Raw genomic sequence first — 57,671 nt, forward strand, 5'->3', positions numbered from 1 at the left:
GGAACATTACTAGTTGCAGGTACTTATTATGGAGCTCTGAAAGATGCGACTACAGGTTGTGAAAGTAGTTTGAGATTAAGTGTACAGGTCAACTTTACAGGTAATGATCCGGTTACAATAACTCCAAGCAAAGCAGCTCCTTGCGTTTTTGATGACATAACGTATACAACTGCAAGCGGAATGTCAAATTATAATTGGACAATTACTGGAGGTGGTACTATTACAGCTGGAGGTCTAGCTACCGATAATTTTGTAACAGTTTCATGGCCAGCAATAGGACCAGCAAGTGTAAGTGTTTCTTATTCTAATCAATGTAATGAGACAAATAGTAAATTACTAACCCTTGCAGTTGCAACTTGTTCAGATATAACAATGAGCAAAACGGTAGATAATCCAACTCCTAACATTAATGATAAAGTTACTTTTACTGTAACAGTAAATAATGTAGGATCAGGAGACTTTATAGATACAATAGTTAGTGAAATTTTGCCAACAGGATATGATTTTATAAGCGCACAAACTACTACTGGAACATATAGTAATATAACTGGAGCATGGAATATTCCAGTATTAAATGCTAATGAAAGCGCAGTACTTACTGTAGTGGTTCAAGTATTACCAACAGGAAATTACCTAAATGTAGCCACGGTTGTTATTTCAAATCCAATAGATTCTGATACAACAAATAATCACGGTGAAGCTTCTGTAACTCCTGTATGTTTAGTGGTTTATAATGAATTTACTCCTAATAATGATGGTGCAAATGATGTTTTCAAAATAGATTGTATTGAAAATTATCCAAACAATAGTTTAAATGTTTATAACAGATACGGATCATTAGTTTATAAACAAGACCATTATAATAACGATTGGGACGGAATAGCAAATGTTTCGGGAGCAATTAACAAAGGAGATAAATTACCAGCGGGAACATATTATTATGTTCTGGATATTGGTGCAGATGGAGTAGTTAAAACAGGTTGGTTATCTATTATTAGATAACCCCCTGTTAACATAAATCATCAAATTAAATTAACTGACTAAATAGTTATAGTATGAAACTAAGTGTAAAATTTATAGAGTCCTATTTTTTAATATTTTGCGGGTTTGTATCGTTCTTTGCTAATGCGCAACAAGATCCTGAATATACACAGTATATGTACAACACAATGGTTATTAATCCAGCTTATGCGGGTTCTACAGGATACTTGGAGGCAGTATTATTACATCGATCACAATGGGTTGGTATAGATGGTGCGCCACAAACACAATCGCTTTCTGTACAAGCACCATTAAGAAATGAAAAAATAGGTTTGGGACTAAGTGTTGTCAATGATAAACTAGGACCATCAAATGAGCTGTATCTAGATGGTAATTTTTCATATTCCATACCATTAGGGTATGAAAAAAGATTAGCATTTGGGTTAAAAGCAGGAATGCGAATGATGAACATAGACTGGTCAAAAGGCCGATACTATGATGGTAATGATGCATTGTTAAATACTAATATAAATAATGTTATTAAACCTTCAATAGGAGCAGGGGTATATTACTACACCGACAGGTGGTATGCAGGAGCATCCGTACCTAGCTTTATAAGAAGTGATTATTATAATGATGTACAAGAATCGATAGATTATGATAGATTGCATTATTATTTTATGGGAGGATATGTATTTGATTTGAGTCCAAGTTTAAAATTTAAACCTGCGTTTTTAGCCAAACTGGTAAGTGGAGCACCAATGTCTGTAGATGTTTCTGCCAATTTTATGCTTCAGGAAAAAGTAGTGCTAGGAGTATCCTACCGCTTTGATGATTCGGTTAGTGCATTGGCAGGATTTCAAATTTCGCCAAGTTTTTACATCGGATACTCATATGATTATACCGTAACCAATTTGAATAAATACAACGATGGTTCCCATGAATTCATATTGCGTTATCAATTTCATAAAGATCCAAGTAAAATTAAATCTCCAAGATTCTTTTAAAAACCTGACCTATGAAAAAATTCTATATACTTAGTTTGCTATTTAGTTTTGTATCAATTTTGGCGCAAACAAACTTAAAAAAAGCCGACGCTTTATTTAAAAATTACTCCTATACAGATGCTGCAAAAGCATACGAAGAGTGTTTGCAAAAAATAGATAAACCATCGGTTCAAACTTTAAAGAATGCAGCCGACTCGTATTATTTTATTTCCGATAATCGAAATGCTTTAAAATGGTATCAAAAACTATATGAAGTTCAAGGAGATAACCTATCCGATATTTATTATCTAAGATACATTCAATCCATGAAAGGAGTTATGGATTATGATAATGCGGATAAAGTAACCAAAGAATACTTAAATAAAAAAGGAGATCAAAAAGAGATAGACAGATATATCTATCAAAAGAAATTATTAGATAGTTTATCAAAAGCAAAATCACTTTATACTTTAAAAAATATTGCTATTAATACAGATAAATCCGATTTTGGAGCAACCTTTTATGGAGATAAAGTAGTATTTACATCGGCAAGAGATACAGGTAATTTTGATAAAAAATTATACAATTGGAATAAACAGCCATTCTTAAATTTATATGTAGCCGAAAGAAGTGCGATTGATGGGAGTTTATTCAATGAAGTACTTTTTATACCCAATGTAATGTCTAAATATCATGAGGCAACAGTAACCTTTAGCCCAGATTGGAAAACCATGTATTACACAACCAATATTCTTAAAAAGAATAAATTGGTAATAGATGAATCCAGAACCAATAACTTCCAGATTATAAAAGGAACAATAGAAGATAACAAATTAGTTAAAACCGAAAAAGTATTTTTTGATAGTGATAAATACTCAGTAGGGCATCCATATTTAAGTGATGATGGCAAAATGTTATTCTTTGCTTCGGATATGCCAGGAGGTTATGGAGAAACCGATTTGTATGTTGTAAAGATAGCTGATGATGGTACAATGAGTTCACCACAAAATTTAGGACCAACAATTAATACACTTGGTAATGATGTTTTTCCTTCATATAGAAATGGAGTACTTTATTTTTCATCAGATGGACATTATGGTTTAGGCGATTTAGATGTATATGAAAGTAAACTATCGGGAGAATTAAATTTTTCTGCTCCTAGAAATTTAGGGGCACCAATAAATAGTAATAAGGATGATTTTTCATTTGTAATAGACCCCAAAGAAAATTACGGTTATGTATCATCAAATCGTGCACAAGGAAAAGGAGATGATGATATTTATTATTTTACCAAAGGAAAACCAATTTGTAATCAACTCGTTTCTGGTCAGGCTATAAATACTAAAACCAAGAAAGGTTTAAGCGATACATTTATTATAGCATATGATGTTTATGATGCCGTTATTACCGAAACCAAAACCGATGCAGATGGAAATTATAAATTAGAAGTTCCGTGTAATAAACGAATAAAAATGACGGCCAATAAGCCAAATTTTAGCGGAGACGAAAAATTTATAGAAACTACAAAAGATAACAATGCCGAGATAAAAGACGTTAATTTCTATCTTAGTAATTATGATGATTTAGTAGTTAAAAAGGATGGAGTAGAAAAAGTAGATATCAATCCTATTTTCTTCGATTATGATAAATCAAATATCAATCCTCAAGCCGCAGCCGAATTGGATAAAGTTGTATTTGTGATGCAAAAATTTCCTAAGATTAAAATTAAAATCGAGTCACATACAGATTCCAGAGGTAAAGATGCTTATAATATGAAGCTTTCGGATGCCAGAGCAAAATCTACTCAAACTTATATTCTTTCTAAAGGTATTGAAGCTTCAAGAATTGCAAGTGCAATAGGTTATGGAGAAAGCCGATTGGTGAATAAATGTAGTAATGGTGTAAAATGTACTGAACAAGAGCATCTTGCTAACAGACGTTCAGATTTTATTGTAATAGAAAAATAATGTTCAAAAAACTTTGTGAAAACCATTCTTAAAAGAGTGGTTTTTTTGTTTTTAATTATACTTTTGAATGTCTATTTTAGACAAACTTTTTTAGGATAATAAAAGACAATCGAATTATAATAAAATATGAATATTCAGGATTCCATACAAGCTTTAAGAGATGAACTAAACGTGCATAATTACAATTATTATGTACTTGATAATGCTACAATATCAGATTATGAATTTGATTTGAAATTAAAGCAACTTCAGGAATTAGAAGATCAGCATCCAGAATTTTTTGATGAAAATTCACCAACTCAACGAGTAGGAGGAACAGTAACCAAAAACTTCCAGACAGTAGCTCATGAATATCGTATGTATTCATTAGATAATTCATATTCAAAAGAAGATTTGGTCGATTGGGAAACCAGAGTTCAAAAAGTATTAGGAAACGTTGATTTACAATATACTTGCGAATTAAAATACGATGGAGCTTCGATAAGTATTACTTACGAAAACGGAAAATTAAAACGTGCAGTTACTCGAGGAGATGGATTTCAGGGAGATGATGTAACCAATAATATCAAAACCATAAAATCGATTCCGTTACAATTAAAAGGAAATTATCCACCAGTTTTTGCAATTCGTGGCGAAATAATTTTGCCATTTGCAGGATTCGAAAAAATGAATCAGGATTTAATCGAAATAGGAGAAACACCCTATTCAAACCCAAGAAACACAGCTTCAGGAAGTTTAAAATTACAAGATAGCGCTGAGGTTGCCAAAAGACCATTAGAGTGCTTACTTTATTTTGTAACGGGTAATAATTTACCTTTCTCCTCACAGTATGAAGGACTAGAACTAGCAAGAAAATGGGGATTTAAAGTACCTGTCGAAGCTAAACTGGCTAACAATTTACAAGAAGTATTTGACTTTATAGATTATTGGGATGTGCATCGTCATGAGTTACCTTATGAAACTGATGGAGTAGTAATAAAAGTAAATAGTATTCAGCACCAGGAAGAGTTAGGTTATACATCTAAATCACCTCGTTGGGCAATTGCATATAAATTTAAATCAGAGCAGGTTTCGACCAAATTAAACTCGATTTCGTACCAAGTAGGTAGAACAGGGGCAATTACGCCAGTAGCAAATCTAGAGCCAGTACAATTGGCAGGAACAATTGTAAAACGAGCTTCTTTGCATAATGCCGATCAAATAGAAAAATTAGACATTAGAATAAATGATACCGTTTTTGTAGAAAAAGGAGGGGAAATCATTCCGAAAATCATCGCAGTCGATTTAACACAACGTCCAGCAGATGCAGAATCTACAAAATACATTACACATTGTCCAGAATGTAATACAGAGTTAGTTAGGTCAGAAGGAGAAGCAAATCATTATTGCCCTAATTTTTACGGATGTCCACCACAGATTATAGGTAGAATCCAGCATTATATTTCAAGAAAAGCAATGGATATTGAAGGACTTGGAGGAGAAACCGTAGCGTTACTTTTTAATAATGGATTAGTTCATAATTACGCCGATTTATATGAGTTAACCGTAGAGCAGATTTTACCTTTAGATAGAATGGCTCAAAAATCGGCAGAAAACCTTGTAAAAGGAGTAGAGAATTCTAAAAAAATCCCATTCGAGAGTGTTTTGTTTGCACTCGGAATCCGATTTGTAGGAGAAACAGTAGCCAAAAAATTGGCTAAACATTACAAGAATATTGACGCATTGAGCCAAGCCACTTTAATGGATTTAGTTTTGGTAGATGAAATAGGAGAGCGTATTGCAAAAAGCGTGATAGAATTTTTTGAGAACGATGAAAATAAGAGCATCATTGAACGCTTAAAAAGTTACGGAGTGCAATTTGAGATTGTCGAAAAAATCAATCCAAATGCAACTACCAAATTTGAAGGAAAAACTTTTGTAGTTTCGGGTGTTTTCTCTAAATTTTCAAGAGATGATATCAAAAAAACTATCGAAGATAATGGAGGTAAAGTAGGAAGTTCAATTTCTGCCAAAACTGATTTTGTTGTTGCCGGTGAAAATATGGGGCCAGCTAAATTAGAAAAAGCTAATAAATTGAATATCCCTATAATTTCAGAAGATGATTTTATAACCAAATTAAATGAAAGCTAACACACCGTCATTAATTCTTTACTTCTTAGCATTAACATTAACAATTATCTTTGATTTCTTAGAGCAAGATTTTATTGGTATGTACGCAAAGGCAATAGTAGTGCCTTCAATATTTATATATTATCTTATTACAACCAATTATAAGATAAGTATAATTCAGGGATTTATTTTTGCACTTTGTTTTATTGGAGAAGTATTTAATTTAATGGAGGTAGAGGCTTCAGAGTTGGGTTCACTCTTCTCTTTTTTATTAGTCTATTTGTTATTGCTAAGATTAATAATAGAAGATTATCGAAAAATAAAATTAAGAAAAAACGACTATTTGCCAGTAGCAATAGTCGTTTTATTTATTATATACCTTTTAGTATCTGTTCTTGGGTTACAATACGAGAAAGTAGGTCAGAACCATTTTATTTATACCATATACGGTATCGTATTGAGTGTGTTGGGCTGTGTCTCATTTATTAGTTATATAACCAAAGGTACGTATCTCACCCTTTTAGTAACGTTGATGACAACTTGCTTTATCTTCTCAGACATCTTTTTTATTTTTAACCAATCCTTTGATCATTCAGTAGTATTGGCCTTAATAAGAGATACGACCCAAATGTTGTCCTATTATTTTATGGTAAAATATTTTATCCAAAAAAGAATCGAGAATATTCGGGTTAGACAATAATAGATTTTCCTTGAGCCGATTTTGTTTTATCATTATTAAGATAAAAGTCAATTCTTCCTAAATTAATCCCGTAACATCCTACCTGATTAACTAAGACATCTTCACCAGCTTTATTTTTTACAACAGTAGGCTTATCAAGAAAAGTATGCGTGTGTCCACCAATAATCAAATCGATATCCTGAGTTAGTTCAGCTAGTTTTAAATCACAGATTTTAGCTGCATCATCACGATATTTATAACCCAAATGTGATAAACAAATTACTAAATCACATTTTTGTTCTTTCTTAAGAATTCGAACCATATCGGTAGCTGTTTCTACAGGATCATTGTAAACAGTTTCCTTATACATTAATTTATCTACCAAGCCATCAAGCTGAATTCCTAAACCAAAAACACCTATTTTAATGCCATCTTTATTAAAAATCTTGTACGGTTTTACAAGACCATCCATTACAGTATTTTTAAAATCATAGTTAGAAGAGATAAACTCAAATTTAGCATGAGGCATTTGTGCATATAATCCATCTAAACCATTATCAAAATCATGATTACCAATTGTAGACGCATCATATTTCATCATGCTCATTAGTTTAAACTCCAGTTCACCACCATAATAATTAAAGTAAGGAGTTCCCTGAAAAATATCTCCGGCATCTAATAAAAGAACGTTTGGATTTTCTTTACGAATTACATCAATCAAAGCAGCACGTCTAGATACACCACCCATGTTTGCATTACGAGGATCATCAGCAGGAAAAGGGTCAATATGACTGTGAACATCATTGGTATGTAATATAGTTATGTGTTTTACATTTGATGATGTAAAACTGCTCATAGATAAACCCAAACTCAATAATGCTGTACTAGCAGCGGTTTTTTCAATAAAATCTCTTCTTTTCATTTTAATTTATTTTGCGGTAAAACGCTTGAACCCAAAGCTCTTAAATATTTTTTTAATTGTTTATCTTATTCTTGTGTTACTCGGACATCATTAGGAACCGGAATTGTATCAACAGATTTAAAATAATCAATAAGAATGTCTCGTAGTTTGTAATTTAAATCATATTTCTGAACACTCTTTTTAAAGAAGTTCATATTGTCACCACCATTTGCTAAGTAATCATTTGTAGCAACATAATAAATTTTGTCTTTTTCGACAGGTTTACCTTGAACTAAAACATTCGTAGCAGTATTGTTCTTAGTTATAGTAAAAGTCATCCCAGAAAGAGGATGAGGTTTCTTTTCACCAATAAAATAAGTAACCATTTCTAGCACCTGTTCTCCTTTTAGAGCCATAACAACTAGACTGTTTTCAAAAGGCATAATTTCAAATGCATTTCTGGCAGTAACATTCCCTTTAGGAAGAATTGCTCGAATCCCACCATGATTAAGAAAACAAATATCAAGATCTTTTTTCTCTCTGGCTTTAAAAACTAAATTCCCTCTTTGCAGGCATACATCAGCCATTAAGTTACCAATAGTTGTTTGCCATTTACCAGTACTTTTGTCCAGTGTTTGAGGACAATAAGCAAGCACACTATCTAAATCTTTATTAATGTGCTCTCTGTAAGGCTTAATAAAATTCTCAATCTCGGGAGTTTGATTTTGAGTACTTGTAATAGGAATTAGTTTACCCTCAATTTTTGAAACTTGATAAGTTTGTTTGCTACATGAAACTCCAAAAAAAAGTGTTAAGAATATAACAAAAAGTTTTAAAAATCCGTTATACTTTTTTAGTTTTACCATCTTAAATGCGACTTAAATAATTAATTTTGTAATCTAGTAAAAGTACTATGTTTTTAAATTATACAAAGGTTTTTTTTGTAAAAAAATCGTTAAAGAAAAATCTTAATAATGTAAAAAACGGTGCATTTACTAATGATATACAAAAGGTTGGTTTACTTATAGATGAAAGTCATTTTTCAGAAAAAGAAGCTTTACTAGCCGAATTGGTATCAAAAGGAATTGAGAAAAAGAACATCAAAATTATTGTTTATAAAGACAAATTCAATAAAAAAGAGACGTATTCTTGTCCAACTTTTGGGATTGATCATCTTAATTGGAATGGAAAGATTGCCGAAGGATTTTTAAAAGACTTTGTAAACGAAAAATTCGATTTATTAATAAGTTATTATGATATCGAAAAAGTAATGCTGATGCTTGTAACACAAAATTCGAATGCCAGGTTCAAAGTTGGTTTTGCATCAATTGATAAAAGATTAAATCGATTGATGATTGATACCAACGTTCGGGAATATAAAATTTTCGTGAATGAATTATTTAAATATTTAAAAAACATTAAACCAAATACAATCTAATATGCAATCATTAATAGGAACAGGCGTTGCACTAGTAACTCCTTTTAAAGAAGATTTTTCAATTGATACAGAAGCATTACAAAGAATAGTTAATTTTTCTGTAGATGGAGGAGTTGAATATCTTGTAGTTATGGGTACAACTGCAGAAAACGCAACATTAACTCAAGACGAAAAGGAACTTGTTATCACTACAGTTATTAATGCAAATAAAGGAAGATTACCTTTAGTATTAGGAGTAGGAGGAAATAATACAATGCAAATTGTTGAAGAATTAAAAACTAGAGATTTTTCAGCTTTTGAAGCTATATTGTCAGTGTCACCTTATTATAACAGACCTACCCAAGAAGGGATTTATCAGCATTTTAAGGCTATTGCCGAGGCATCACCAATACCAGTAATATTATATAATGTTCCAGGAAGAACATCTAGCAATATGTTGCCATCAACAGTTATACGTTTAGCAAATGATTTTGCAAATGTTGTTGCAATAAAAGAAGCTGCAGGAGATTTGGTACAAGCAATGCAATTGCTTAAAAATAAACCAAGTGATTTTCTCGTTATATCAGGAGATGATATGATTGCTTTGTCAATAATTTTGGCAGGAGGTTCAGGTGTTATATCAGTTATTGGGCAAGGTTTTCCAAAAGAATTTTCAGAAATGATTCGTTTAGGATTGAATAGAAAAGTAAATGAAGCATTTAAAACACAATACTTTTTATCAGATTGTATTGATATGATTTTTGAGCAAGGGAATCCAGCAGGAATAAAACAAGTGTTTAAATCACTTGGTATTGCTGAGAATGTTGTGAGATTACCGCTTGTTGCAGCCGATGAATCACTTGCAAATCGCATTGATGAATTTGTTAAAAAAAGCATTAAATAAAAATAAAAAACGAGGTATTTTATTATACCAAAAAATATTTTGTAGTAGCTAAATTAATAACTAAATTTGCCACCGAAACTTCGGTGTGGTTTTACTTGGATATAAACATCCTGGGAATCATAATAAAAGTAAAAAAATGAAAAAAATAATATCTGTATTGTTTGTAGTTGTTCTTTTTTGTTCTTGTAGTGATTATCAAAAAGCACTAAAAAATGATGATGTAGCAGCAAAATTTGAAATTGCAACAAAAATGTACGATGCCGGAAAGTATACTAAAGCAATTCGTTTGTTTGAGCAACTTGCAGCATCATATAGAGGAAAGCCTCAGGCAGAGAAATTATTTTATATGTTTTCTCAATCCTATTATAAAACAAAACAGTATTATTTAGCTGGATATCAATTCGAGAGTTTTGTTTCTGGATATCCAAGAAGTGAAAAAGTAGAAGAGGCAGCTTATTTAGGAGCAAAAAGTTATTCGATGTTGTCACCAGTATATAGTTTAGATCAAACAGATACTAATAAAGCTATCGATAAGTTACAGGCTTTTATAGATAATTATCCAAATTCACAATATATAGTAGAGGCAAATGCAAGTCTTAAAGCATTAACTACTAAATTGGAGAAAAAAGCATATGAAAATGCAAAAGGATATAATACTATCTCAGATTTTAAATCGGCGATAGTAGCATTTGATAATTTTGTTGGAGAGTATCCTGGAACAGAATTTAAAGAAGATGCATTGTATTATAAATTTGATTCAGCATATCAGTTAGCAATTAACAGTATTTCAGCTAAAATGGAAGACCGTTTAAAAGTAGCTAAAACTGCATATTCTAATTTAATGAAATATAAAAGTGATACTCATTACAAAGTGAAAGCTGATGAGATGAATGAGAGAGTTGAAAAAGAGTTACAAAATTTTACTAAATAAAATAAAGTCATGGATTTAAAAAAGACGAATGCTCCAGTAAATACAATTACCTACAATAAAACGGTTATTGAAGAGCCTACAGGTAATGTGTATGAGGCAATAACTATTATGGCTAAAAGAGCAAATCAAATTAATTCTGAAATTAAAAAGGAATTGACTGAAAAGTTAGAAGAATTTGCTACCTATAATGACAGTCTTGAAGAAGTTTTCGAAAACAAAGAACAAATCGAAGTTTCTAAATTTTACGAAAAATTGCCTAAACCACACGCTTTAGCAGTTCAAGAGTGGTTAGACGGTAAAACATACCACAGAAATTCAAATAAATAATACAGTACCATGTCAGTTTTAAACGGTAAGAAAATTTTACTAGGAGTTTCTGGTGGAATTGCAGCCTATAAAACAGCATCATTAGTACGACTTTTTATAAAAGCAGGTGCCGAGATTCAAGTAATCATGACACCTGCTTCTAAGGATTTTGTAACGCCACTTACGTTATCAACCTTATCTAAAAATCCTGTACATTCTTCTTTCTTTAATCAAGAAGATGAAAATGAAAAATGGAACAATCATGTCGAATTAGGACTTTGGGCCGATTTGATGATTATTGCTCCAGCTACCGCAAATACAATGTCAAAAATGGCAAACGGTACTTGCGATAATCTATTGATAGCAGCTTATTTATCGGCAAAATGTCCAATTTACTTTGCACCAGCAATGGATTTGGATATGTATAAACATCCCTCAACGTTAGCGAGTTTTTCGTTATTAAAACAGTTCGGAAATACTATTATTCCTGCTGAAAGTGGAGAGTTGGCTAGTGGTTTGTCTGGAGAAGGTCGTATGGCAGAACCAGAAAATATAATTGCATTTTTAGAAGCTGATTTAGAAAGTAAATTACCTCTTAAAGGGAAAAAGTTTTTAATCACAGCTGGTCCAACATACGAAGCAATAGATCCAGTACGTTTTATAGGAAACCATTCCTCAGGAAAAATGGGGTTTGATATTGCATCAGAAGCAGCAAACTTAGGAGCTTCGGTTATTCTTGTTGCAGGACCTACAAATTGTAAAGTTACAAACGCATCAGTAAAAGTAATTTCGGTAACATCAGCACAAGAAATGTATGATGCATGTCATGAATATTTCTCAGATGTAGATGTTGCAATTGCAGCAGCAGCAGTTGCGGATTATAGACCGAAAATAGTTGCATCGCAAAAAATAAAGAAAGCTTCAGAAGATTTTACAATTGAGCTGGAAAAAACAAAAGATATCTTATTGTCATTAGGGGAAATAAAGAAAAAACAATTTTTAATTGGATTTGCTTTAGAGACTGAAAATGAAATTGAGAATGCAAAGCTGAAAATTCAGAAAAAAAACTTAGATTTGATAGTTCTAAATTCTTTACAGGATAAAGGAGCAGGTTTTGGTGGGGGAACTAACAAAGTTACCTTTATTGATAGGGCTTTTGCCATCGAACCAATGGAATTAAAATCCAAAGAAGCAGTTGCAACTGATATTTTAAATAAGGTGATAAAGCATTTTCATGAATAAAATACTTACTTTTTTGTTGTTTTTAACTTTTGGCCTTACGCAGGCGCAACAGTTAAATTGTACGGTAACCGTAAACTCACAAATGCTTCCTAATGCCAATCAGCAAGTTTTTAAAACATTGCAGACAGCATTGAGCGAATTTGTAAACAATACAGATTGGACAGGGAGTTTGCTAAAGCAAAATGAAAAAATAAACTGTTCGATGTATATTACAATTACATCAAATAACTCAGATCAGTTTTCGGGTACAATACAAATACAATCCTCTCGATTAATTTATAATTCTACTTACTCATCTCCAGTATTCAATTTTAATGATAAGGATTTAAGTTTTAGATATACAGAATTTGAAAATTTATTATACAATCCAAATGTTTTCGAATCAAATCTTGTTTCTATAATGACTTTTTATAGCTACATGATTTTAGGAATGGATGCTGATACTTTTATGCCAGCATTAGGAAATCCTTTTTTCGAGACTGCTCAAAGTATTGCCAATGTAGCTCAACAAGGAGGATACAAAGGCTGGAGTCAGGCTGATGGAGTACAAAATCGTTATTTCTTAATTAACGATATGCTTTCGCCAACATATAATGACTTAAGACAATGTGTTTATGGGTATCATACTGGTTTAGACGTAATGAATCAGGATTTAAAGCTAGCCAAAGAAAAAATTAAAACTTCGTTATCGCTTATAGGAAAACTAAATGCAACGAAACCAAATGCTTTTTTAACGCGTGTCTTTTTTGATGCTAAATCAGATGAAATTGTATCTATATTTACAGGAGGGCCAAGTGTTCCTATAGCTGATTTAGTAGAGAATTTAAATAGAGTTTCGCCAATGAACTCTGCTAAATGGTCGCAGATTAAATTTTAAGCATTCTTATTAAGATTGCTTATTTCCAAAACTTATATTACAAAAAAGAGATATGATTACTTCATTGTCAATAAAAAATTATGCACTGATTGAAAAATTATCAATTGATTTTTCAAAAGGCTTTTCTATAATTACTGGTGAAACAGGAGCTGGAAAGTCGATAATATTGGGTGCATTAGGCTTAGTTTTAGGTAAAAGAGCCGATTTGACTTCATTGAAAAATAAAGAAGAAAAATGTGTAATCGAAGCACATTTTAAAATTTCTAAATACAATCTGGAAGCTTTTTTTGAAGCTAATGATTTAGATTATGAAGAAGATACTATAATAAGACGCGAAATCTTGCCTTCGGGAAAATCACGTGCTTTTATAAATGATAGTCCAGTAAATCTTCAGGAATTGCAAGAGTTGAGTTTGTATTTAATAGATATTCATTCACAACAACAAACCCAGGAACTTTCAGAAGAGAGTGTACAATTTCAGATTATTGATGCAATTGCTGATAATTTTGGTGTTATTACAGATTATCAAAATGTTTTAAAGAAATATAAGTCAGATAAAACAAAGCTGAATTCCCTTCTTAAAAAACAAAGCGAATCGGCTAAAGAGCAAGAATACAATACCTTTCTTTTAAATGAATTAGTTGCTGCGCAATTAAAATCGGGACAACAAGAAGAGCTGGAAGAAGAATTTGAAAAACTTAACAATGTTGAGATTATCAAAGAATCATTAGATAAATCTTTGGCTATAGCCAATGAAGAACAATTTGGAGTAATCCAGAATCTTAATGAAATAAAAGCTTCTTTACATAAAATTGCTACTTTCTCGACGGAATATGGAGCTTTATTTGAAAGAATAACGAGTCTGGCAATAGAGTTTGATGACGTTTCGGGTGAATTGCAAAAAGCATCAGAGAAATTGCTGAACGATCCGGCTCAGCTTGATTTTATCAGTCAGAAATTGCAGGTTATTTATAATTTACAAAAAAAGCATCAAGTTGCTTCGGTTGATGATTTAATCGAAATTCAAACTAAACTAGAAAATTCAGTTCTGGAATTAGGTAATATCGAAGAAGAAATAGCAAAATTAACCACTTCGATTGAGCGAAAAACAATTGAATTGGATGCTTTCGCAAATAAAATTCACGAAAACAGAATTGCTGCAATACCATTATTGTCAGATAAATTAATAACAATTTTAGAAACATTAGGAATGCCAAATGTTCGTTTTAAAATTGATATTAATTTTGGAGAAACATACTTCCCGAACGGAAAAGATGAACTTCAGTTTTTATTTTCCGCAAACAAAGGAACCGATTTTGGGTTACTTAAAAAAGTTGCTTCAGGAGGGGAAATGTCACGTATAATGCTTGCAGTAAAAGCAATTTTGGCACAATACTCTAAATTGCCAACATTAATTTTTGATGAAATCGATACAGGAGTTTCAGGAGAAATAGCAGTTAGGATGGGAGAGATAATGAAAGAGATGAGTCAGCAAATGCAAATCTTCGCAATAACTCATTTACCGCAGATAGCGGCAAAGGGAGAGTCTCATTTTAAGGTATTTAAGTCAACAGTAGATGATGATACACAATCAGAATTAAAGCTTCTGTCACAAGAAGAACGAGTAATGGAAATTGCTCAAATGTTGTCAGGTTCAGTCGTTTCAGATTCGGCTTTAAATCATGCTAAAGCCTTGCTTAACTAAAAAAATGGATTATATTTGTCAATCAAAATAAACGGTCTTGCCAAGTAAAAAACGGTAGTTAAATACCATCATTTTATAAAATAAAAATAAAAAACAGTTCCAAAATTATGATTATAGAACCAAGAATGAGAGGATTCATTTGTTTGACATCACACCCAAAAGGATGCGAGCAAAATGTAAAAAATCAAATAGAATATATAAAATCTAAAGGACCAATTGAAGGTGCTAAAAAAGTATTAGTAATTGGAGCATCAACAGGTTTTGGATTGGCTTCTAGAATTACAAGTGCATTTGGATCTAATGCCGCTACAATTGGAGTGTTTTTTGAAAAACCACCAGTTGAAGGAAAAACAGCTTCTCCAGGATGGTATAACTCAGCAGCTTTTGAAACAGAAGCTCACAAAGCAGGATTATATGCAAAAAGTATCAATGGTGATGCTTTTTCTAACGAAGTAAAACAACAAACATTAGACTTGATTAAAGCTGATTTAGGTCAGATTGATTTAGTTATTTATAGCTTAGCTTCTCCAGTTCGTTTGCACCCTGTTACAGGAGTGTTGCATCGTTCAGTTTTAAAACCAATCGGAAGTACGTTTACTAATAAAACTGTTGATTTTCATACAGGAAATGTAACAGAGGTTTCTATCGAACCATGTACAGAAGAAGAGATTGCTAACACTGTTGCAGTAATGGGCGGTGAAGATTGGTCAATGTGGATGGATGCATTGAAAAAAGAAAACCTATTAGCTCCAGGAGCTACAACAGTTGCTTATTCTTATATTGGGCCATCTTTAACAGAGGCAGTTTACCGTAAAGGAACTATCGGTCGTGCTAAAGATGATTTAGAAGCTACAGCATTTGCTATTACAGATAGTTTAAAAGATTTAGACGGAAAAGCATACGTTTCAGTAAATAAAGCATTAGTTACACAAGCAAGTTCTGCAATTCCAGTTATTCCATTATATATCTCATTATTGTACAAAATTATGAAAGCCGAAGGTCTTCATGAAGGATGTATCGAGCAAATTCAGCGTTTGTTCCAAGACAGATTATATACAGGAAAACCAATTCCTACAGACGAAAAAGGAAGAATCCGTATCGACGATTGGGAAATGCGTGAAGATGTTCAGGAAAAAGTAGCTAAGTTATGGTTGGAAGCAACTACAGAAACATTGCCGGCAATTGGTGATTTGGCTGGATACAGAAACGACTTCTTAAACTTATTCGGATTTGAATTTGAAGGAGTAGATTACAAAGCAGACACAAACGAAGTAGTTGGGATAGAAAGTATCAAATAATCCAACTGAATTTATATAATTATTTAAAACCATCAACCCAAAGTTGGTGGTTTTTTTATGGATATAACTTATCTTTGTTAAAATTTTACAGTTAAAACAAATACTACCTTAATACCGCATACCTAATTATGGTGTTTTCTTTAATTATACCAGTGTATAATCGTCCTGACGAAGTTGATGAGCTATTAGAAAGCTTATTATTATCTGAATATAAAGAGCCTTTTGAAATCGTACTTGTAGAAGATGGTTCAACATTGCCATGCGATGACATAGTTCAGAAATATCAAGGAAAATTAAATATTTCCTATTATTTTAAAGAAAATTCAGGACCTGGAGATTCCAGAAATTTTGGAATGCGTAAAGCATTAGGAGATTACTTTATCATTTTTGATTCAGATTGTATTATCCCACCCGATTATTTATCAGAAGTTGATAAAGCACTAAGAGAAGATTATGTAGATTGTTTTGGTGGTCCGGATAAAGCATTGGCTAGTTTTTCAAATATTCAGAAAGCAATTAATTTTGCCATGACATCTTTCCTTACAACAGGAGGGATAAGAGGAGGTTCAGAGAAAATAGGCAAGTTCCAGCCGCGTAGCTTTAATATGGGATTATCTAGAAAAGGATTTGAAGCATCAAAAGGATTTGGTAACATTCACCCTGGCGAAGACCCAGATCTATCAATACGTTTATGGAATTTAGGTTTCGAAACCAGACTTTTCTCTAAAGCTTACGTATATCATAAACGAAGAATCGATTGGGATAAATTTTCGATTCAGGTAAATAAATTTGGAAAAGCCAGACCAATACTTAATAGTTGGTATCCCCAATATAATAAACTTACTTTTTTCTTTCCAACTTGTTTTATTTTGGGACTTGTTTTGGCGGTTATTATATTGCTGTTTTTCAATATTGATATATTATTACAGTTGTATTTTGTTTATTTTGTCATGATTTTTATAGTATCGACAATTCAAAATAAGAGTTTAAAAATTGGATTTTTATCAGTTATTGCAGTTTGGAAGCAATTTTATGGTTACGGAATTGGGTTTTTAGAATCATTTATTAAGATAATAATCTTAAAGAAAAAACCACAAGAAGCATTTCCTGGATTATTTTTTAAGATTTAATATGACAAAAGTAATAGGCTTAACAGGAGGTATTGGTAGTGGTAAAACTACCATAGCAGGGTATTTTAATGAAATGGGAATTCCTGTTTATATTGCCGATGATGAGGCTAAAAAAGTCATGCAATCCGATGAAATAATTGCCGCTATTCGTGAAACTTTTGGTGCTGAAATTTTTGATAATAATACATTAAATAGAGCCAAATTGGCTGATATTGTTTTTAATAATGCAGATAAATTAGCATTACTCAATGCAATTGTACATCCTGCTGTAAAAACGGATTTTGAGAATTGGTTACTAAAGCATAAAAAAGAGCCCTATATAATTTACGAAGCAGCAATTTTGTTTGAAAGCGGACGTTATAAAGAATGTGACATTATAATTACGGTTACCGCACCCCAGGAAACCAGAATTGAGAGGGTAATGAATCGCGATAAAACTACTCGCGAACATGTTTTAAAAAGGATGAATATGCAATGGAACGATGAACAGCGTTTTGCTAATAGTAATTATATTATTCATAATTTGAATCTTAAAATTGCGAAGCAAGAAGTTGTTAAAATTCTTAAAATTTTAGATATTAAACAAAATCACTCTTAAATGTTAATATTTGGTTAATGTATTATTTAGTATATTGTTAAAATATTAATTTTGTTTCGATGAATAAATTGTTTTTTAGAATTCTTGTTTTATTGATGAGCTTATCCTTAATAGGGATAATTCTTGTTCAGGTATATTGGTTTACTTCTTCGTTTAAAAATAATGACGAACAGTTTAAGTTTCATGTTAAACAAGTTATTGGAAATGTAGCCGATAAGCTACAACAGCAAGAAGCTTATAGTTTTTATGATAAATACAATCATTATAAAGATAGTACAGGTAAAGTACCACAAAAAAATGATTTGTTAGAATTTTATTACGTTCAAAAAAATCCTAGAACAAATAAAACAATTGTATATTCAAATAGTATTATATCAGAAGATTATAATATAAATGGCTCGTTCTTTGATAAGAAATTTAGTAGCGAAAGGTTTAAGAATTTTAATTCTAAGCGTACAACCGAAGTTTATAATAATAACAGTATAGATAATTCGTTGCAACAAAGCATAATACCAGATGTAAAGATTGAGAAATCAGGAAATCTGGATGTTTTAGATAACGCGCAATTTGAGATATTCTTTAAAGACATTGCTTCGGCAATGCCAATTAACGAAAGGATCACCAAAGAGAAGCTGCAAAAGCTGCTGAAAAAAGAATTAGAAGAGTACGGTGTAAAAACAAAATTCGAGTTTGGAATTTATAGTAGCGGTATTGCTACCAAAATTAAATCGGATGGGTTTAAATATGATAAAGAATCAACCTACTCGATACCAATTTTTGCAGATAATGAAGGGAATAACAAATATGAGTTATCGGTAACATTTCCTCACAAGAAGAAATTTTTACTATCAGAGTTAGTAAGTATAACCATATTGTCAATCATATTTACACTTATTATTATAATTGCATATACAAGTGCATTGAATCAGTTAATACGTCAGAAACATATATCTGAAATTAAAACAGATTTTATAAACAATATGACGCATGAGTTTAAAACTCCAATTGCAACAATAAATCTGGCTTTGGATGCCATTAAAAATCCTAAAATAATTGAAGATAAAGAGAAGGTCTTTAGGTACCTTCAGATGATACGGGACGAGAATAAACGAATGCACGCTCAGGTTGAGAATGTATTACGAATCTCTAAATTAGAGAAAAGTGAATTGGATATCAACAAAGAACCGACCGAAATCCATGGGATTATCGATGATGCAATTGAGCATGTAAGTTTGATTCTTGAGGATAGACAAGGTACTATTACAAATCATTACGATGCAGCCAGAGCGACAGCATTAATTAATGAAGTACATTTTACCAACGTCTTAGTTAATATCTTAGAGAATGCTATAAAGTATTCGCCAGGTATTCCTAAAATAGAAATTTTTACAGAGAACATTAAAGATATGATTCTTATAAAAGTAAAAGATAATGGGTTAGGAATGAGTAAAGTGGCTCAAAAAAGAGTTTTTGAGAAATTTTACAGAGAACACACGGGAGATTTACATAATGTTAAAGGCCACGGATTGGGCTTATCATATGTAAAAAGGATAGTAGAAGACCATAATGGTCAAGTTTACGTAGAAAGTGAAAAAGGGAAAGGTAGTACCTTTATAATAAAAATACCACTAATAAATTAAAATATGGAAAATATCAATAAAAGAATTCTTTTAGTAGAAGATGACCTTAATTTTGGTGCAGTTCTTAAAGACTATTTAATGCTAAATGACTTTGAAGTTACATTGGCAAAAAACGGAATGGAAGGCTTCGAGAAATTCAAGAAAGACGTATACGACTTATGTATTCTTGATGTCATGATGCCATATAAGGACGGATATACATTAGCAAAAGAAATCAGAGAGAAAAATAGCGAAGTGCCTATTATCTTTTTAACAGCAAAATCTATGAAAGAGGATGTGTTAAAAGGGTATAAAGCAGGAGCAGATGATTATTTGAATAAGCCATTTGATTCAGAAGTATTATTAATGAAAATCAAAGCGATTATTCAAAGAAAATCTTCAGATACTAAAGCTGAGCAAGTTCAGTTTGAGTTTAACATTGGTAAATTTCATTTAAATTCAAAACTTAGATTTTTAACTTTTGAAAATGAAGAGCCAATAAAGTTATCTCCAAAAGAAAACGAATTATTGAAAATGTTAATCCTTCATGAAAATGATTTAATGCCAAGAGAATTAGCATTAACAAAAATTTGGAGAGATGATAATTACTTTACTTCAAGAAGTATGGACGTTTATATCGCCAAACTTAGAAAGTATCTTAAACCAGACGAAGATGTTGAAATTCTTAACATCCACGGTGAAGGTTTTAGACTAGTTGTTAAAAACAAAGTAACTGCATAAAAAAAAAGCTTCGAGAAATCGGAGCTTTTTTTTTGTAACTATTTCCTGCTTTCCGTTACAAGATTTTTCATAAAAAAGGCATTTCCTATGATTAAAAACTAGCTTCCGTTGGTCGCTGTTTTTATTCAGGAAATGTTTTTTTTTATTTCAAAATGCTTTTCACTACAATCAGGGTTAAGAGATGTTTATTTAAAATAGAATATGAAGATTTTAATTGATAATTCTGCAAGGTTTTTTAACCTTGCAGGATATTAAAATGTTAGTTCTGAAAACCTTATTTCTTCCAGTTAAGTTGTAATGCGAAGCAAGATTTATCGCCTTTTGTAATACTAAAAGTTGAATTGTCTTCAGTTTCACTTTCGTGTATTACAACAGCATCATTTAAGGATAATTCTTTTAGGAAATTCATTTCGAAACTTTCGATTTCCTGATTCAGAATATGTTTTGGGTCAACGTGATCTAAACACCATTCTAAGTATTTTACATTATTGGCATGATTTACAATATCTAAATCGGATAGATAAACAGTTTTTTCAAAAACTGATTCTTTTTCTGGATTGATATTAATTTTAGAGAAACCTTCTTTTGTGGCTCTGTTATCTGGATATAACTCAAAATGGTCATAAGGAAGTGCTAATCCTTCAGGGCGACGTGCTTTTGTATTAAAAACTGCCCAGAATGTCTCGCTGCCAATTATTTTTTTGCCGTTTACATACATTTCTAATGCACGAACAGAACGGGAATTTTCCAGACTGTTAATCCATGTTTTTACCGTTACTACATCTTGCCATTTTGGTAATGCAGTAACTTCTACACGCATGCGGCTTAAAACCCAAGCTTGATCGAATTCCTGCATATCTGTAAAACTAATTCCTCCAACTTCTGAGTGGGCTGCGGCTGTTAGTTGTAAAAGATTGCACATATCGGTATATTTTAAATATCCATTTGGTGTGCATTGTGTAAAATTGATTTCCCAGTCTTTGCTTAATACAGACGTGAAATTTGGAGAGATTGGCATGAGTCCTTTATCTTATTTTTTTATACTTTCTTCGATGAAGTTTATTATCTCATTTTTTGGAGTGAGATAATCAAACCATTTTGTGTTTTCATTGCGTTTGAACCAAGTTAACTGACGTTTTGCAAAGCGTCGGGTGTTTTTCTTGATTTCTTCGATTGCAAAGGGCAACGTGAATTCTTCATCAAAATAACTAAATAATTCCCGATATCCGACTGTTTGTAGCGCATTTAACGCTTTGTTAGGATAAAGGCTTTGTGCTTCGTTTAGCAAACCTTGGTTAAGCATTATATCAACACGTTGGTTTATTCGGTCGTAAATTACAGCTCTGTCAGCTTCTAAACCAATTAAGACAGGAGTGAAGTTTCGATTATTCTTTTTCTGATTTAAAAACGATGAATATGGCTTTCCTGTTCCTAAACAAACTTCGACAAAGCGCATCATTCGTTGCGGATTTTGTAATGTCTGAGGATTTTCGATAGTTAGTTTATCGTAATAAGCAGTATCTGATTTTTTTAATTGCTCTTGTAGATACAAAATTCCGTTTTGTTCATATTCTAGCGCTACTTTTTCGCGAATTGCAGTATCAATTTCGGGAAATTCATCAAACCCTTTTAATACAGCATCTACATATAATCCGGAGCCACCTACAAGAATTACGTAATCATTGTGTTGGAATAGTTCTTCTAACTTGGAAATGGCTTCTTTTTCGTAATCGCCTACGGTATAGTTTTCGAAAATAGATATGTTCTGGATAAAATGATGTTTAGCGGCCTGTAGTTCGTCTTGATTGGGTACGGCTGTACCAATTGTCATTTCTTTGAAAAACTGACGGCTATCGCACGATATTATCTCGCACTTAAAATGTTGTGCCAAAGCAATACTTAAGGCAGTTTTACCTATAGCTGTTGGTCCGACGATGGTGATTAAGTATTTCATATTTTTTAGCCCAGATGGAAACGTAAACCCCGGACTTAGATTTGTTTATTTTTTTTGGTATAAAAGAGCGACTGAAGCTCCTTTTATGCCTTAAAAAAAATACGAATGTAAGGAGGAGTTGTAGTGCACAGCTGGAAATGGCTTCATAAATTAATTATCGGGTAATGTTTCGCCGCATTCATAGCAATATTTTGCATTATCAAAATGAACTTGGGAATTGCATTTTAGACATTTCTTTTTTGTGCTGATAGAGTTGCTTTTCAGGCTGCTTTTGGCAAATTCGGCTGTAACGATTCCGGTAGGAACCGCAATGATTCCGTAACCCATAATCATAACCAATGAGGCTAAAAATTGTCCTATTGGCGATGCAGGCGAGATATCACCATAACCTACGGTTGTTAGGGTTACAATTGCCCAGTAAATACCCATTGGGATGCTGGTAAAGCCGCTTTCTTTGCCTTCGACTACGTACATTAATGAGCCAATAATTACTGCACTAATAACTACAAAATAGATGAATACAAGGATTTTTTCTTTACTGGCTTCCATTGCTTCGCGAAGCTGTATGGATTGCTGTGAGATTTGTGGGATATGTAAAATCTTAAACAATCGGAAGAAACGTAGCACCCTCACAATTGTTAAAACATTTGTAGCAGGAAAAAATATAGATAAATACATGGGTAATATCGCCATTAAATCGATGATTCCATAAAAGCTAAAAACATATTTTATGGGTTTTTGTATCGAAATAATACGTAGAATGAACTCTATGGTAAAGAATACGGTGATTATCCATTCGCAAATAAGAAGTTGTGTATGGTATCTTTGATTGATTCCTTCTACGGTATCCATCATAACCAATAATACGCTTAGTAAAATAAGTCCTAGAAGTACCAAATCGAACAAGCGCCCTAAAACGGTATTGGTACCATAAAGGATGATTTGGGTTTTTTGCCTAAAAAGGTCGTATTTGGATTTTATTCTTGACATATCTGCGAAGATACTGAAAGTTAATATGTATTAAAAATGAATTACTTTTAATGATTTGCTTTTTCTCATGTAATTCTGAATTATGCTTTTGGCATCACGATTGTTTTGCATCGGAATTATGATATTTTTCAGGATTTCGATGTTGGTAATTTGATAGTTTAAATCGTAAAAAGCATAGCCTTTATAAACACCATTTTCTATTAATACTGCGCTGCGCTCGTTTACAGTTCGCCCACGGTCTATTAAAATCATGTTTTTGTTTTCGAAACTATAATCGGTAATAAAATTTTGAACTCTTGCATTATATTTTTCGGGAGTGATTTCTCCGATACAGGCACCGTCGCATTCTTTTATTTTATATTGAAAACATTCTTTCTTAGTGAGATATAAACCAGTCAGTTTTTGGCACAATTTGTATTTATCGGTGATAAAAAACAAAGCGTTTTTTCCTTCTTGTAAACTTCCGTAAGAGGTGATTTCTTTTTTGCGTCCGTCGGTTTTCTGAAGTTTTAAGTTTAGGTAACCGTTTTTGTCTTTTTCGGCGTATAATGAAAGCGGAAAAATAGTTTTTTTCTGCGAACGATTGTATTTGGGTTTATTGACTTTTATTTCTTCACTTTCTTTTAAAAGCGCAATAAGTTCGCTTCCTGTTTCATCATAAGTTACTGTAAATACTTCGGCTTGGATTTTTTTACTTTTGGTATTTGTTCCTGTAAAATGCTGATTGATGCGTTTTTTTATGTTTCGACTTTTGCCAATGTATATTAAATTTCCGCTTTCGTTATGAATGTAGTATACACCTGTTTTTGTAGGTGCTTGCGCTATAATATCTAATAATTTTGGTGCAATTCCTTTTTCGACTTCGAGTTTTATGAAGTCCTTTATAATTGTTTTTTCGGTATCTTTTTCAAGAAGCATTTTGAACAACTTTACTGTTGCCATTGCATCACCATTGGCACGATGTCTGTCGGCCATTGGAATTCCTAGTGCGCGAACTAGTTTTCCTAAGCTATAAGAAGGTTGTTCTGGAATTAATTTTTTGGCAAGTTCGACTGTACAAAGCGTTTTGGCTTCGAAATCATATCCTAAACGGCGAAATTCGGTGCGTAAGATTCTGTAATCAAAAGAGGCGTTATGTGCTACGATAACACAATCGGAAGTGATTTCTATAATTCGTTTAGCAACTTCAAAAAACTTTGGTGCTGAACGTAACATTGCATTACTAATACCTGTAAGTTTTACAACAAATGGCTGAATGGGAATTTCCGGGTTCACCAGACTAATGAATTGATCGACTACTTCATGACCATCAAATTTATAGATGGCAATTTCGGTAATTCCTTCTTCATTAAACTGTCCTCCAGTTGTTTCTATGTCTAGTATTGCGTACATTATCAATGTCAATTTCAAAAATCAATTTCAATATCAAAGTCAATAATAATCCTTAAAATTACTATTGTCGTTGTGATTGTTATTGACTGTTTTTATTTATTATCATTTTTGATGAAATTGCAATAAGTTGTTCTACTTCAATTAGAAGTTTATTTCTTTTATCGTTATCACCTTCTTTAATATAATTCAGAATTTTTAATGAGTTTCTTGATTCTTTTAACTCTTTTGCTACTAATGAAACTTTAAAAATAAAATCTTTATCAGTAATTGTACCTTGGGCTTCTCCAAAATTTAAGGAAGCACTTCCAGATGATCTGATTAATTGATTTTTATAGTATTCATTTTCAAATAATCTCTCCAATTGCCTTGTAAAGAAAATACATTCTCCTGCAAAACGAACTAACCTATCTTCAAAATTGAATATTTTTTCCATTAAGTATTGATTTTTGCAATTGATATTGATTTTTGAAATTTATCTCCCTCCAAATATACTACTTCCAATTCGAACCATGGTACTACCGCATTCTATGGCTAGTTGGTAATCTCCGGACATTCCCATCGAAACAGTATTCGGTTTACAGTTTACAGGTTTTGTAGCTTGTAAAGAGTCAAAAATAGACTTTAAATGTGTGAATTCTTTTTTTATTTGGTTTTGATTTTCTGTAAAAGTTGCCATTCCCATTAAACCCAAAATTTGAATGTTTTTCATATTATGAAAATCTTCTGAGGCTAGGAGTGATACAAGTTCTTTTTCGTCAAGACCAAATTTTGTTTCTTCTTCGGCAATATGCATTTGAAGCAGGCAATCTATAACTCGGTTGTTTTTTAACGCTTGTTTATTGATTTCCTGCAATAATTTTAAACTATCAACACCATGAATTAAACTTACAAACGGAGCCATAAATTTTACTTTATTCGTTTGTACATGTCCAATCATGTGCCATTGGATGTCTTTTGGCATTTCTTCCCATTTGTCTGTCATTTCCTGGATTTTATTTTCTCCAAAAATGCGTTGACCAGCTTCGTAGGCTTCCATTAAATCGGTAACGGGTTTGGTTTTAGAAACCGCAACTAATGTTACATGTTCAGGTAGAGAAGCTTTTATGGTACTTAGATTTACTTTAATAGACATTGTCTTTTTGTTTTTTATGAAATGATAAATTGCTTTGAGATTTTCTCTGCTTTTTTACTTTCACTATAATCATAGAATCCTTCACCAGATTTCACTCCTAATTTCCCTGCTCTAACCATATTTACCAATAAAGGACATGGTGCGTATTTAGGATTTTTGAAACCGTCGTACATTACATTTAAAATAGCTAAACATACGTCAAGACCAATGAAATCGGCTAGTTGAAGAGGTCCCATTGGGTGTCCCATTCCTAGTTTCATTACTGTGTCTATTTCGTAAACGCCAGCAACTTTATTATATAACGTTTCGATTGCCTCATTTAGCATAGGCATTAAAATTCTGTTTGCCACAAAACCTGGATAATCGTTTACTTCAACTGGAGTTTTACCTAATTTTACAGATAAGTCCATGATGATTTTGGTAACTTCATCGCTGGTATTGTATCCACGAATAATCTCTACCAATTTCATAATTGGCACAGGATTCATAAAGTGCATCCCGATAACACGCTCAGGATGTGCTACAACAGCTCCGATTTGTGTTATAGAAATAGATGAAGTATTGGTCGCTAAAATTGTATTATGTGAACAAGCTTCGTTTAATTGCTTAAAAATATTCAGTTTTAGATCGATGTTTTCTGTTGCTGCTTCTACAACTAAATCAACACCTACAACACCATCTTTGATGTCGGTATAAGTAATAATATTAGTTATTGTTTTAGCTTTTTCTTCTTCAGTAATACTTCCTTTTGCAAGCATTCTGTCTAAATTAGCGGCAATAGTTGCCATTCCTTTATCTAATGATTTTTCGGAAACATCAATTAGTTTTACTACAAAACCACTTTGTGCAAACGTATGAGCGATTCCGTTACCCATTGTTCCTGCACCGATTACAGCAATTGTTTTCATATTATTTAAGTACTATATTTTATAATTTTAGCCACAAACTCACAAATTAATTCGTGAATTTATGGCTAACTTTTTTAAGATTATTTTATTTGTTAAAACAGTCAATAATTTGGTAAGCTACTCTTAAAGCATCTGTTGCTTGTTCTAGAGTTACCACTGGAGCTGTATTTGTATTGATTGCATTTGCAAAAGATTCTAATTCATCAAGAATTGCGTTGTTTTGCTCTACATCTGGATTTGTAAAATAGATTTGTTTTTTTACACCTTCGGCATTTTGTAAAATCATATCAAAATCACCTGGAACTTCAGGAGCATCTTTCATACGAACAACTTCACACTTCTTTTCTAAAAAGTCAACCGAAATATAAGCATCTCTTTGGAAAAAACGTGTTTTACGCATGTTTTTCATCGAAATTCTGCTTGCTGTTAAGTTGGCAACACAACCGTTTTCAAATTCAATTCGGGCATTGGCAATATCTGGAGTGTCACTAATAACTGAAACTCCACTAGCATTGATACTTTTTACTTTAGATTTTACGACGCTTAAAATGGCATCGATATCATGAATCATTAAATCTAAAACTACTGGAACATCTGTACCACGAGGATTAAATTCGGCCAAACGATGTGTTTCTATAAACATCGGATTTTCAATCATGTTTTTTGTCGCTATGAATGCTGGATTAAAGCGTTCTACATGTCCTACTTGACCTTTTACGTTATATTCTTTTGCTAAAGCGATAATTTCTTCAGCTTCTTCAACAGTATTCGAAATAGGTTTTTCGATAAAGATATGTTTTCCTGATTTTATGGCAACTTTAGCACATTTATAATGGGATAATGTTGGGGTTACAATATCAATTACATCTACAGCGTGTATTAACTTGGCAATTGTATTGAAATTTTTATAACCGAATTCTTTGGAAATTTTCTCGGCGTTTTCTTGATTTTGGTCATAAAAACCAACTAATTCATATTTATCAGATTGTTGTAATAAACGTAAATGTATTTTACCTAAGTGACCAGCACCTAAAACTCCTACTTTTAACATGAGAATGTATTTTTAACAAAAATATAATTTATTTGTTGAAAGTGAAAGTGAATGCTTTAAAGTTTTAGTAATTTAATATTTAAGAATCAATATTTGAATTACTATTTACTTTCTTATTTTTACCAAAAATTAAATAATAAACATTGAAAGACACTGCCAAACATCAAGGACTTCGGAATCAATTAGTAAGCACTTTACAACAAAAGGGAATTACCGATAAAGCTGTTTTGGAAGCGATAAAAAAAATTCCAAGACACCTTTTTTTGAACTCTAGCTTTGAAGATTATGCTTATCAGGACAAGGCTTTCCCGATTGGTGCGGGGCAAACTATTTCTCAACCTTACACTGTTGCGTTTCAATCGCAGCTGTTAGAAGTTAAAAAAGACCATAAAGTATTAGAAATTGGTACTGGGTCAGGGTATCAAACTGCAGTATTATATATGTTGGGTGCCAAGGTATTTAGTGTCGAAAGACAAAATGAACTGTTTAAAACAACATCTGTTTTATTTCCTAAATTAGGAATTCGTCCGAAACACCTTTCATTTGGAGATGGTTACAAAGGATTACCTACTTATGCACCATTTGATAGTATAATTGTAACTGCCGGAGCGCCATTTATTCCGCAACCATTAATGGCACAATTAAAAATAGGAGGAAGGTTAGTAATTCCGCTAGGAGAAGACGTTCAGATTATGACGTTGTTAATTCGTAAAAACGAAACACAATTTGAAAAACATGAGTTTGGAGAATTTAGATTCGTTCCTTTATTAGAAGATAAAAATTAAAATATTTTTGGTATTGTTAGCCAAAAAGTAAAGAATTTTACCATTAAGAAATTAAGTTTCATTAAACTTCTGATTTCTTAATGGTTTTTTTAGCCACAGATTTTTCAAATTAAAATGATTTCTCGATTAAGTATCTTAGTTTTATTTTAGATTAAACTTAATTTTTCTTAATTTCTTAATGGTGAAAAAATAAATGTTCAAAATTTAACAATGTTGTTATTGAGAAACCAATTGGATGGCACGTTGTAAATTTTCCTTTTCTACTTGTGCAACATAGTTTATAAAAATAGATTCATCATTTTGATTTTGACTTTTCTCAAGAATGCTTAGGTATTCGTTTTTATGTTCTGTATCTCCTTGTATTGTTGCAAAGACATAGCCATTTTGTATTAATATCCAATTCATTAATAAATGAGCTATTTGTGTGTTTCCACTTTCAAATGGGGTAATTTTTATAATTCTTAAGTGTACCTCAGAAGCTAATAATATTGGATGTAAGCTGTTTTTATTCGTTTCAAACCAGCTAAAAAAGGAAGTCATTTCGCGAATAATGAGGGCGTCATTTTTATATTTTCCTGCATGGTCAGGTTTAATTCCTCTTGAAATCAAGTTGTGGATATTCAATAATTCTTTTTCGTTAACAGGGCTGTTTTTTTGAGTCAAATCTTTGATATAAGAAATGGTTTCATGATGGTTTACAGCTTGTAGGTGTTCCCGCATGGTTTTGCCTGCAATTGTTAACCCTTCATTAATTACCGCTTTGGTTTCTTGTAATGTTAATGAGTTATCGTTGAGACGATTACTTTCGTATGTAAATTCAAGCTCAAGAATTTTTGAAATTCGATGTAGTTCAAATTGCTGAAACGATTGAACTTTCTTTTTTAAAATTTCAATTTCATCCAAAACGTTCTGTAGCGTTGATAATATTACCGAAGCAACTACTTTTTTGTTATTTTGAATTTCGATTTCTGCAAGATGTAGTGCTTTAAGTGCAAATTCTTCTTGACCGATTTCGTGTATTATTTTTTCTTTTAGCCAAAGAATTAATAAGTTTTCAAAATCAATTTCAAGCAATGAGGCAAGTTTAACGATTTGTTCCCTTGTGGGCTTTCGGGTACCGCTTTCAAATTTACTTATTAAAGCTTGGTCAATTTCTAATAACTGCGCTACTTCTCGGGTTTTAAATCCTTTTTTCTCTCTGGCATTTTTAAGAATCGTTTTCATTTTAAAAAGCAGGTTTTAATTGTCAAGACAAGTTTAGTCATTATTTTTTAAATAAAAAAAGCATCAAATTTATTCGATGCTATTTTAGGATTTATTTTGGAAGAAATTATTTTTTAGGAAGCGTTCCGTCTTTTTTCATTTCATTTACGACAGTTCTCATAATATCATCTACTGTTGCACCTATATCTGTTATATCTGACGATTGTGTGGTGCCTGTCCAGATTAATTTATTGTGTTTTAAAGAGAAAACGTTGGTTTCTACAATATAAAATGTGTTTTCTACATAATAACCTGGAGAATAGAAATCAGTTGCGTACATACCGTACCAACCACCAAAAGCACCTCCATATAAACCATTATAGCCACCATAATAAATACTAGTATCAATTCCTGGGACATAATCAGTTTGTTTTTCTTTGCTTACCAAGCGCATGGTAACTACACCATCAAAATTTTCGTCGTTTAATATTTTTAGTTTCTGATCATTTGTTAAGTCATTATTAATCTGATTTAAGAATTGATAAGAAGTATGGAAGATAGGGCTGCTGGCAGCAATTCTGTTCTCCGTAATTCTTCGTGTTTCTTCATCTTTGACTAAAGCTACGACTAATACTTTTTTGAAATTTTCAGAACTAATTGTTATTTTAGGATCTCTCCAGCTGCTAACAATTGTAGAACTAGTACCGCAACCATAAAGTAAGATGACGGTTAATACAACAAATATTCTTTTCATAAATTTGAAATTTAGAATTTATTGTAGTAAAAATAAGTATAAAAATCGAGAAATAACTCTTATTAAAAGAGGATTAAAAATTAGAAAGCTTTTTTAATTCTATCTAAATCACGTTTGGTATCTTGTTCTTTTAAAGATTCGCGCTTGTCGTAGTTTTTCTTTCCTTTACAAAGACCGATTTGCAGTTTTGCTAATCCTTTTTCATTAGTAAATAGTTTCAAAGGGATGATTGTTAATCCTTTTGCTTGTACACTTTTCTGAAGACTCTTCAATTCTTTTTTATTCAAAAGCAATTTTCTTTCGCTTCTTGACTTATGATTGAATTGATTTCCAAAAGCGTATTCTTCTATATAAGTGTTTATGGCAAAAAGTTCATTACCACTAAATTCACAAAAACTCTCGGTAATATTTGCTTTACCAAGACGTATTGATTTGATTTCGGTTCCCGCTAAAACAATTCCAGCAGTATAGGTATCTATTATTTCGTAATCGAAACGGGCTCTCTTATTGAGTATATTGACAGTTTTTAACATAGGATTGCAAATGTAGAATAAAAAAGAAAAACTTTAATGAAATCAAAGATAATTAAAGATTTTTTTAAACCTATGATTTTAATCATTCTTCAGGAAAAACCTTACACTTAAGTTTGTTAAATAATTTATAACAAAAACTTAAAAACATGAAAAAAATTTTAACATTAGTTAGTATTGTGTTAGTAGGCTTAACGGTAAAAGCTCAGGATGCAAATCAAGGTCTAAAAGGTGCATGGTTTGTAACATCGCAATTTGGTTACCAACAAACTAAAACAGACGATGTAAAAAGCACAAATTTATTAGTAATGCCAGTTGTAGGTAAATTTATTACGCCATCTGTAGCTGTTGGAGCAGGGCTTGGATATATTAATATAAAAGCAGATTCAGATAAAGGAACTGCTGCAAATTCTAATTTAATAGTTATTCAGCCTTTAGCTAGAAAATATTGGAATGTTGCTGGTTCTTTATATTTCTTCGGACAATTGGCAGCACCAATAATCACTGGAAAAGAAAAAGAAAGTGAATTAAAAGTAAACCAATTTGGTTTGTCTTTATCAGGTGGATTTGATTTCTTCGTGACAAAATATTTCTCAGTTGAGTTCTCTTATGATTTAGCTAATTTTACATCTACAACTTTAGATCCTAAAGATGGTTCTAAAACTACGGTAACTAATTTTGGTTTAGCACACGTTGCTAATGTTGATTCTTATTATAATGGGGCATTAGGAGGAAGTAATCCAAATTTAACTTCTCCACTTTCTTTCGGATTTAAATTCATATTCTAATATTTAGGAGATTATTTAAATTTCAATTTAGTAATTTTGTAAAAAAGAAAGACCGTACTCTTCATAGTACGGTCTTTTTATTATTTATTTAAAAAATATTAAATGCAAAATCAAGATAAAAATCCTCTACACGGAATCACCCTTCAAACAATACTAGAAAAACTAGTAGAGTATTATGGATTTGATACTTTGGGAGAATTAATTCCGATTAAATGTTTTTCTTCAAATCCTAGTATTAAATCTAGTTTGACTTTTTTAAGAAAAACTGATTGGGCTAGAAAAAAAGTAGAAGATTTATATATAAAATCGATTCCTAAATTTTCAAATTAATTTAACTTATAAGAAATCATTACACCACCACCGTAAGGTAACCATTCTCCACTTTTGTTGTAATCATGGGCTTTTTCATAACGACCTGGTGTACCGTCATTATAAAGGCCTTTATAAAAACCTTGGTGCCATCCTCCGCTAACAAAAAAATCTAGCATAAATTTATCATTTAGTTTCTTTTGATAGCCTAGTGTAGCTCCTAATCTATACCCAAAACCATCTTCGTACATATTACTATCCCAGTAGTTCCATTTTTGAATTTGATATATATCACCTCCAATATGACCACCGAAATATAAACCATTGAATTTCTCATTAAAATGGTAACGAACTTCCGGAGTAAAGGTGACAAATTTCATTGGGCTTTTTCCATCGAATGATTCCCAAAAAGAAGCCATTAAATCAACATTCAGAGTTAATTTTTTACCAATGCTTGTTTCTACGGCGATATCTGGAATTGCTACTAAAGCGGTAAGAGCATTTGCTTTAATGTAAGTTTGACTTTGGGATTGAATTGAAAATAGTAGAACGATTAGGGCAAATAAATTTTTCATAAAATCTAGTAATTACTAGCAATAAGTTAGTTTGGGTTGCTAGTTTTGGGTGCAAATATAACGGAATGAAATATGTTGTATTGTTATAAAGTTAAAATTTAACAAGAATCAATAAAAAAAGATATTGCTATGAATTACTTTTTGTTTAATAACGAATAAATTACGCTATCTAAAAAAATGCCTTCATAATATTCGACTTCTTTAAAATGCCCTTCTTTTACAAAACCAATTTTTTGTAATACTCTTTCTGATGCAAAATTATCAGGGTCAATGGCTGCTTCGATTGAGTGTAGTTTCATTTCATTAAAACCATAATCAATTACTGTTTTTACTGCTTCAGGAATAATTCCTTTTCCGTGAAGTTCAGGTAATAGCATATAGCCAATTTCGGCACGATAATGTTCTGGTTTTATTCTATAATAGCCAATAATTCCAACTACTTTGGAATCGCCTTTTAGTGTTATTCCCCAATTGATTCCTTCGTTAGTTTCAATTGTACTATCAATTTGAGCTATATGTTCTAATGCCTGTTCAGTAGTTTTTGTGAGTGGCCTTGGAATGTATTTCATAGTTTCAGGATTAGAACGAAGTGCTATAATTTCGTTTGTATCCTCATTGGTTACTCTTCTAATAATTAAGCGTTCCGTTTCGAGTACTGGAAATGGAGAAAAATTAAATGTTAACATAATATATCAAGATAAGATTATAGGATTTCGATACTAAATTTAGAATTAAATGTTTGATTTGCATCTAAAGTTACTATTCCTTCTTTTTCGAAAAGATTTCCTGTGTTTTCAGGAGTATCAGAATAACCAAACCAAGGTTCGATACAAATAAAACGAGCATTTTCTTTTGTCCAAATACCTAAACTAGGAAAATCTGCAAAATCTACTTTTATATATGGTTTGTTGTTTTCTAAAATGGTTAGCGAGTTTGATTCTAATGATTTAAAAATTAAAGCATCATTTTCAAATAGTTGATAATTTAGCTCAATTTGATTTTCTTTCGTTTCTAATTGTTTTGTTTTATTATATATCAAATCATTTTCGAGCAAAGAATATTTTAGAGGCTCTTTTTTTTCAAATTCTAAAGCATAATTTTCAAAATTCCCAAGTAGCGCAATTGCTGGATGTGCACCGATAGAGAATGGCATTTTAGAATCATTTTTGTTAAATATTTTATATTGGATGTCTAATTGAGAATCTAGTAAAGTATAAATTATTTGTAATTCAAATTCAAACGGATATACTTTCAACGATTCTGTATTAGATTGAATCGAAAATATTGCGCTTTCGTCAGTTTTAGAAACTAGATTAAACTCCATATCTCTTGCAAATCCGTGACGTGGCAAGTGATAAGATATATCATTAACGGTGTAAGTATTGTTTTTTAAAGTACCAACAATTGGGAATAAAACAGGGGAGTGTTTACCCCAAAAATCTGGGTTTCCTTCCCAAATGAATTCTTTATAATCGTTGTTTTTTAATGAAAATAATTCGGCTCCGGCATGTTTAATAGAAGCAGTAAGTTTTGAATTTGAAATAATTGTAGTCAAAATTTAGTTTTTGAATGGTTTAAGAATGAGTTGTAAATATATTTATAAATTTAATTTATAGGTAAAAAAGCTGATGAAATATTTTTTGATAAAATTGTATTAACCGGTAGGATTTAATTCATAAATAGCTTTTTTTTTCATTAATTTGCTAGATAAACAGCAACAAAAATGAAAAAACACTCTTTAAGAGCCTTGTTAACGATGGCTTTATTGTTTGGAATTTCGGCCACCTGGGCACAACAAGTTCCTACTGCGACAACTAATCCTATTTCTAAATATGATTATTATGATGCATTCTCTCCATTATTTTATTCTAAAAACGGAACAACAACCCGTTCTGCAAGTGGTCAGCCTGGTCCAGAGTACTGGCAAAACAGAGCAGATTATAAGATAACTGCGAAATTAAATGGAGTTACTAATGAAATTATTGGTACTGATGAGATTACATATACCAACAATAGCCCAGATAAAATGTCATTTGTTTGGCTTAATTTGGATCAAAATCTATTCAAAGAAGATTCAAGAGGAAATGCTGTAGTGCCATTAACGGGAAGTCGTAACGGTGCTCAAGGACAGGTTTTTGATGGTGGAAATAAAATTAAATCGGTAAAAGTTACTATACTTGGTAAGAAAAAATCGGTTGAAGTTGATGCTAAATATGTTGTTACCGATACAAGAATGCAAATTTTTCTTCCAGAAGAGTTAGCATCAAAAGGAAGCAGCGTTAAAATTAAAATTGATTTTTCTTATATAGCTCCCAATGAAGGATCAGATAGAACAGGAGTTCTTGAAACAAAAAATGGTAAAATATTTACAATAGCACAATGGTATCCGCGTATGTGCGTGTATGATGACGTAAGAGGCTGGAATACACATCCGTATTTAGGTGCTTCGGAATTTTACTTGGAATATGGTAATTTTGATGTAAAGTTGACAGTTCCTGCGAATCATTTTGTAGTTGCCTCAGGAGAATTATTAAATGCTCCAGAAGTGTATACTGCAGAACAACAAAAACGATTTAAAGATGCTGCACTAAGCGATAAAACGGTTATGATTCGTTCAGCCGAAGAAGTTGCAGCTGCAAAAGCTAATGGAAATGGAGAAAAAACATGGCATTATCAAATAAAAAATGCACGTGATTTCTCTTGGGCATCTTCGGCTGCTTTTATTTTAGATGGTGCTAAGATTAATTTACCTAGCGGGAAAAAATCATTGGCTCTTTCTGCATATCCAGTTGAAAGTGAAGGAAATGCTGCTTGGGGACGTTCGACAGAATATACTAAAGGTGCAATTGAAAATTACTCAAATAAATGGTTTGAATATCCTTATCCAGTTGCAACAAACGTAGCAGGGAATGAGGGAGGTATGGAATATCCAGGAATTGTATTTTGTAGTTGGGAATCAAAAGGAGAAGATTTATGGGGTGTTACAGATCATGAGTTTGGACACATCTGGTTTCCTATGATTGTAGGTTCAAACGAAAGATTATTTGGTTGGATGGACGAAGGATTTAATACATTTATTAATTCATTGAGTTCTGCCGAATTTAATAAAGGTGAATATAAAGATGCACCTAAGGATTTGCATAAAATGGCTGAGGCATTTACAAATCCTAAGTTAGAAACTATTATGAGTTCTCCAGATAATATGAAAGAGGCAAATATTGGGATGTTATGTTATTTTAAACCAAGTTCAGGTTTGGTAATTTTAAGAGAACAAGTATTAGGAAAAGAGCGTTTTGACACAGCTTTCCGTACTTATATAGATCGTTGGGCTTATAAGCACCCTACACCAGATGATTTCTTTAGAACAATGGAAAACGTTGCAGGAGAAGATTTAAGCTGGTTCTGGAGAGGTTGGTATGTTAACAACTGGCGTTTTGACCAAGGTATTAACTCAATTAAATATGTGAAAAATGACCCTGCAAAAGGAGTGATTATTACTATTGAGAACTTTGAAAAAATGGTAATGCCTGTTGTAATTGATGTGAAAACTAAAAGCGGAAAAGTTTCCAGAGTGAAATTACCAGTTGAAATCTGGCAAAGAAACGTAGAATGGTCTTTCAAATTTGACTCAACAGAAGAAATTGAAAGTGTTACTATAGATCCTGATCACGTTTTTCCTGATAGTAATGAGGCAAACAACGTATGGACGGCCGGAAGTGGTAAATTAGAAAAAGATGTTGTTTTAGACCCTTATTTAGGGACTTATTCTAGTAAAAAAACACCTTTAAAAATCACTTTTACCGAAAAAAATAGTGCTTTAACTGTAGAGCTTCCTAATTATCCTAAATTTCCAGTTCAGCCTGTTGCGAATGCGGCAGATACTTTTGAATCGGTGAGAGCTGGATTAAGATTTGCATTTACTAAAACTGGATTAAACATGACAATTTTAGAAAATTCGCAAGTATTAGAATTTACGAAAGAATAATTTGAATTGATAAATATTCAATAAAAATTATAATTTTTAGGCTTTTTTAAAGAGCAATAAAGATATAAATAATTAAAATCGGCTATTTGAGTTTAACTCAGATAGCCGATTTTTTATTAAAAGTTTAATTTTTAGTTGATTTTTTAAGTGTAGAAATGAGATAAATTGATAAAAGCAACATAATATTAAAAAAATGTTACAAATTATCAATAATGTATTGTAATTAAAAAAAAGATGTAAATTTGCACCAATGAATAAAATGAGTTTACATATAATTTCTATCTCACGGACAAACTTGCCTGTTACTTCTCCCGAAGTACGGATGCTATCTCTATAGCATTCACAAGAGTTTTTCGTCGTATGTATTTATATTCATTTTTTTGTTTTGAAATTACCTAAGTTGTCCTTTGGACAAACACATCCTACAAGTACATTTTATTTAAAATTATCTCAATGTCATCTTTTTGATATTAAGGGTTTTATGTATTTTTTATTTAATTTTGCTGAAGCAACTCTTGGGTTTCAGAAGAAAAATCATGTCTTATTTTTTAACCCTAACTTCAACTATTGAAATGAAGATCTCTATTGTTGTAACACAAGAAGAACATTATAAATATGCGCAAGAAATATGCGATACTATAGAGTCGTCTGCCTTATTGAGAGGTACCGGAATTGCCAAAAGAACTCCTGAATATATCCAGAAAAAGATGGAGAACAGAGATGCATTGATTGCTTTGGTAGATGGTAAATTTGCAGGTTTTTGCTATATCGAAAGTTGGCAACATGGCAAATTTGTGGCTCATTCTGGTTTGATAGTACATCCAGATTACAGAAATTTAGGTTTAGCCAAAAAAATTAAATCTAAGGTTTTTGATTACTCATTAGAAAAATTTCCAGATGCAAAAATATTTGGAATCACAACTGGTTTGGCAGTAATGAAAATTAATTCAGATTTAGGATACAAACCAGTTCCTTTTTCAGAACTTACAAGTGATCCAAGCTTTTGGGCAGGTTGCAAAACTTGTACAAATTATGAAATATTAAAAAGTAAAGAAAATAAAATGTGCTTATGTACAGGAATGTTGTATGATCCAAAAGAAAAACAAAAAGATCCGCCAAAACATCCTTTTAACGTAAAAGTACTCAATAGATTAAAATCAATTAAACAAGCCCTTTTCTTAAAAAAATAAAATTATGAAAAAAGTTGTATTAGCTTATAGCGGAGGATTAGATACTTCGTATTGCCTTAAATATTTAAAAAATGAAAAAGGATATGAAGTCCACACTGTACTTATTAATACAGGAGGTTTCGATGAAGAAGAATTAAATGCTATTGAAGAAAGAGCTTACGAATTAGGAAGTGCACAACATGCAAATCTTACCATCGTAGATAAGTATTATGATAAAGCTATAAAATATTTGATTTTCGGAAACGTATTAAAAAATAATACTTATCCATTATCTGTAAGTGCCGAGCGTGTTTTTCAAGCTATTGAAGCAATAAAATATGCTAAGAAAGTAGGAGCAGAGGCAATTGCACACGGAAGTACAGGAGCAGGAAATGACCAAATTAGATTTGACTTAATTTTCCAGACAATTGCCCCAGAGATTGAAATAATTACTCCAATTAGAGATTTAAAATTGTCAAGACAAGAAGAAGTAGATTATTTGTCTAAAAATGGCGTACATTATTCTTGGGAAAAAGCACAATATTCTATCAATAAAGGACTTTGGGGAACAAGTGTAGGAGGAAAAGAAACTTTAACTTCTGGTACACCATTACCTAGTGAAGCATATCCTTCGCAATTGCAAAAAGAAGGGGAAGAAAAAGTGACTTTACATTTTGAACAAGGAGAATTAGTTGGAATAAATGGTAAAACAGATAAACCATCAAATAATATTGTAGCGCTAGAGAAATTAGCAAATGCATATGCAATTGGTAGAGATATTCACGTAGGTGATACAATTATCGGTATTAAAGGAAGAGTAGGATTTGAAGCTGCTGCTCCGTTAATTATCATCAAAGCACACCATTTATTAGAGAAACATACACTTGGTAAATGGCAACAATATTGGAAAGAGCAATTAGGAAACTGGTACGGAATGTTATTTCACGAAGGTCAGTTTTTGGATCCAGTAATGCGTAACATCGAAACGTTTTTGCAAGACACGCAAAAAACAGTTAATGGAGTTGTAACTGTTTCGCTTAAACCATATCATTTTTCGCTTGACGGAATCGAATCAGATAATGATTTAATGAACACAGGATTTGGTCAATACGGAGAAATGAATAATGCATGGACATCAGACGATGCTAAAGGGTTTATTAAGATTTTAGGAAATGCTCAAAATATATTTTCATCTGTAAATCACTTAGACTATGATTAATGTTGGTATAATTGGCGGTTCAGGCTATACAGCTGGGGAGTTGATAAGAATATTGATGTATCACCCAAATGTAAACATCGATTTTGTATACAGTACAACCAATGCTGGAAAGCCACTTCATGTAGCGCACCACGATTTATTGGGAGATATCGAAATGGATTTTACAGATGCTCTTAATCCAGATGTAAATGTGTTGTTTTTGTGTTTAGGTCACGGAAGATCGATTTCGTTTCTTAAAGAAAATAAATTTGCGGGTCATACTAAAATTATTGATTTAGGAAATGATTTTAGATTAAACAAAGACGCTAATTTTGATGGAAAAGAATTCATTTACGGCTTACCAGAACTGAATAAAACCGCTATCAAAAAAGCACAATTCATTGCTAATCCAGGTTGTTTCGCAACAGCAATTCAACTAGCATTATTACCATTGGCAAAGAATGAGCTTTTAAATAACGATGTACATATTAATGCAACAACAGGGAGTACAGGAGCTGGAGTAAATCCTTCAGAAACGACACATTTTAGTTGGAGATTAAGTAATATGTCACATTACAAAGCATTTGATCATCAGCATTTGGGAGAGATAAACCAAAGTATAAATCAATTGCAGGCAGATTATTCAAACGAATTGTTGTTTATTCCGAACAGAGGAGATTTTGCAAGAGGAATTTTTGCAACTTTATATACAACTGTCGAAGAAAGTTTAGATGAAATCGTAACGAAATACGAAGATTTTTATAAAAACGAACCGTTTGTAACCGTAACGACTACCAATATCAATATGAAACAGGTGGTACAAACGAACAAATGTATCATAAGTTTAACTAAAAAAGGAAATCGGTTATTGATTACTTCAATAATCGATAACCTAACCAAAGGAGCTTCTGGGCAAGCAATTCAAAACATGAATTTAATGTTTGGATTACCCGAAACGACAGGTTTACATTTGAAACCAAGCGGATTTTAAAGAAATTGAAAGATTTAAGAATTAAAAGATTAAAAAATTATTTCAAAGTTTAATCTTTTTAATTAATTCATCTCGCAGAATCTTTAAATTATTCAATTTTTAAATCTTTAAATAATTAAAAGAATGAACTTATTTAACGTATACCCACTTTATGACATAACACCTGTAAAAGCATTAGATTGTACTATTACAGATAATAACGGAGTAGAGTATTTAGATTTATATAGTGGACATGGAGTAATTTCTATTGGACACACACAACCAGATTATGTAGCAAAACTTAAAAATCAATTAGATAATTTAGGTTTTTATTCCAATGCAATTCAGAATCCTTTGCAGGTAGAATTAGCTGAGAAATTAGGAAAACTTTCAGGATTAGAAGATTATGAACTGTTTTTATGTAGTTCAGGAGCAGAGGCGAATGAAAATGCTTTGAAACTAGCTTCATTCCATAACGGAAAATCAAGAGTTGTAGCTTTTGATAATTCTTTTCACGGAAGAACTTCGGCAGCAGTTGCAGTTACAGACAATAAAAAAATTGTAGCTCCAATAAATGCACAACAAGTAGTTACTTTTTTACCTCTTAATAATATCGAATTAGTAGAAGCAGAACTGGCAAAGGGAGATGTTTCGAGTGTAATTATTGAAGGAATTCAAGGAGTAGGAGGTTTAGACGAAGGAACAACTGAGTTTTTTCAGGCTTTAGAAAAAGCTTGTAAAAAATACGGAGCAGTTTTAATCTTAGACGAAGTACAATCTGGTTATGGAAGAAGCGGAAAGTTTTTTGCGTACCAACATCACAATATTAAAGCCGATATTATTTCGGTTGCAAAAGGAATGGGGAATGGATTTCCAGTTGGAGCCATTTTGATTTCGCCAGAATTTGAAGCTAGTTTCGGATTATTAGGAACTACTTTTGGAGGAAGCCATTTGTCTTGTGCCGCAGGAATTGCGGTTCTGGATGTAATCGAAAAATTGAAATTACAGGATAATGTAAACGAAGTTTCGGCTTACTTTTTTGAGCAAATCAAGCAAGTTCCTCAAATCATAAAAGTAAAAGGAAAAGGATTAATGCTTGGTGTAGAATTCGATTTTGAAATTGGCCCGCTTCGTAAAAAGTTAATTGTCGAGAAACATATTTTTACAGGAAGTGCTAACAACAAAAAACTATTGAGAATTTTGCCACCATTAACTGTGAAGAAATCTGATATAGATACCTTTATCGTTGCATTAAAAGAAAGTTTAGAAGAGCTTCAATATTAAATGAAAGCATTAAAAAATATTTGGGGTGTTATATTGGTAATTAGTGTTTTACTACCGATGTTGCTTTTTCTGAATCCATTTGCGTGGGGAATGAGAAGAGCCCCTGATTATGTTCCTTCTGTAGGACTTGAAAAAGTTTTAGGAAGAATGCAAAAAGAAATCAATAAACAAGAAGACATAGAAATTGATACTTATAATAATGAAGTTGATTTGTGGTATTTGAGAGATTGCGAAAATCTAAAGCTAGATTCTTTAGATAATTTTAAAATTGAACTTTCAGAAATCAAAAATGATTCTTTCATTAAAGAAAAAATTAATAAATATGCACCTTTGATTGAGAAAGAAATAGGCTGTAAATGTTATGATTCTTTGGTGTTTACTTATAAATTGAAAGAAGATAAAGTTCAGCCAAATGAAGAAAATGCTTTAGCTAAAAAATATAATTTAGTAAAGGAAAGTGAACCAAAAAAAACAGTTTATGGATTTAAAATTAAAGAACATGAACAATAATTTTTTGATTTCAGATTTGTTTCTCAAATATCAATCATTAGCATATTTGATTATCATTTTTTGGGCGATTTTAATTAGTAGCTTTCAAAGTTTATTTGTTATTTGGAAGCATATAGAAATGATAAACCTAATTCTTTTTTTTGTGTATTTTTTAATTGGATTATCTTCTGTTATAATATTGATAATGCAAATTTCAAGGATTTATTTTTCCTCGGATAATAGTATAAAAAGGAGAGTATGGATAGTAGTAAATATTTTACTTTATTACGGAGTTTTATACGCAGATTTATATCTCTCAACACAAACTAGATTTTAGAAAACAACCAAAAACAACCAACTACAAAAATTATGAACCACCATTTATCAATTGAAAAACGAAATTTGGTTTTACTCTCGATGGCAAAGCTTGTCGAAGAAGAAAGAAACCAAATTATTCTGACGAATCAAGCTGATTTAGCCGCTTACAATGGCGAAGATTTAGCAATGGAAGAACGTTTAAAAGTAGATAGCGCCAAGATTGACGAAATGATTCTGTCATTGAATCAATTGGCTTCTCAGGAAGACCCAGTTGGCGTGGAAAGGTTTCATTTTGTACACGATAACGGAATTAAAGTCAGTAATAAAACAGCAGCTTTTGGTACGATATTGATTATTTACGAATCAAGACCCGATGTAACCATCGAGGCTGGTGGAATTGCCTTTAAATCAGGAAATAAAATTTTGCTAAAAGGCGGAAAAGAAGCACTAAAATCCAATTTAAAGATTGTGAGTTTATGGCATCAGGCTTTAGCAGCGCATAATGTTTCGACAGAATGGGTGGAATATCTAAATTTTACTCGACAAGAAACTCAAGCTTTTTTAGAAAAACCAACACAAAAAGTAGATTTAATTGTACCACGTGGAGGCGAAAAATTAATAGAGTTTGTAAAAGCACATGCTACTTGCCCTGTAATCGTAAGCGGACGAGGAAATAATTTTGTTTATGTTCATAAAGAAGCAAATACAGATATTGCATTGAAAGTGATTCTGAATGCAAAAACATCCAAAATTTCGGCTTGTAATGCTGTAGATAAAGTTTTGGTAGATTCACGATTGCCAAATTTTGAGGGTTTTCTAGCCATTTTAATAGAAGAACTAGACGAATCGAAAGTTGAAATTATTGTAGATAAAACATTAGAATCTTTTGCAAATACAAATGTTCTAAAAGATGAAGATATTTGGTACGAAGAGTTTCTTGATTATAAAATCGTATTAGGAACAATCGATTCAGAACAAGATGCTATTGCAAAAATAAATAAGTATTGTGGCGGACATTCGGCTGCGATAATTACAAGAAATAATGATGTTGCCCAAGAATTTATGGAATCAATAGATGCAGCAGCAGTTTATCATAATGCATCAACTCGATTTACCGATGGAGGACAACTGGGCTTAGGCGGAGAATTAGCCATAAGCACAGATAAATTACATCAGCGGGGACCAATCGGATTGCAACATCTGGTTACCAATAAGTGGTATATTTACGGAGAAGGGCAAATACGATAATTAGACTTCTTAGATTGTTAGACTATCTTAGATTATTAGATAGTTAGATTTCTTAGAATTTAAGTCCCGAGGCTTCGGGATAGATTAATGATTCTCGATTGTTGGAATTTAGAATTTAAAATTTGGAATTTAACTATAGATATAGCTTTGCGAACTTAGCGTTTGTAAACACAAACAGAATATAAAACCTTGCGCCGTTTGCGGTAAAAACGTTTACAATATAAAAACTTAGAGCCTTAGTAACTCAGAACCTTAGCCACTTAAAAAAAATGACTAAAAAAAGGATTTTATTAAAAATAGGAAGCAATACACTAACCAAAGAAACCAATCATATTTCGAGAGGAAAGATTGAAGATATTGGAATGCAAATTGCTGCTTTAAATGACAAATACGAATTTGTAATCGTAAGTTCCGGAGCTATTGCAGCAGCGAAACAATTTGTGAAACTAGAGAGCAAAGGCAAAGAGATTATTGTAAAACAAGCTTTGGCATCGATCGGACAACCTCATTTAATGCGGATTTTCCATGAGAACTTCAGTGATTTAGGATTATTGACTTCGCAATGTCTGCTATCCTATTCAGATTTCGAAAAAGAACAATCCAAAATCAATATTGTAAACACAATTAATGTTTTGGTCGAGAATAATTACATTCCGATTATCAATGAAAATGATACCGTTGCAACCGACGAAATTCAGTTTGGAGATAACGATAAATTAGCAGCATTAACGGCAGTTTTGTTAAATGTAGATATCTTGATAATTGCGACAAATACAAGCGGAATTTACACGAAAGAATCTATACATAATGAAATGCCAGAAACGATAACTTTAGTAAATGATCTGCGGCTTTTAGAAAAAGAAATCGGAGAATCTAAATCGTCACACGGAACAGGAGGAATGCAATCAAAAATTGAAGCAGCGGCAATCGCCAAAGCAGCAAATATCGAAACCTGGATTGTAAACGGATTAGAAGATAATTTTATTCTAAAAGTATTAAAGGATGAAATTCCTTTTACCAAGATTGTATAAAGATGTTGATTTGTTTAATCGTTTATTCGTTTAAATGACAAACTATCTCTTTAATTCGAATTATGATTATTAAAAAGGAACACGGATGATACGGATTTTTAGAAATTATAATAAGAAAGAAAAGAAATCTGTTTTTATCAGCGTTTTCGCAATTGCGAATCAGTTTAATCAGCGTCCAAAAAACACAACAATAAATAAAGAAAACATAAACTATATTTTTAATTCAAATTATGATGATTATCAAAAGAAGAACGCGGATGATGCGGATTTGCTAAGGCAAAGACACAGATAAAAACAGATACTATTCTTAAAAATGTTGATTTGCTTAATCGGTGATTCGGTTAAACAATTAAACAAAAAACGATTAAACAATATATTATGAACTATATTTCAATTCAAGATATCAACTCATTATCAAAATGGGTTAAGAGTGCGTTAAAAATCAAGAAAAAACCACTAAAAAACCAACACCTGGGTAAGAATAAAACTTTAGGAATGTTATTTTTCAACCCGAGTTTAAGAACACGTTTAAGTACTCAAAAAGCAGCTATAAACTTAGGGATGAACGTGATGGTAATGAACTTTACCAACGAAGGCTGGACACTAGAGTTTGAGGATGGAGCGATTATGAACTCAGGAGCTTCAGAACATATTAAAGAAGCTGCCGAAGTAGTTTCACAATACTGCGATATTATTGCTATTAGAGCCTTTGCAGGATTATTAGATAAAGAAAAAGACTATGCAGAAACCGTTATCTCGGGATTCTTAAAATACGCTACAGTTCCAATCGTAAATATGGAAAGTGCTGTTCGTCACCCAATGCAATCTTTGGCAGATGCTATTACAATGGAAGAGTTTAAGACTAAGCATAAGCCAAAAGTAGTATTGTCTTGGGCGCCACATCCTAAGGCATTGCCACAAGCAGTTGCTAACTCATTTGTAGAAATGATGCAAATGCAAAAAAATGTCGACTTTGTGATTACACACCCTGAAGGATACGAACTAAGTCCAGAAATCACCAAGGATTCGAAAATAGAATACGATCAGGACAAAGCATTTGAAAATGCCGATTTTGTGTACGTAAAAAACTGGAGTAATTTTAACGATTACGGAAAAGTAACTAATTCAGATCCAAATTGGACAGTTACTGCCGAAAAAATGGCATTAACCAACAACGGAAAATTCATGCATTGTCTTCCAGTTCGTCGTAATGTAATTGTAAGCGATGAAGTTTTAGATGGCGAAAATTCAATTGTAATCGAGCAAGCCAATAACAGAACATACGCAGCACAATTGGTGTTACAGAAGATTCTTAAAAAGTTATAAATAAAGGTACAAAGGTGTAAAGGGATAGAGTTTTTTTTAAATAAAAGTTTAAATGAGTAAAATAGAAGAGATTATTTTAATAAATTCTAAGCTTTCAACTTGGAATTTGATATATAAGTATTTTGATATAAAGTGGAAAATAAGATTAATTTTGGTTTCAATATCTAGTTTGATATTTTGTATGTTAGGTTTATATTTTCTTCATATGAATATCTTTTTTACTATTTTTTGCTTTATTGTAGGAATTATTTTGGCAATATATTTTTTAAACTTTTCAAATGAAAAGGAAAAAATAATAATACAACAAAAATATGTTTATGTTCATTTAGAATTTGAAAAGTTTAGTTATAAAGCTATTCGAGAAATTCAAGAAGAAGAATTTAAAAAATCACTTAATAATGAAAAAATCTTTAATAAAGAAAATCTTTTATTTTTAATTGAATGTATTAAGAGGGAAATTGAGAATAAAAATTTCAAATATTCATTTTTAGTTAATTCTGTTATTATTTTAACAGGTATATATTTTGGGGCTTTTCTAGGAGGCTTTGTGAATTTTGCTAAAGAACTAAAAGATTATCTTGAATTTTATAAAGTAATTGGAGTGCTAATTTTTTTAATGTTAGTACCTATTATTTTATGCATTGAAATGACCTTTCTAAGAGATTTGATAGAGACTAGAAGAATAAAAAGAAATAGATTAGTAAGAATTTTAGAGAATATATACTTAGAAAAATACGCATCATAGTTTTTTTTAAGTTCAATCTATCACAACCTTTGAACCTTTGTCCCTAAGAACCTCTGAACCCATAAAAATATGCAAGTATCATTAATAAAAATTGGCGGTAATATAATCGATAATCCATCAGAATTGGAGAAATTCTTAACTGATTTCTCTAAGATAGAAGGACATAAAGTATTGATTCACGGTGGTGGAAAATCGGCTACAAAAATGGCCGAAAGTATTGGTTTAGTTCCGCAAATGATAGATGGTCGTCGTATAACCGATGGAGCAATGCTGGATGTTGTCGTGATGATTTATGCAGGACAAATCAATAAGAATATTGTAGCACAATTGCAGGCAAAAAACAATAATGCAATTGGATTTTCGGGAGCCGATGGAAATTTAATCCAATCGACAAAAAGAAACCACCCAACAATCGATTATGGTTTTGTAGGCGATGTAAAACAAGTAAATACAAGTTTATTGGCTACATTGCTAGAAAACAATATTGTTCCAGTTTTTTGCGCCATTACACACGATAAAAACGGACAATTGCTAAACACAAATGCAGACACAATTGCAAGCGAGTTAGCAATTGCATTATCCGAAAATTTTGATGTTACGCTTACCTATTGTTTTGAAAAACAAGGTGTTTTGTCAGATTCAGAAGACGATGATTCGGTTATTACCGAAATAAACGCCGAATTATACGAAAAACTAAAAGCCGAAAAAGTAATTCATTCCGGAATGATTCCAAAACTAGACAATTGTTTTAATAGCCTGTCTAAGGGAGTTCAGACCATAAAAATTGGACATCATAGTATGTTGCAAAATTCCAATATATTGCATACAACTATTAAATTATAAAAGAAAAAAGTTGCTAAGTTTCTAAGAAACCAAGACTTTTGTAATCTTAGAAACTCAGCCCCGAAGCTTCGGGATAGACTTCAGTACCTATCAAAAAATGAAAAATATAGAAACGCTTACTCAAGAAGCAATAGCATTATTAAAAAGTTTGATCGAAACCCCATCTTTTTCAAGTGAAGAAGATCAAACGGCACTTTTAATCGAAAATTGGTTCAATCAAAACGAGATTCCTTTTAAAAGAGAGAACAATAATGTGTGGGCTTTCAATAAACATTTCGACAAAAATAAACCAACACTATTACTGAACTCGCACCACGATACAGTAAAACCCAATCAAGCATATACCAACGATCCGTTTAAAGCAATTGTAAAAGACGGCAAATTATTCGGTTTAGGAAGCAACGACGCAGGAGGTTGTTTGGTTTCGTTATTGGCGACGTTTGTACATTTTTACAATAATGAAAACTTACCTTATAATCTGGTAATCGTAGCTTCGGCAGAAGAAGAAAGCAGCGGAAAAAACGGATTAAACAGCGTTTTACAACATTTACCAGAACTAGATTGCGCCATAGTAGGAGAGCCTACATTAATGCAATTGGCAGTAGCGGAAAAAGGATTATTAGTTCTTGATGTAAAAGTAAAAGGAACAGCAAGCCACGCTGCACACCAAAACGACGACAACTCATTATACAACGCTATTCCCGTAATGGAATGGTTCAGAAACTATAAATACGATAAAATATCCGATGTTTTAGGACCGGTAAAAATGACCGTAACCCAAATAAACGCAGGGAAGCAGCATAATGTAGTGCCGTCAGAATGTGATTTAGTAGTCGATATTCGTGTAACCGATTGTTACTCCAATACTGAAATTCTAGAAGTGGTAAAAGCTAATGTAAAAGCCGAAGTAACACCACGGTCTATGCACCTTAACGCTTCCTCAATACCAGTTGAGCATGGTTTAGTACAAGCCGGAATCGCTTTAGGAAGAACAACTTATGGTTCACCAACGCTTTCCGATCAATCGGTTTTAAGTTGCCAGTCATTAAAACTAGGACCAGGAGAAACATTACGTTCACACTCGGCAGACGAATTTATTTTTATCAACGAAATCGAAGAAGGAATCGAATTGTATATTAAAATACTAACCGATTTCTTTAAATTATAGTAGCATCTTTTCTCATCCTGAGCGGAGTCGAAGGATAAGGAGCTATTTCCCGCTATTCGTTACAATCTTTTCCTGGCTAAAGAAGCCAGAAAAAGGATTTTCACTGCTATCGGGGCTAAGGCATTTAGGAAATAAAGAAACATAGTAATAAAATTAAACTTTGTGAATCTTTGAGTTTTTCTTTGAGAAACTCTGTGAAACAAAACAATATACAGCTTATGAAACTTTGGGAAAAAGGAATTGCAACAGACAAACAAATCGAACATTTCACTGTTGGAAACGATAGAGAACTAGATTTGGTTCTGGCAAAATACGATGCATTAGGTTCAATAGCTCATGCAAAAATGCTGGGACAAATCGGACTTTTAACAGCCGATGAAACCAATTCGTTAGTAGATGCATTAAACGAAATTATTGTCGATGCCGAAAAAGGAAATTTCGTAATCGAAGATAGTTTTGAAGACGTACATTCCAAAATCGAATATTTGCTAACAGTAAAACTAGGCGATGCAGGAAAGAAAATCCATACGGCACGTTCACGTAACGACCAAGTTTTAGTCGATGTGCATTTATACCTAAAAGATGAAGTAAAAGCATTAAAAGAACAAGTAAAAAGTCTTTTTGACTTGTTAATGGAATCTGCCGAGAAACATCAAAATGTATTATTGCCAGGATATACACATTTGCAAATAGCAATGCCATCATCATTCGGGATGTGGTTCTCAGCCTATGCCGAGAGTCTTATCGACGATATTACGATGCTAAATGCAGCTGCCAAAATTGTAGATCAAAACCCACTAGGTTCTGCTGCAGGATACGGAAGCTCGTTTCCTATAAACAGAACATTTACAACGCAAGAACTAGGTTTTGAAACCTTAAAATATAATGCCGTAGCAGCACAAATGAGCCGTGGTAAAGCCGAGAAAACTGTTGCTTTTGCTATGAGCAGCGTTGCAGCAACGTTGTCTAAATTTGCAATGGACGTTTGTTTGTATATGAGTCAGAACTTTGATTTTATCAGTTTGCCATCACACCTTACAACAGGTTCAAGCATAATGCCACATAAAAAGAATCCAGATGTATTTGAATTGATACGTGGGAAATGCAATAAAATCCAAGCATTACCATATGAAATCACGTTGATCACAAACAATTTACCAAGTGGATATCACAGAGATTTGCAGCTTTTAAAAGAAGGATTGTTTCCAGCAATCCAAAACCTTAAAGCTTGTTTAGATATTGCGATTTTCTCTATAAAAGACATCACCGTAAAAGACCGTATTCTAGACGATAAAAAATATGATTACCTATTTACAGTAGATACATTAAATGAAATGGTTGTAGCAGGAATGCCGTTTAGAGATGCTTACAAAGAAGTAGCTGAACAACTAGAAAACGGTACGTTTAAGTCGCCAAAAGAAACTAAACATACACATGAAGGAAGCATCAATAACTTATGTTTAGATGCCATAAAAGATAAGATGAAGAGTTCTTATTAATTCAGGAAAATGCGCTATGAAATCATAGCGCATTTTTTTAGGTTAAAACCTTTTTTATTGAAAACAGAAAATTCATGCTAAATACATATATTTGATACATAGTTATCTTAACCCGTTGGGTGTAATTAATTTTAACACATAGAAACATAGGTTTTGTATTCTCAAAGTAGGCGTTTCACTTATTTTAAATGCACATAGCAAAGCTATGTGAAAGAAAAGTATTTCTTTTTGTATTCTTTTTTATACATAAAATCTATGTTTCTATGTGTTAAATGAAATTTTTACGACCGAACGAAGCGAAGAGACGAAGTAATTACACCCAATAGACTATCTTAAAGTAATAGTATGACACAATTTGATGAACAGGCAACTCAAAAACTTTTTGAGAACAACTTAATTACCGAAGAACAATTTATACAGGTAAAAGCCTATCGTAGTTTAGGGATTTTCTCGCTGCATAACGAATTAAAGTTATTTCTGTACCTGTCGGTTTTATTATTTACAACAGGAATCGGAATCTTAATTTATCAAAACATCGATACAATAGGACATGTAGCTATTTTATCTTTATTATTAATCGTAATAGTAATTTGTTTTTACTTTTGCTTTAAAAAATCAAAAGGATTTCAAAAAGAAGATTCTAGTTTTGAGAACCCCGTTTTACAATATTTAGTCCTTACAGCAACAATCCTCAGTTGTATTTTTGTAGGTTATATTCAGTTTCAATATCAGCTATTCGGTACCCACTACGGTTTAGCAACATTAGTTCCTACTATTATAAGTTTCTTTTGTGCGTATTATTTTGATAACAAAAGTGCCCTAACAATTGCAGTAACAGGTCTAGCTGCTTATATAGGATTGTCAGTAAGTCCGCAAACATTGCTAAATAATGATTTTTATACTACAGATACCTTAAGTTATTCGGCAATTATATTAGGAGGTTTACTAATCCTTTGGACTATTTATAGCACAAAGATTAATTTAAAAACACACTTCAATTTTATCTACCTTACCTATGCTTTGCATTTAATAAGTATTGCTTCAATCAATAATTTATTTAATGGTTATTGGTTAATTTTTGTAATTGTTTTAGGAGCTTCTACCTATTATTTTTACAATGTAAGTTATAAAATTCCCGCAATTTCATTATTTGTGTTTACAATTTTATACGGGTATATCGGTACAAATATTGTAGTTTTTAAAATCTTAAACTTTATAAATGCTTACGAATTTTATGGATTGTTGATATTTGGAACTCCTTTATATATTATAGGTTCTATTATATTGTTCATTAAATTAATTAAAAACTTCAATAAACAAAAAGCAAATGATAGTATACAATAAGGATTTATTGAAGAATATTTTCTTGGTCAATGAGGCTGAGAAATTACAAAAAGCTAATTTTATTACTAAAGAGCAATTAGATACAGTTTCTAAAGAATTACCAGTTCTTAAAAGTCAGGATAATATATTAATACGTATTGGGTTCTTTTTGTTAGGAGCATTTTTATATTCATCTATTTGTGGGTTATTATCTATTTTTGGACTTACTTATAATGATGATTATTTAGCGGTCTTACTTTATGTATATGCAATAATAGGTTTTGCCGGAACTGAATTTTTAGCACAACATAAATACTATGGTTATGGCCTAGACGATGCTTTTGTATTAGGAGCGCAATTAACTTTAGCAGCAGCTGTTGCAATGTCTTTTATAACTGGAATCTTCGGGATTAAAAGTGCTGATGTGTTATTTTGTATGATTACAGTAACCATAGTTTCTTTAATATTATACCTGCGTTACCTACATTTATCTTCGATATTGATTTTTTGTTTGGCACTAACTGCAACATTAGGATTTTTTATCTTTAAATATATTGAGCTAGGTGATGTGATTCTTCCGTTTGTATTAATGATTTACGCAATTGGAATGTATTGTGTGAGCAAAAAACTTCTCAAAGATTTAACTGAGCCATTTTATTATAACGGTTTTCTGTTAATGAAAAATTTCAGTTTAATAGTGTTTTATTTTTCAGGGAATTATATGGTTGTAAGAGAGTTTTCGGCTTTTCTATCAGGTACTTATTACGAGTTAAGTCCAGATGTTCCATTTTCGTTATTCTTTTGGGCTTTCACGTTTATAGTTCCAGTTCTTTATTTGTTTTTTGGATTACGCAATAAAGACAGAATCTTACTTTGGATAGGTTTTTTAGTCTTTTGTTTTTCAATTTTTACTTTTAGAACCTATCATCATGTTTTACCATTAGAAGTTGCCTTGACTTTTGGAGGTTTATTGCTTTTTGCCTTTACTTATTTTGCGATAAGAAAGATAAGGGACAATGAAAAAGGAATAACATTTAAACCAGATCGTATGGATAGCTCAAATTCATTACTAAATGCTGAAGCTTTGATTATAGCTTCAACTTTTAATTTAAAACCGGAAATGAAACCAGAAGAATCACCAATGGAGTTTGGAGGAGGAGATTTTAGTGGAGGAGGCTCAGGAGGGAGTTTTTAATTAAAAAAAAAACAGATTAAAATATTCTTGCTAAGACAGGAATATTTTAATCAATATGAGATTCATATTCTTGTATTTTTATTTGCAAACGATTTTCTAAATATTGATTACCACCTTTTAATTTTTCTAAAATAGTCTCAGCTTCATTTTTGTATTTTCTTTTTTTAAGACTATCCCAGCTTTTAGGAGGTTTTTGTAAGTTAGTTATCCTATCTGCTAATTTTACAGCCCAAACTTCTTTTCTTTGGGAGGAAATTCGGTTCAAACTATCAAGCATTCTTTCTTCTTTTGGTAAATCACCATTCTTAGTGAGGGCTGAAACACCTTCAGCTATTTCAGTTCCAAATTCAAGTTCTAATTCATCAAATGTTGTAGCTGTATCTTCTAAAGTATCATGCAATAACGCAATTTGAATAGCAAAATTTAAGTCAAATTCCTTTGAGTTATTTGCTGCAATTAAAATTTCCATTGCCACATTGCTTAAATGAACAACATAGGGTAGTTGAGAATCAGGAAGGAGCTGATTCTTTTCTGAATGTTTATGGGCAGCAAAAAGTATTGTCTTTTGATAAATTGATTGGATATTCATTTAGTTTTATTGAAAATTACACTTTTTCTTTCAACGCTTCAGCATCAATATCGCTATGAGAAGCATTATATATTGACTTTCCGTCTTTGATAAGTAATAATTGAGGAGATTGGTGAACAACGTTAAAACGAGAAGCTATTTCGTTCGAAACATCACGATACGCTATTAAATCAAGAAAATAAGCATTAACTTTATTGTCCAAATCGAACTCTTTTTCAAATTGTTTTAGTGCCATTCGGCTAATACTACATCTTGTACTATGTTTGAATATAAGAATTTGCTTATCTTTAGATGCCGTTTCGATTTCGTCTAATTGCTCCAAACTTGTTAAGGGAATCCAGTTTATTTTGGTTTCTGATGATTTATTTTGTTCAGAATCTCCGAATAGTGATGATAAAAAACTCATATTTTGTCGTTATTTATGACTTTTTGTCGTTTAAAAATGATAAAAATCAAATTTTAAGCGTCATTTTGTCTGTTTTGTTGTTGTGGAATATAATTTGAGAAATAATAAACAAAGTTACTTATTAAAATAGAATCATAAATCATAAATCAAATAAAGATGAACATAAATAAATTTACAATCAAATCGCAAGAAGCAATTCAGCTCTCTCAGCAATTGGCCCAAAAAAATGGTCAACAGCAAATAGAGAATGAACATATCTTCAAGGCTATTTTTGAAGTTGATGAAAATGTGGCGCCATTTATTTTGAAAAAACTCAATGTAAATGTGCCTTTATTTCTTCAAATTCTAGATAGCACCATACAAAGCTTCCCAAAAGTTTCGGGAGGAGATGTAATGCTTTCCAGAGATGCGAATAAAGCATTGAACGAAGCGGAAATTATTGCACAAAAAATGAACGATGAATATGTTTCAATCGAACATTTAATGCTTGCAATTTTTGATTCAAAAAGTAAAGTTGCTCAAATCTTAAAAGATCAAGGAGTAACAGGTAAAGGCTTAAAAGCTGCTATTGAAGAATTACGTAAAGGAGAACGTGTAACTTCAGCATCTGCCGAAGAAACATATAATTCTTTGAACAAATATGCTAAAAACTTAAATGAATTAGCACGTACAGGAAAATTAGATCCTGTTATCGGACGAGATGAAGAAATTAGACGTGTATTACAAATTTTAACACGTCGAACTAAAAATAACCCAATGTTAATTGGTGAGCCTGGAGTTGGTAAAACTGCAATTGCCGAAGGTTTAGCACGAAGAATCGTTAATGGTGACGTGCCAGAAAACCTAAAGGATAAAATTGTGTTTTCGCTAGATATGGGAGCATTAATTGCCGGGGCAAAATATAAAGGAGAGTTCGAAGAACGATTAAAATCGGTAGTAAAAGAAGTTACTGCAGCCGAAGGTGATATCGTCTTGTTTATAGATGAGATTCATACACTTGTAGGAGCGGGTGGAGGAGAAGGCGCAATGGATGCGGCTAATATCCTAAAACCAGCATTGGCTCGTGGAGAATTAAGAGCGATTGGTGCAACAACTTTGGATGAATACCAAAAATATTTTGAAAAAGATAAAGCGCTTGAACGTCGTTTCCAAAAAATTATAATCGAAGAGCCAGATACTGAAAGTGCGATTTCAATTTTACGTGGAATCAAAGAAAAGTATGAAACACATCATAAAGTTCAGATAAAAGACGAAGCAATTATTGCTGCTGTAGAGCTTTCTCAACGTTATATTACCAATCGTTTCTTACCAGATAAAGCGATTGACTTAATGGACGAAGCTGCGTCTAAATTGCGTATGGAAATCAATTCAAAACCTGAGGAATTAGATGTTTTGGATAGAAAAATAATGCAGTTAGAAATTGAGATTGAGGCTATAAAACGTGAAAAAGAAGAAAGCAAGCTTAAAGCTTTACGAATGGAATTGGCGAACCTGAAAGAAGAACGTAATGAAATCTACGCTAAATGGAAATCAGAAAAAGATGTAGTAGATGGTATTCAGGCTGTAAAATTAGAGCTTGAAAACTTTAAACATGAAGCAGATCGTGCAGAACGTGATGGTGATTACGGAAAAGTAGCCGAGATTCGTTATGGTAAAATTAAGGAAGCTCAAGAAAGACTGGATGTTTTATTGAAACAAATGCATGAATACCAATCTGGAAATTCTTTGATAAAAGAAGAAGTTACCAGAGAAGATATTGCCGAAGTTGTGGCAAAATGGACTGGTATTCCAGTAATGAAAATGCTTCAAACAGAAAGAGAAAAACTATTGCATCTGGAAGATGAGTTACACAGACGTGTAGTTGGTCAGGAAGAAGCGATTGAAGCAGTAAGTGATGCTGTAAGAAGAAGCAGAGCTGGTTTACAAGACATGAAAAAACCTGTGGGTACATTCCTGTTCTTAGGAACTACTGGGGTTGGTAAGACTGAGCTTGCAAAAGCATTGGCAGAGTATCTTTTTGATGATGAAAATGCCATGACAAGAATTGATATGAGTGAATATCAAGAACGTCATAGTGTGAGTAGATTAGTAGGTGCACCTCCAGGATACGTGGGATACGATGAAGGAGGGCAATTAACAGAAGCTGTGCGTAGAAAACCGTATTCAGTAATTTTGTTAGATGAGATTGAAAAAGCGCACCCAGATACATTTAATATTTTATTACAAGTATTAGATGAAGGACGATTGACTGATAACAAAGGGCGTTTGGCCGATTTTAAAAATACGATTATCATCATGACTTCGAATATGGGAAGCCAGATTATACAAGAAAAATTTGAAAACCTAAAAGGTGGAATCGAAGCTGCTACAGAGGCTGCAAAAGTCGAAGTGCTTGCTTTATTAAAACAAACAGTACGTCCGGAATTTATAAACCGTATTGATGAGATTGTGTTGTTCCCACCTTTAACAGTAGACAATATTAAACAAATTGTTGGTTTACAATTAAAAAGTGTTACAAAAATGTTGGCTTTGCAAGGAATTACAATGGATGCAACTCCAGAAGCAGTTGCTTATTTATCAGATAAAGGATTTGATCCGCAATTTGGTGCAAGACCAGTAAAACGAGTTATACAAAGAGATGTTTTAAATCAATTGTCAAAAGAAATTTTGGCAGGAAAGATTACAACAGATAGTATTATTTTATTAGATGCTTTTGATGGTAAATTGGTTTTTAGAAACCAAACACCAGAACTGGCTAATTAATATTTAATTTTTAGTAGTTTGAAAGCACCAGTCGAAAGACTGGTGCTTTTTTTTGTAAAAACTAAAAATCAGTAAATCATGAAACTTTTTTTTAAATTATTATAAAAAAAAATCTAATTAAGTTCTCACCTTTACGTAAGCAGAGTTAAACTAGAATTAACACGATATAAAAACTTAAAAATAAATATTATGAACAACATATTTAGAGGGTTAATAGCAGGTTATGGAGCCAAAAAGCTAGGTAGCGGATGTTTTGGTACTATTTTCGTTTTTGTAATCATCTGGTTGCTGTTAGGACAATGTAGTTAAAGAAAGTCAGATTGAAAATATTTGATTAAATCAGAAGAAAGAGATTTAAACAAAAAGTATTAGATTCGCACAAAATAACAAAATGCGTCAATTATTTTTTTGTGCCCTACACAAAGAGATTAGCGCAATTTTTAAAACAAAGATATGGCATCAGGTTTTTTCGTTCTATTAGATGATATTGCAGCAATTATGGATGATGTTGCGGTAATGAGTAAAGTTGCAGTAAAAAAAACAGCAGGTATATTAGGAGATGATTTGGCGGTTAATGCCGAAAAAGCTTCAGGATTTGTTTCTTCAAGAGAATTACCTGTATTATGGGCGATTGGTAAAGGTTCGTTTATTAATAAACTTATCATTTTGCCAATAGCATTTTTATTAAGTGCCTTTTTTCCAGTAGCAATTATTGTAATCTTGGTACTTGGTGGGGCTTTTTTAGCTTATGAAGGAGCCGAAAAAATATTTGAATTTTTCTTTCCGCATAAACACGCAAAAATAGAGGTTACAGCACAAACTTTTTCAGAAGAAGAAATTTTAGCTGCCGAAAAAGAAAAAATAAAATCAGCAATAGTAACCGATTTTATATTATCTGTCGAGATAGTAATTATAGCATTAGGAACTGTAATAGAAAAACCCATTCTAACGCAAATTATGGTTGTTTCGATAATTGCAGTAGTTGCAACAATTGGAGTGTATGGTATTGTTGCGCTTATTGTAAGAATGGACGAATTAGGTTTAAAACTTATTCAGCTTAGTAAAAAAGAACGTAGTATATCAAAAACTATAGGGAACTTTTTAGTGCAGGCACTTCCAAAAGTGATTCAGAGTTTATCAGTAATTGGTACAATCGCTTTAATCCTGGTAGCAGGAGGTATATTTGTACATAATATTGATTTTTTCCATCATTTAGTTCCGCAATTACCTTCTATCGTAAAAGAGTTTACTATCGGACTTGTGATCGGTTTTGTGGTTTTAGCGATTGTAACCCTAATCAAAAAAATGCTTCCTAAAAAAGAAGTAGCAGAATAAATAAAAAAAGCAATTATTAAGGAAC

The 57,671-nt window shown here is 32.0% G+C and carries 55 protein-coding genes (1 of these 55 running past the window's edge); 37 read left to right on the forward strand and 18 right to left on the reverse strand.

Annotated elements, in window-relative coordinates; all coding sequences use genetic code 11:
* From SHI72_RS05070 to SHI72_RS05090, 5 genes are all read left to right on the forward strand, one after another.
* Nucleotides 1-1,002 carry the final stretch of a gliding motility-associated C-terminal domain-containing protein gene (locus tag SHI72_RS05070; RefSeq protein WP_323489252.1) on the forward strand. 10,206 nt of this gene lie to the left of the window's left edge, so the window shows 1,002 of its 11,208 coding nt (coding positions 10,207-11,208); its start codon lies beyond the left edge, outside the window; the stop codon is at nucleotides 1,000-1,002.
* Nucleotides 1,003-1,055: 53 nt separating this feature from the next.
* Complete coding sequence (locus SHI72_RS05075; RefSeq protein ID WP_323489253.1) at nucleotides 1,056-1,988, forward strand: type IX secretion system membrane protein PorP/SprF; 933 nt, start codon at nucleotides 1,056-1,058, stop codon at nucleotides 1,986-1,988.
* Nucleotides 1,989-1,999: 11 nt separating this feature from the next.
* Nucleotides 2,000-3,934 carry an OmpA family protein gene (locus SHI72_RS05080; RefSeq protein ID WP_039113081.1) on the forward strand — a complete coding sequence of 645 codons (1,935 nt, stop codon included), beginning with the start codon at nucleotides 2,000-2,002 and terminating at the stop codon, nucleotides 3,932-3,934.
* Nucleotides 3,935-4,060: 126 nt separating this feature from the next.
* The gene (gene ligA, locus SHI72_RS05085) at nucleotides 4,061-6,064 is read left to right on the forward strand and encodes an NAD-dependent DNA ligase LigA (RefSeq protein WP_323489254.1); all 2,004 of its coding nucleotides are present in this window, start codon (nucleotides 4,061-4,063) and stop codon (nucleotides 6,062-6,064) included.
* Complete coding sequence (locus SHI72_RS05090; RefSeq protein WP_039113079.1) at nucleotides 6,054-6,743, forward strand: lysoplasmalogenase family protein; 690 nt, start codon at nucleotides 6,054-6,056, stop codon at nucleotides 6,741-6,743. Before ligA ends, SHI72_RS05090 begins: the two co-directional genes overlap by 11 nt.
* Here the strand turns inward: SHI72_RS05090 and SHI72_RS05095 are convergent.
* On the reverse strand, nucleotides 6,733-7,644 hold the full coding sequence (locus SHI72_RS05095) for a bifunctional metallophosphatase/5'-nucleotidase (RefSeq protein ID WP_039113078.1): 912 nt from the start codon (nucleotides 7,642-7,644) through the stop codon (nucleotides 6,733-6,735). The genes SHI72_RS05090 and SHI72_RS05095 overlap by 11 nt on opposite strands.
* Before the next feature lie 65 nt (nucleotides 7,645-7,709).
* Complete coding sequence (locus SHI72_RS05100; RefSeq protein WP_323489255.1) at nucleotides 7,710-8,489, reverse strand: 5'-nucleotidase; 780 nt, start codon at nucleotides 8,487-8,489, stop codon at nucleotides 7,710-7,712.
* A gap of 47 nt (nucleotides 8,490-8,536) precedes the next feature.
* Here SHI72_RS05100 and SHI72_RS05105 point away from each other — a divergent pair, with 47 nt between their 5' ends.
* From SHI72_RS05105 to SHI72_RS05160, 12 genes are all read left to right on the forward strand, one after another.
* Entirely contained in the window at nucleotides 8,537-9,061 is a 525-nt protein-coding gene (locus SHI72_RS05105) for a DUF6913 domain-containing protein (RefSeq protein WP_039113076.1), read from the forward strand.
* A gap of 1 nt (nucleotide 9,062) precedes the next feature.
* Entirely contained in the window at nucleotides 9,063-9,944 is an 882-nt protein-coding gene (gene dapA, locus SHI72_RS05110) for a 4-hydroxy-tetrahydrodipicolinate synthase (RefSeq protein WP_323489256.1), read from the forward strand.
* A gap of 136 nt (nucleotides 9,945-10,080) precedes the next feature.
* Nucleotides 10,081-10,875, forward strand: coding sequence for an outer membrane protein assembly factor BamD (locus tag SHI72_RS05115; protein ID WP_039113093.1), 795 nt, complete (start codon nucleotides 10,081-10,083; stop codon nucleotides 10,873-10,875).
* Nucleotides 10,876-10,884: 9 nt separating this feature from the next.
* Entirely contained in the window at nucleotides 10,885-11,202 is a 318-nt protein-coding gene (locus tag SHI72_RS05120; protein ID WP_012025451.1) for a DNA-directed RNA polymerase subunit omega, read from the forward strand.
* A 9-nt stretch (nucleotides 11,203-11,211) separates the two neighbouring features.
* Nucleotides 11,212-12,423, forward strand: coding sequence for a bifunctional phosphopantothenoylcysteine decarboxylase/phosphopantothenate--cysteine ligase CoaBC (coaBC, locus tag SHI72_RS05125; RefSeq protein ID WP_323489257.1), 1,212 nt, complete (start codon nucleotides 11,212-11,214; stop codon nucleotides 12,421-12,423).
* Nucleotides 12,416-13,300 (forward strand): DUF4835 family protein, encoded by an 885-nt coding sequence (locus tag SHI72_RS05130; RefSeq protein ID WP_039113073.1) that lies wholly within the window; start codon nucleotides 12,416-12,418, stop codon nucleotides 13,298-13,300. The genes coaBC and SHI72_RS05130 overlap by 8 nt, the downstream gene beginning before the upstream one ends.
* A 52-nt stretch (nucleotides 13,301-13,352) precedes the next feature.
* Nucleotides 13,353-15,005, forward strand: coding sequence for a DNA repair protein RecN (gene recN / locus SHI72_RS05135; protein ID WP_323489258.1), 1,653 nt, complete (start codon nucleotides 13,353-13,355; stop codon nucleotides 15,003-15,005).
* Nucleotides 15,006-15,112: 107 nt separating this feature from the next.
* Entirely contained in the window at nucleotides 15,113-16,303 is a 1,191-nt protein-coding gene (gene fabV, locus SHI72_RS05140) for an enoyl-ACP reductase FabV (RefSeq protein WP_323489259.1), read from the forward strand.
* A 128-nt stretch (nucleotides 16,304-16,431) separates the two neighbouring features.
* Nucleotides 16,432-17,433: a glycosyltransferase gene (locus SHI72_RS05145; protein ID WP_323489260.1), complete on the forward strand. Its 1,002-nt coding sequence runs from the start codon at nucleotides 16,432-16,434 to the stop codon at nucleotides 17,431-17,433.
* A 1-nt stretch (nucleotide 17,434) separates the two neighbouring features.
* Entirely contained in the window at nucleotides 17,435-18,031 is a 597-nt protein-coding gene (gene coaE, locus SHI72_RS05150; RefSeq protein WP_323489261.1) for a dephospho-CoA kinase, read from the forward strand.
* A 59-nt stretch (nucleotides 18,032-18,090) separates the two neighbouring features.
* Nucleotides 18,091-19,671, forward strand: a complete 1,581-nt coding sequence (locus SHI72_RS05155) for a sensor histidine kinase (RefSeq protein WP_035620893.1) — start codon at nucleotides 18,091-18,093, stop codon at nucleotides 19,669-19,671.
* A gap of 3 nt (nucleotides 19,672-19,674) precedes the next feature.
* Complete coding sequence (locus tag SHI72_RS05160) at nucleotides 19,675-20,391, forward strand: response regulator transcription factor (protein ID WP_035620894.1); 717 nt, start codon at nucleotides 19,675-19,677, stop codon at nucleotides 20,389-20,391.
* A gap of 274 nt (nucleotides 20,392-20,665) precedes the next feature.
* Here the strand turns inward: SHI72_RS05160 and SHI72_RS05165 are convergent, their stop codons facing one another.
* The 8 genes from SHI72_RS05165 to SHI72_RS05200 form a co-directional block, all read right to left on the reverse strand.
* Nucleotides 20,666-21,409 carry an acyl-[acyl-carrier-protein] thioesterase gene (locus SHI72_RS05165; RefSeq protein ID WP_039113068.1) on the reverse strand — a complete coding sequence of 248 codons (744 nt, stop codon included), beginning with the start codon at nucleotides 21,407-21,409 and terminating at the stop codon, nucleotides 20,666-20,668.
* A gap of 12 nt (nucleotides 21,410-21,421) precedes the next feature.
* A complete protein-coding gene (gene miaA / locus SHI72_RS05170) occupies nucleotides 21,422-22,345 on the reverse strand; it encodes a tRNA (adenosine(37)-N6)-dimethylallyltransferase MiaA (RefSeq protein ID WP_323489262.1) in 924 nt (307 codons plus the stop codon).
* A 150-nt stretch (nucleotides 22,346-22,495) separates the two neighbouring features.
* Nucleotides 22,496-23,335 carry an ion transporter gene (locus SHI72_RS05175; protein ID WP_039113066.1) on the reverse strand — a complete coding sequence of 280 codons (840 nt, stop codon included), beginning with the start codon at nucleotides 23,333-23,335 and terminating at the stop codon, nucleotides 22,496-22,498.
* A 30-nt stretch (nucleotides 23,336-23,365) separates the two neighbouring features.
* Nucleotides 23,366-24,727 carry an exonuclease domain-containing protein gene (locus SHI72_RS05180; RefSeq protein ID WP_323489263.1) on the reverse strand — a complete coding sequence of 454 codons (1,362 nt, stop codon included), beginning with the start codon at nucleotides 24,725-24,727 and terminating at the stop codon, nucleotides 23,366-23,368.
* Nucleotides 24,728-24,806: 79 nt separating this feature from the next.
* Complete coding sequence (locus SHI72_RS05185) at nucleotides 24,807-25,160, reverse strand: four helix bundle protein (protein ID WP_039113064.1); 354 nt, start codon at nucleotides 25,158-25,160, stop codon at nucleotides 24,807-24,809.
* A 39-nt stretch (nucleotides 25,161-25,199) separates the two neighbouring features.
* Nucleotides 25,200-25,859, reverse strand: coding sequence for a YggS family pyridoxal phosphate-dependent enzyme (locus SHI72_RS05190; RefSeq protein WP_323489264.1), 660 nt, complete (start codon nucleotides 25,857-25,859; stop codon nucleotides 25,200-25,202).
* A gap of 14 nt (nucleotides 25,860-25,873) precedes the next feature.
* On the reverse strand, nucleotides 25,874-26,767 hold the full coding sequence (locus SHI72_RS05195) for a 3-hydroxyacyl-CoA dehydrogenase family protein (RefSeq protein WP_323489265.1): 894 nt from the start codon (nucleotides 26,765-26,767) through the stop codon (nucleotides 25,874-25,876).
* Nucleotides 26,768-26,852: 85 nt separating this feature from the next.
* Nucleotides 26,853-27,818 carry a Gfo/Idh/MocA family protein gene (locus SHI72_RS05200; RefSeq protein ID WP_039120207.1) on the reverse strand — a complete coding sequence of 322 codons (966 nt, stop codon included), beginning with the start codon at nucleotides 27,816-27,818 and terminating at the stop codon, nucleotides 26,853-26,855.
* 143 nt (nucleotides 27,819-27,961) lie between these two features.
* Here SHI72_RS05200 and SHI72_RS05205 point away from each other — a divergent pair, with 143 nt between their 5' ends.
* A complete protein-coding gene (locus tag SHI72_RS05205; protein WP_035620917.1) occupies nucleotides 27,962-28,603 on the forward strand; it encodes a protein-L-isoaspartate(D-aspartate) O-methyltransferase in 642 nt (213 codons plus the stop codon).
* 216 nt (nucleotides 28,604-28,819) lie between these two features.
* Here SHI72_RS05205 and SHI72_RS05210 read toward each other — a convergent pair whose 3' ends face one another.
* From SHI72_RS05210 to smpB, 3 genes are all read right to left on the reverse strand, one after another.
* The gene (locus SHI72_RS05210) at nucleotides 28,820-29,827 is read right to left on the reverse strand and encodes a helix-turn-helix domain-containing protein (RefSeq protein WP_323489266.1); all 1,008 of its coding nucleotides are present in this window, start codon (nucleotides 29,825-29,827) and stop codon (nucleotides 28,820-28,822) included.
* A 106-nt stretch (nucleotides 29,828-29,933) separates the two neighbouring features.
* A complete protein-coding gene (locus SHI72_RS05215) occupies nucleotides 29,934-30,560 on the reverse strand; it encodes a hypothetical protein (RefSeq protein WP_323489267.1) in 627 nt (208 codons plus the stop codon).
* Between the two features lie 80 nt (nucleotides 30,561-30,640).
* Complete coding sequence (smpB, locus tag SHI72_RS05220) at nucleotides 30,641-31,093, reverse strand: SsrA-binding protein SmpB (protein WP_039113058.1); 453 nt, start codon at nucleotides 31,091-31,093, stop codon at nucleotides 30,641-30,643.
* A 146-nt stretch (nucleotides 31,094-31,239) separates the two neighbouring features.
* Between smpB and SHI72_RS05225 the strand changes: the two genes are divergently transcribed.
* Together SHI72_RS05225 and SHI72_RS05230 are read left to right on the forward strand one after the other, a co-directional pair.
* On the forward strand, nucleotides 31,240-31,878 hold the full coding sequence (locus tag SHI72_RS05225) for a hypothetical protein (protein ID WP_323489268.1): 639 nt from the start codon (nucleotides 31,240-31,242) through the stop codon (nucleotides 31,876-31,878).
* Between the two features lie 102 nt (nucleotides 31,879-31,980).
* Nucleotides 31,981-32,208: a VF530 family protein gene (locus SHI72_RS05230; protein ID WP_323489269.1), complete on the forward strand. Its 228-nt coding sequence runs from the start codon at nucleotides 31,981-31,983 to the stop codon at nucleotides 32,206-32,208.
* Here SHI72_RS05230 and SHI72_RS05235 read toward each other — a convergent pair.
* From SHI72_RS05235 to SHI72_RS05245, 3 genes are all read right to left on the reverse strand, one after another.
* Nucleotides 32,205-32,762 carry a DUF3575 domain-containing protein gene (locus SHI72_RS05235; RefSeq protein WP_323489270.1) on the reverse strand — a complete coding sequence of 186 codons (558 nt, stop codon included), beginning with the start codon at nucleotides 32,760-32,762 and terminating at the stop codon, nucleotides 32,205-32,207. The two genes, SHI72_RS05230 and SHI72_RS05235, sit on opposite strands and share 4 nt — an antisense overlap.
* Nucleotides 32,763-32,896: 134 nt before the next feature.
* Entirely contained in the window at nucleotides 32,897-33,448 is a 552-nt protein-coding gene (locus tag SHI72_RS05240; RefSeq protein WP_323489271.1) for a GNAT family N-acetyltransferase, read from the reverse strand.
* Nucleotides 33,449-33,465: 17 nt separating this feature from the next.
* Nucleotides 33,466-34,317 carry an aldose 1-epimerase family protein gene (locus SHI72_RS05245; protein WP_323489272.1) on the reverse strand — a complete coding sequence of 284 codons (852 nt, stop codon included), beginning with the start codon at nucleotides 34,315-34,317 and terminating at the stop codon, nucleotides 33,466-33,468.
* Between the two features lie 168 nt (nucleotides 34,318-34,485).
* On the opposite strand from SHI72_RS05245, the gene SHI72_RS05250 reads away from it, so the two are divergent.
* The 15 genes from SHI72_RS05250 (at nucleotide 34,486) to SHI72_RS05320 (ending at nucleotide 52,553) form a co-directional block, all read left to right on the forward strand.
* Nucleotides 34,486-36,747 (forward strand): M1 family metallopeptidase, encoded by a 2,262-nt coding sequence (locus SHI72_RS05250; RefSeq protein ID WP_323489273.1) that lies wholly within the window; start codon nucleotides 34,486-34,488, stop codon nucleotides 36,745-36,747.
* Between the two features lie 572 nt (nucleotides 36,748-37,319).
* The gene (locus tag SHI72_RS05255; protein ID WP_039113092.1) at nucleotides 37,320-37,937 is read left to right on the forward strand and encodes a GNAT family N-acetyltransferase; all 618 of its coding nucleotides are present in this window, start codon (nucleotides 37,320-37,322) and stop codon (nucleotides 37,935-37,937) included.
* Nucleotides 37,938-37,941: 4 nt separating this feature from the next.
* On the forward strand, nucleotides 37,942-39,135 hold the full coding sequence (locus tag SHI72_RS05260; RefSeq protein WP_039113051.1) for an argininosuccinate synthase: 1,194 nt from the start codon (nucleotides 37,942-37,944) through the stop codon (nucleotides 39,133-39,135).
* A complete protein-coding gene (gene argC / locus SHI72_RS05265; protein WP_323489274.1) occupies nucleotides 39,128-40,105 on the forward strand; it encodes an N-acetyl-gamma-glutamyl-phosphate reductase in 978 nt (325 codons plus the stop codon). Before SHI72_RS05260 ends, argC begins: the two co-directional genes overlap by 8 nt.
* A gap of 123 nt (nucleotides 40,106-40,228) precedes the next feature.
* Complete coding sequence (locus SHI72_RS05270) at nucleotides 40,229-41,368, forward strand: aspartate aminotransferase family protein (protein ID WP_039120215.1); 1,140 nt, start codon at nucleotides 40,229-40,231, stop codon at nucleotides 41,366-41,368.
* Entirely contained in the window at nucleotides 41,369-41,878 is a 510-nt protein-coding gene (locus SHI72_RS05275; protein WP_039120216.1) for a hypothetical protein, read from the forward strand.
* Nucleotides 41,879-42,226: 348 nt separating this feature from the next.
* A complete protein-coding gene (locus SHI72_RS05280; protein ID WP_039120219.1) occupies nucleotides 42,227-43,423 on the forward strand; it encodes a glutamate-5-semialdehyde dehydrogenase in 1,197 nt (398 codons plus the stop codon).
* A gap of 269 nt (nucleotides 43,424-43,692) precedes the next feature.
* Nucleotides 43,693-44,454, forward strand: a complete 762-nt coding sequence (gene proB, locus SHI72_RS05285) for a glutamate 5-kinase (RefSeq protein ID WP_039120221.1) — start codon at nucleotides 43,693-43,695, stop codon at nucleotides 44,452-44,454.
* Between the two features lie 378 nt (nucleotides 44,455-44,832).
* On the forward strand, nucleotides 44,833-45,780 hold the full coding sequence (locus SHI72_RS05290; protein ID WP_039120223.1) for an N-acetylornithine carbamoyltransferase: 948 nt from the start codon (nucleotides 44,833-44,835) through the stop codon (nucleotides 45,778-45,780).
* Between the two features lie 52 nt (nucleotides 45,781-45,832).
* Nucleotides 45,833-46,525 (forward strand): hypothetical protein, encoded by a 693-nt coding sequence (locus tag SHI72_RS05295; protein ID WP_131450982.1) that lies wholly within the window; start codon nucleotides 45,833-45,835, stop codon nucleotides 46,523-46,525.
* A 69-nt stretch (nucleotides 46,526-46,594) separates the two neighbouring features.
* On the forward strand, nucleotides 46,595-47,368 hold the full coding sequence (gene argB / locus SHI72_RS05300) for an acetylglutamate kinase (RefSeq protein ID WP_039120227.1): 774 nt from the start codon (nucleotides 46,595-46,597) through the stop codon (nucleotides 47,366-47,368).
* 97 nt (nucleotides 47,369-47,465) lie between these two features.
* Nucleotides 47,466-48,536 carry a M20 family metallo-hydrolase gene (locus SHI72_RS05305; RefSeq protein ID WP_039120228.1) on the forward strand — a complete coding sequence of 357 codons (1,071 nt, stop codon included), beginning with the start codon at nucleotides 47,466-47,468 and terminating at the stop codon, nucleotides 48,534-48,536.
* 218 nt (nucleotides 48,537-48,754) lie between these two features.
* On the forward strand, nucleotides 48,755-50,035 hold the full coding sequence (argH, locus tag SHI72_RS05310) for an argininosuccinate lyase (RefSeq protein ID WP_039120229.1): 1,281 nt from the start codon (nucleotides 48,755-48,757) through the stop codon (nucleotides 50,033-50,035).
* A gap of 345 nt (nucleotides 50,036-50,380) precedes the next feature.
* Nucleotides 50,381-51,379, forward strand: coding sequence for a DUF2157 domain-containing protein (locus tag SHI72_RS05315; protein WP_323489275.1), 999 nt, complete (start codon nucleotides 50,381-50,383; stop codon nucleotides 51,377-51,379).
* The gene (locus SHI72_RS05320; protein ID WP_323489276.1) at nucleotides 51,363-52,553 is read left to right on the forward strand and encodes a hypothetical protein; all 1,191 of its coding nucleotides are present in this window, start codon (nucleotides 51,363-51,365) and stop codon (nucleotides 52,551-52,553) included. The genes SHI72_RS05315 and SHI72_RS05320 overlap by 17 nt, the downstream gene beginning before the upstream one ends.
* A 46-nt stretch (nucleotides 52,554-52,599) precedes the next feature.
* Here the strand turns inward: SHI72_RS05320 and SHI72_RS05325 are convergent, their stop codons facing one another.
* Nucleotides 52,600-53,142 (reverse strand): HD domain-containing protein, encoded by a 543-nt coding sequence (locus SHI72_RS05325; RefSeq protein ID WP_323489277.1) that lies wholly within the window; start codon nucleotides 53,140-53,142, stop codon nucleotides 52,600-52,602.
* A gap of 16 nt (nucleotides 53,143-53,158) precedes the next feature.
* Nucleotides 53,159-53,548, reverse strand: coding sequence for a bacillithiol system redox-active protein YtxJ (gene ytxJ / locus SHI72_RS05330; protein ID WP_323489278.1), 390 nt, complete (start codon nucleotides 53,546-53,548; stop codon nucleotides 53,159-53,161).
* Between the two features lie 156 nt (nucleotides 53,549-53,704).
* Here ytxJ and clpB point away from each other — a divergent pair, with 156 nt between their 5' ends.
* Both clpB and SHI72_RS05340 read left to right on the forward strand, forming a co-directional pair.
* Nucleotides 53,705-56,311 (forward strand): ATP-dependent chaperone ClpB, encoded by a 2,607-nt coding sequence (gene clpB, locus SHI72_RS05335; protein ID WP_039113036.1) that lies wholly within the window; start codon nucleotides 53,705-53,707, stop codon nucleotides 56,309-56,311.
* A 453-nt stretch (nucleotides 56,312-56,764) separates the two neighbouring features.
* A complete protein-coding gene (locus SHI72_RS05340; RefSeq protein ID WP_086895711.1) occupies nucleotides 56,765-57,646 on the forward strand; it encodes a DUF808 domain-containing protein in 882 nt (293 codons plus the stop codon).
* Nucleotides 57,647-57,671 lie beyond the last annotated feature (25 nt).

Source organism: Flavobacterium sp. PL02 (genome assembly GCF_035013205.1).
Lineage (GTDB): Bacteria > Bacteroidota > Bacteroidia > Flavobacteriales > Flavobacteriaceae > Flavobacterium.

Coding starts and splice junctions, on each gene's coding strand:
- dapA (WP_323489256.1), top strand. CDS start 9,063: ATGCAATCATTAATAGGAACAGGCGTTGCACTAGTAACTCCTTTTAAA.
- SHI72_RS05145 (WP_323489260.1), top strand. CDS start 16,432: ATGGTGTTTTCTTTAATTATACCAGTGTATAATCGTCCTGACGAAGTT.
- SHI72_RS05325 (WP_323489277.1), bottom strand. CDS start 53,142: ATGAATATCCAATCAATTTATCAAAAGACAATACTTTTTGCTGCCCAT.
- SHI72_RS05130 (WP_039113073.1), top strand. CDS start 12,416: ATGAATAAAATACTTACTTTTTTGTTGTTTTTAACTTTTGGCCTTACG.
- ytxJ (WP_323489278.1), bottom strand. CDS start 53,548: ATGAGTTTTTTATCATCACTATTCGGAGATTCTGAACAAAATAAATCA.
- SHI72_RS05255 (WP_039113092.1), top strand. CDS start 37,320: ATGAAGATCTCTATTGTTGTAACACAAGAAGAACATTATAAATATGCG.
- SHI72_RS05240 (WP_323489271.1), bottom strand. CDS start 33,448: ATGTTAACATTTAATTTTTCTCCATTTCCAGTACTCGAAACGGAACGC.
- miaA (WP_323489262.1), bottom strand. CDS start 22,345: ATGAAATACTTAATCACCATCGTCGGACCAACAGCTATAGGTAAAACT.
- SHI72_RS05180 (WP_323489263.1), bottom strand. CDS start 24,727: ATGTACGCAATACTAGACATAGAAACAACTGGAGGACAGTTTAATGAA.
- SHI72_RS05120 (WP_012025451.1), top strand. CDS start 10,885: ATGGATTTAAAAAAGACGAATGCTCCAGTAAATACAATTACCTACAAT.
- SHI72_RS05115 (WP_039113093.1), top strand. CDS start 10,081: ATGAAAAAAATAATATCTGTATTGTTTGTAGTTGTTCTTTTTTGTTCT.
- SHI72_RS05280 (WP_039120219.1), top strand. CDS start 42,227: ATGAACCACCATTTATCAATTGAAAAACGAAATTTGGTTTTACTCTCG.
- SHI72_RS05215 (WP_323489267.1), bottom strand. CDS start 30,560: ATGAAAAGAATATTTGTTGTATTAACCGTCATCTTACTTTATGGTTGC.
- clpB (WP_039113036.1), top strand. CDS start 53,705: ATGAACATAAATAAATTTACAATCAAATCGCAAGAAGCAATTCAGCTC.
- ligA (WP_323489254.1), top strand. CDS start 4,061: ATGAATATTCAGGATTCCATACAAGCTTTAAGAGATGAACTAAACGTG.
- SHI72_RS05095 (WP_039113078.1), bottom strand. CDS start 7,644: ATGAAAAGAAGAGATTTTATTGAAAAAACCGCTGCTAGTACAGCATTA.
- SHI72_RS05290 (WP_039120223.1), top strand. CDS start 44,833: ATGAACTATATTTCAATTCAAGATATCAACTCATTATCAAAATGGGTT.
- argC (WP_323489274.1), top strand. CDS start 39,128: ATGATTAATGTTGGTATAATTGGCGGTTCAGGCTATACAGCTGGGGAG.
- SHI72_RS05230 (WP_323489269.1), top strand. CDS start 31,981: ATGCAAAATCAAGATAAAAATCCTCTACACGGAATCACCCTTCAAACA.
- SHI72_RS05270 (WP_039120215.1), top strand. CDS start 40,229: ATGAACTTATTTAACGTATACCCACTTTATGACATAACACCTGTAAAA.
- SHI72_RS05305 (WP_039120228.1), top strand. CDS start 47,466: ATGAAAAATATAGAAACGCTTACTCAAGAAGCAATAGCATTATTAAAA.
- SHI72_RS05190 (WP_323489264.1), bottom strand. CDS start 25,859: ATGTCTATTAAAGTAAATCTAAGTACCATAAAAGCTTCTCTACCTGAA.
- recN (WP_323489258.1), top strand. CDS start 13,353: ATGATTACTTCATTGTCAATAAAAAATTATGCACTGATTGAAAAATTA.
- SHI72_RS05200 (WP_039120207.1), bottom strand. CDS start 27,818: ATGTTAAAAGTAGGAGTTTTAGGTGCTGGTCACTTAGGTAAAATACAT.
- SHI72_RS05165 (WP_039113068.1), bottom strand. CDS start 21,409: ATGCCAATCTCTCCAAATTTCACGTCTGTATTAAGCAAAGACTGGGAA.
- SHI72_RS05160 (WP_035620894.1), top strand. CDS start 19,675: ATGGAAAATATCAATAAAAGAATTCTTTTAGTAGAAGATGACCTTAAT.
- SHI72_RS05275 (WP_039120216.1), top strand. CDS start 41,369: ATGAAAGCATTAAAAAATATTTGGGGTGTTATATTGGTAATTAGTGTT.
- SHI72_RS05340 (WP_086895711.1), top strand. CDS start 56,765: ATGGCATCAGGTTTTTTCGTTCTATTAGATGATATTGCAGCAATTATG.
- smpB (WP_039113058.1), bottom strand. CDS start 31,093: ATGTTAAAAACTGTCAATATACTCAATAAGAGAGCCCGTTTCGATTAC.
- SHI72_RS05320 (WP_323489276.1), top strand. CDS start 51,363: ATGATAGTATACAATAAGGATTTATTGAAGAATATTTTCTTGGTCAAT.
- SHI72_RS05100 (WP_323489255.1), bottom strand. CDS start 8,489: ATGGTAAAACTAAAAAAGTATAACGGATTTTTAAAACTTTTTGTTATA.
- argB (WP_039120227.1), top strand. CDS start 46,595: ATGCAAGTATCATTAATAAAAATTGGCGGTAATATAATCGATAATCCA.
- SHI72_RS05185 (WP_039113064.1), bottom strand. CDS start 25,160: ATGGAAAAAATATTCAATTTTGAAGATAGGTTAGTTCGTTTTGCAGGA.
- SHI72_RS05175 (WP_039113066.1), bottom strand. CDS start 23,335: ATGTCAAGAATAAAATCCAAATACGACCTTTTTAGGCAAAAAACCCAA.
- SHI72_RS05075 (WP_323489253.1), top strand. CDS start 1,056: ATGAAACTAAGTGTAAAATTTATAGAGTCCTATTTTTTAATATTTTGC.
- proB (WP_039120221.1), top strand. CDS start 43,693: ATGACTAAAAAAAGGATTTTATTAAAAATAGGAAGCAATACACTAACC.
- SHI72_RS05315 (WP_323489275.1), top strand. CDS start 50,381: ATGACACAATTTGATGAACAGGCAACTCAAAAACTTTTTGAGAACAAC.
- SHI72_RS05225 (WP_323489268.1), top strand. CDS start 31,240: ATGAAAAAAATTTTAACATTAGTTAGTATTGTGTTAGTAGGCTTAACG.
- SHI72_RS05295 (WP_131450982.1), top strand. CDS start 45,833: ATGAGTAAAATAGAAGAGATTATTTTAATAAATTCTAAGCTTTCAACT.
- coaE (WP_323489261.1), top strand. CDS start 17,435: ATGACAAAAGTAATAGGCTTAACAGGAGGTATTGGTAGTGGTAAAACT.
- coaBC (WP_323489257.1), top strand. CDS start 11,212: ATGTCAGTTTTAAACGGTAAGAAAATTTTACTAGGAGTTTCTGGTGGA.
- SHI72_RS05210 (WP_323489266.1), bottom strand. CDS start 29,827: ATGAAAACGATTCTTAAAAATGCCAGAGAGAAAAAAGGATTTAAAACC.
- SHI72_RS05260 (WP_039113051.1), top strand. CDS start 37,942: ATGAAAAAAGTTGTATTAGCTTATAGCGGAGGATTAGATACTTCGTAT.
- SHI72_RS05090 (WP_039113079.1), top strand. CDS start 6,054: ATGAAAGCTAACACACCGTCATTAATTCTTTACTTCTTAGCATTAACA.
- SHI72_RS05105 (WP_039113076.1), top strand. CDS start 8,537: ATGTTTTTAAATTATACAAAGGTTTTTTTTGTAAAAAAATCGTTAAAG.
- SHI72_RS05195 (WP_323489265.1), bottom strand. CDS start 26,767: ATGAAAACAATTGCTGTAATCGGTGCAGGAACAATGGGTAACGGAATC.
- SHI72_RS05250 (WP_323489273.1), top strand. CDS start 34,486: ATGAAAAAACACTCTTTAAGAGCCTTGTTAACGATGGCTTTATTGTTT.
- fabV (WP_323489259.1), top strand. CDS start 15,113: ATGATTATAGAACCAAGAATGAGAGGATTCATTTGTTTGACATCACAC.
- argH (WP_039120229.1), top strand. CDS start 48,755: ATGAAACTTTGGGAAAAAGGAATTGCAACAGACAAACAAATCGAACAT.
- SHI72_RS05155 (WP_035620893.1), top strand. CDS start 18,091: ATGAATAAATTGTTTTTTAGAATTCTTGTTTTATTGATGAGCTTATCC.
- SHI72_RS05080 (WP_039113081.1), top strand. CDS start 2,000: ATGAAAAAATTCTATATACTTAGTTTGCTATTTAGTTTTGTATCAATT.
- SHI72_RS05235 (WP_323489270.1), bottom strand. CDS start 32,762: ATGAAAAATTTATTTGCCCTAATCGTTCTACTATTTTCAATTCAATCC.